General features: G+C 44.3%; 43 protein-coding genes, 2 tRNA genes and 4 pseudogenes (2 of these 49 only partly in view). 38 read left to right on the forward strand and 11 right to left on the reverse strand.

The window, feature by feature from the left end; translation table 11 throughout:
* The 16 genes from BLV90_RS05380 to BLV90_RS05455 all read left to right on the forward strand — a co-directional run.
* Positions 1-165 carry the final stretch of a bifunctional 3,4-dihydroxy-2-butanone-4-phosphate synthase/GTP cyclohydrolase II gene (locus tag BLV90_RS05380; protein ID WP_091737407.1) on the forward strand. It extends 1035 nt beyond the left edge of the window, so the window shows 165 of its 1200 coding nt (coding positions 1036-1200); the start codon falls outside the window, past its left edge; the stop codon is at positions 163-165.
* A 21-nt stretch (positions 166-186) separates the two neighbouring features.
* A complete protein-coding gene (ribH, locus tag BLV90_RS05385; protein ID WP_091737410.1) occupies positions 187-669 on the forward strand; it encodes a 6,7-dimethyl-8-ribityllumazine synthase in 483 nt (160 codons plus the stop codon).
* A gap of 29 nt (positions 670-698) precedes the next feature.
* Positions 699-1466, forward strand: coding sequence for a segregation and condensation protein A (locus BLV90_RS05390; protein ID WP_091737413.1), 768 nt, complete (start codon positions 699-701; stop codon positions 1464-1466).
* Position 1467: 1 nt separating this feature from the next.
* Positions 1468-2094: an SMC-Scp complex subunit ScpB gene (gene scpB / locus BLV90_RS05395; protein ID WP_091737776.1), complete on the forward strand. Its 627-nt coding sequence runs from the start codon at positions 1468-1470 to the stop codon at positions 2092-2094.
* Positions 2095-2257: 163 nt separating this feature from the next.
* A complete protein-coding gene (locus tag BLV90_RS05400; RefSeq protein WP_091737416.1) occupies positions 2258-2920 on the forward strand; it encodes a DUF2953 domain-containing protein in 663 nt (220 codons plus the stop codon).
* Positions 2893-3369: a GerW family sporulation protein gene (ytfJ, locus tag BLV90_RS05405; RefSeq protein ID WP_091737419.1), complete on the forward strand. Its 477-nt coding sequence runs from the start codon at positions 2893-2895 to the stop codon at positions 3367-3369. Before BLV90_RS05400 ends, ytfJ begins: the two co-directional genes overlap by 28 nt.
* Positions 3370-3477: 108 nt before the next feature.
* Positions 3478-4623 carry a D-alanyl-D-alanine carboxypeptidase family protein gene (locus BLV90_RS05410; protein WP_091737422.1) on the forward strand — a complete coding sequence of 382 codons (1146 nt, stop codon included), beginning with the start codon at positions 3478-3480 and terminating at the stop codon, positions 4621-4623.
* Between the two features lies 1 nt (position 4624).
* Positions 4625-5227 carry a nucleoside recognition domain-containing protein gene (locus BLV90_RS05415; protein ID WP_091737425.1) on the forward strand — a complete coding sequence of 201 codons (603 nt, stop codon included), beginning with the start codon at positions 4625-4627 and terminating at the stop codon, positions 5225-5227.
* Between the two features lie 34 nt (positions 5228-5261).
* Positions 5262-5798, forward strand: coding sequence for a spore maturation protein (locus tag BLV90_RS05420; protein ID WP_091737428.1), 537 nt, complete (start codon positions 5262-5264; stop codon positions 5796-5798).
* A gap of 134 nt (positions 5799-5932) precedes the next feature.
* Complete coding sequence (locus tag BLV90_RS05425; protein ID WP_091737430.1) at positions 5933-6655, forward strand: pseudouridine synthase; 723 nt, start codon at positions 5933-5935, stop codon at positions 6653-6655.
* A gap of 118 nt (positions 6656-6773) precedes the next feature.
* The gene (gene resB / locus BLV90_RS05430) at positions 6774-8372 is read left to right on the forward strand and encodes a cytochrome c biogenesis protein ResB (RefSeq protein ID WP_091737432.1); all 1599 of its coding nucleotides are present in this window, start codon (positions 6774-6776) and stop codon (positions 8370-8372) included.
* Positions 8369-9586 carry a cytochrome c biogenesis protein CcsA gene (gene ccsA, locus BLV90_RS05435; protein WP_091737436.1) on the forward strand — a complete coding sequence of 406 codons (1218 nt, stop codon included), beginning with the start codon at positions 8369-8371 and terminating at the stop codon, positions 9584-9586. The genes resB and ccsA overlap by 4 nt, the downstream gene beginning before the upstream one ends.
* Positions 9587-9644: 58 nt before the next feature.
* Positions 9645-10370: a response regulator transcription factor gene (locus tag BLV90_RS05440; RefSeq protein WP_091737440.1), complete on the forward strand. Its 726-nt coding sequence runs from the start codon at positions 9645-9647 to the stop codon at positions 10368-10370.
* Complete coding sequence (locus BLV90_RS05445) at positions 10367-12199, forward strand: ATP-binding protein (RefSeq protein WP_091737444.1); 1833 nt, start codon at positions 10367-10369, stop codon at positions 12197-12199. The genes BLV90_RS05440 and BLV90_RS05445 overlap by 4 nt, the downstream gene beginning before the upstream one ends.
* A 186-nt stretch (positions 12200-12385) precedes the next feature.
* Positions 12386-13189 carry a sulfotransferase domain-containing protein gene (locus BLV90_RS05450; protein WP_091737450.1) on the forward strand — a complete coding sequence of 268 codons (804 nt, stop codon included), beginning with the start codon at positions 12386-12388 and terminating at the stop codon, positions 13187-13189.
* Positions 13190-13735: 546 nt separating this feature from the next.
* The gene (locus tag BLV90_RS05455; protein ID WP_091737457.1) at positions 13736-14212 is read left to right on the forward strand and encodes a GNAT family N-acetyltransferase; all 477 of its coding nucleotides are present in this window, start codon (positions 13736-13738) and stop codon (positions 14210-14212) included.
* Positions 14213-15048: 836 nt separating this feature from the next.
* Here BLV90_RS05455 and BLV90_RS05460 read toward each other — a convergent pair.
* From BLV90_RS05460 to BLV90_RS05480, 5 genes are all read right to left on the reverse strand, one after another.
* A complete protein-coding gene (locus BLV90_RS05460) occupies positions 15049-16092 on the reverse strand; it encodes a hypothetical protein (RefSeq protein WP_091737463.1) in 1044 nt (347 codons plus the stop codon).
* A 785-nt stretch (positions 16093-16877) separates the two neighbouring features.
* Complete coding sequence (locus BLV90_RS05465) at positions 16878-17201, reverse strand: hypothetical protein (RefSeq protein WP_091737469.1); 324 nt, start codon at positions 17199-17201, stop codon at positions 16878-16880.
* Positions 17202-17723: 522 nt separating this feature from the next.
* Positions 17724-18425, reverse strand: a complete 702-nt coding sequence (locus BLV90_RS05470) for an SDR family oxidoreductase (RefSeq protein WP_091737476.1) — start codon at positions 18423-18425, stop codon at positions 17724-17726.
* 345 nt (positions 18426-18770) lie between these two features.
* Entirely contained in the window at positions 18771-20354 is a 1584-nt protein-coding gene (gene serA, locus BLV90_RS05475; protein WP_091737481.1) for a phosphoglycerate dehydrogenase, read from the reverse strand.
* The gene (locus tag BLV90_RS05480) at positions 20332-21495 is read right to left on the reverse strand and encodes a pyridoxal-phosphate-dependent aminotransferase family protein (protein ID WP_091737488.1); all 1164 of its coding nucleotides are present in this window, start codon (positions 21493-21495) and stop codon (positions 20332-20334) included. Before BLV90_RS05480 ends, serA begins: the two co-directional genes overlap by 23 nt.
* A gap of 508 nt (positions 21496-22003) precedes the next feature.
* Here BLV90_RS05480 and BLV90_RS05485 point away from each other — a divergent pair.
* The 14 genes and pseudogenes from BLV90_RS05485 (at position 22004) to BLV90_RS05550 (ending at position 50605) form a co-directional block, all read left to right on the forward strand.
* A complete protein-coding gene (locus BLV90_RS05485) occupies positions 22004-24154 on the forward strand; it encodes an ATP-dependent helicase (protein ID WP_091737491.1) in 2151 nt (716 codons plus the stop codon).
* A 4-nt stretch (positions 24155-24158) separates the two neighbouring features.
* A complete protein-coding gene (locus BLV90_RS05490) occupies positions 24159-24428 on the forward strand; it encodes a hypothetical protein (protein WP_091737496.1) in 270 nt (89 codons plus the stop codon).
* Between the two features lie 157 nt (positions 24429-24585).
* Complete coding sequence (locus BLV90_RS05495; protein ID WP_091737499.1) at positions 24586-25044, forward strand: hypothetical protein; 459 nt, start codon at positions 24586-24588, stop codon at positions 25042-25044.
* 341 nt (positions 25045-25385) lie between these two features.
* Positions 25386-33140, forward strand: a complete 7755-nt coding sequence (locus BLV90_RS05500) for a SpvB/TcaC N-terminal domain-containing protein (RefSeq protein WP_091737502.1) — start codon at positions 25386-25388, stop codon at positions 33138-33140.
* Between the two features lie 26 nt (positions 33141-33166).
* Positions 33167-40471, forward strand: a complete 7305-nt coding sequence (locus BLV90_RS05505) for a neuraminidase-like domain-containing protein (protein ID WP_218142285.1) — start codon at positions 33167-33169, stop codon at positions 40469-40471.
* A 16-nt stretch (positions 40472-40487) separates the two neighbouring features.
* Positions 40488-43733: a Tc toxin subunit A-related protein gene (locus BLV90_RS05510; RefSeq protein WP_091737505.1), complete on the forward strand. Its 3246-nt coding sequence runs from the start codon at positions 40488-40490 to the stop codon at positions 43731-43733.
* 302 nt (positions 43734-44035) lie between these two features.
* Positions 44036-45031 carry a polysaccharide biosynthesis protein gene (locus BLV90_RS05515; RefSeq protein ID WP_091737508.1) on the forward strand — a complete coding sequence of 332 codons (996 nt, stop codon included), beginning with the start codon at positions 44036-44038 and terminating at the stop codon, positions 45029-45031.
* Between the two features lie 31 nt (positions 45032-45062).
* On the forward strand, positions 45063-45530 hold the full coding sequence (locus BLV90_RS05520) for an NUDIX hydrolase (protein ID WP_091737511.1): 468 nt from the start codon (positions 45063-45065) through the stop codon (positions 45528-45530).
* 56 nt (positions 45531-45586) lie between these two features.
* Positions 45587-46650: pseudogene (locus tag BLV90_RS05525) on the forward strand (undecaprenyldiphospho-muramoylpentapeptide beta-N-acetylglucosaminyltransferase).
* Between the two features lie 87 nt (positions 46651-46737).
* Positions 46738-47385 carry a response regulator transcription factor gene (locus BLV90_RS05530; RefSeq protein ID WP_091737514.1) on the forward strand — a complete coding sequence of 216 codons (648 nt, stop codon included), beginning with the start codon at positions 46738-46740 and terminating at the stop codon, positions 47383-47385.
* Between the two features lie 24 nt (positions 47386-47409).
* The gene (locus BLV90_RS05535; protein WP_091737517.1) at positions 47410-48801 is read left to right on the forward strand and encodes a HAMP domain-containing sensor histidine kinase; all 1392 of its coding nucleotides are present in this window, start codon (positions 47410-47412) and stop codon (positions 48799-48801) included.
* Between the two features lie 63 nt (positions 48802-48864).
* Entirely contained in the window at positions 48865-49191 is a 327-nt protein-coding gene (locus BLV90_RS05540; RefSeq protein ID WP_091737520.1) for a transposase, read from the forward strand.
* Positions 49192-49279: 88 nt separating this feature from the next.
* Positions 49280-49843, forward strand: coding sequence for an IS3 family transposase (locus tag BLV90_RS05545; RefSeq protein WP_091737523.1), 564 nt, complete (start codon positions 49280-49282; stop codon positions 49841-49843).
* Positions 49844-50197: 354 nt separating this feature from the next.
* Positions 50198-50605, forward strand: coding sequence for an ATP-binding protein (locus tag BLV90_RS05550; protein ID WP_091737526.1), 408 nt, complete (start codon positions 50198-50200; stop codon positions 50603-50605).
* A 135-nt stretch (positions 50606-50740) separates the two neighbouring features.
* On the opposite strand, the gene BLV90_RS05555 is transcribed toward BLV90_RS05550, so the two are convergent.
* From BLV90_RS05555 to BLV90_RS05565, 4 genes are read right to left on the reverse strand one after another with little or no spacing between them, the layout of a single operon-like run.
* Positions 50741-50950, reverse strand: coding sequence for a hypothetical protein (locus tag BLV90_RS05555; protein ID WP_091737529.1), 210 nt, complete (start codon positions 50948-50950; stop codon positions 50741-50743).
* A gap of 10 nt (positions 50951-50960) precedes the next feature.
* Positions 50961-51920: an LLM class oxidoreductase gene (locus BLV90_RS05560; RefSeq protein ID WP_091737532.1), complete on the reverse strand. Its 960-nt coding sequence runs from the start codon at positions 51918-51920 to the stop codon at positions 50961-50963.
* The gene (locus tag BLV90_RS16150) at positions 51917-52054 is read right to left on the reverse strand and encodes a hypothetical protein (RefSeq protein WP_177167915.1); all 138 of its coding nucleotides are present in this window, start codon (positions 52052-52054) and stop codon (positions 51917-51919) included. The genes BLV90_RS05560 and BLV90_RS16150 overlap by 4 nt, the downstream gene beginning before the upstream one ends.
* Positions 52055-52066: 12 nt before the next feature.
* Complete coding sequence (locus BLV90_RS05565) at positions 52067-53272, reverse strand: MFS transporter (RefSeq protein WP_091737535.1); 1206 nt, start codon at positions 53270-53272, stop codon at positions 52067-52069.
* 314 nt (positions 53273-53586) lie between these two features.
* Between BLV90_RS05565 and BLV90_RS16505 the strand changes: the two are divergent.
* The 3 pseudogenes from BLV90_RS16505 to BLV90_RS05575 all read left to right on the forward strand — a co-directional run.
* Positions 53587-53765, forward strand: a pseudogene (locus BLV90_RS16505) (winged helix-turn-helix transcriptional regulator); the annotation flags it as partial.
* Positions 53752-54405 (forward strand): annotated as a pseudogene (locus BLV90_RS05570) (IS3 family transposase); the annotation flags it as partial. The pseudogenes BLV90_RS16505 and BLV90_RS05570, both read left to right, overlap by 14 nt.
* Positions 54406-54458: 53 nt before the next feature.
* A pseudogene (locus BLV90_RS05575) lies at positions 54459-55190 on the forward strand (glycoside hydrolase); the annotation flags it as partial.
* A gap of 102 nt (positions 55191-55292) precedes the next feature.
* Here BLV90_RS05575 and BLV90_RS05580 read toward each other — a convergent pair.
* Positions 55293-55784 (reverse strand): inorganic diphosphatase, encoded by a 492-nt coding sequence (locus BLV90_RS05580; protein ID WP_091737544.1) that lies wholly within the window; start codon positions 55782-55784, stop codon positions 55293-55295.
* Between the two features lie 145 nt (positions 55785-55929).
* On the opposite strand from BLV90_RS05580, the gene BLV90_RS05585 reads away from it, so the two are divergent.
* Entirely contained in the window at positions 55930-56268 is a 339-nt protein-coding gene (locus tag BLV90_RS05585) for a rhodanese-like domain-containing protein (protein ID WP_091737546.1), read from the forward strand.
* A gap of 64 nt (positions 56269-56332) precedes the next feature.
* On the opposite strand, the gene BLV90_RS05590 is transcribed toward BLV90_RS05585, so the two are convergent.
* Positions 56333-56542, reverse strand: a complete 210-nt coding sequence (locus BLV90_RS05590; RefSeq protein WP_091737550.1) for a ferredoxin — start codon at positions 56540-56542, stop codon at positions 56333-56335.
* 219 nt (positions 56543-56761) lie between these two features.
* On the opposite strand from BLV90_RS05590, the gene BLV90_RS05595 reads away from it, so the two are divergent.
* From BLV90_RS05595 to BLV90_RS05610, 4 genes are all read left to right on the forward strand, one after another.
* Entirely contained in the window at positions 56762-57211 is a 450-nt protein-coding gene (locus BLV90_RS05595; protein ID WP_091737553.1) for a hypothetical protein, read from the forward strand.
* A gap of 34 nt (positions 57212-57245) precedes the next feature.
* Positions 57246-57338: transfer RNA gene (locus tag BLV90_RS05600), tRNA-Ser, on the forward strand.
* A gap of 3 nt (positions 57339-57341) precedes the next feature.
* A tRNA-Met gene (locus BLV90_RS05605) sits at positions 57342-57418 on the forward strand.
* A 220-nt stretch (positions 57419-57638) separates the two neighbouring features.
* Positions 57639-57671 carry the 5' portion of a genetic competence negative regulator gene (locus BLV90_RS05610; protein WP_091737556.1) on the forward strand. 561 nt of this gene lie beyond the right edge of the window, so the window shows 33 of its 594 coding nt (coding positions 1-33); its start codon is at positions 57639-57641; the stop codon falls past the right edge of the window.

Below are 57671 nucleotides of genomic sequence, written 5' to 3' on the forward strand. Positions count from 1 at the left end.
AAGAAGATGCGATTATTGACCAACAACCCTCGTAAAATCACGGGGCTTAAGGGGTATGACCTTGAGGTAACAGAAGTTTTACCCATTCAGATGGCCGCGATCAAGGATAATGAAAAGTATCTGAGGACGAAAAAGAGTAAACTGGGACATATGCTCCATTTCTAAATAAAAGGAGAGAGTTTATCAATGACGAAAGTATATGAAGGCAAATTAACGGCTGAGGGTTTACGTATTGGTATTGTTGTCGGTCGTTTCAATGAATTGATAACAGGAAAATTGTTGGCAGGCGCCCAGGATGCCCTGCGTCGTCATGGAGCCAATGACGCGGATGTAGAGGTTGCTTGGGTACCTGGGGCCTTTGAAATTCCTTTGATTGCAGACACGATGGCAGCATCCGGTCGTTTTGATGCGGTGATCACCCTAGGAGCGGTTATCCGTGGGTCGACGCCTCATTTTGACTATGTGTGTAATGAAGCCGCTAAGGGAGTTAGTGCAACCTCTCTGAAGCATGGGTTGCCTGTGATCTTCGGTATATTGACTACCGATACAATCGAGCAAGCTATAGAACGTGCAGGTACTAAAGCAGGTAATAAAGGCTGGGAAGCTGCGGCGGCTGCGATTGAGACTGCTAATGTGAAGCGGGAATTGACAAAGGTCTCTAAAGGTTAAAAAAGCGATCGAGGAGGGAAAGCTGGACTGTGGATGTCAAGATCAAGCTGGATATGTTTGAAGGCCCACTCGACCTCCTCTTACATTTGATTGATAAAGCAGAGGTAGATGTCACAGAGATCCCCATCGCCCATATAACGGATCAGTATATGGAAGTTTTATCGGCGACACAGGAACTACAACTGGATGTGGCTAGTGAGTTTTTGGTGATGGCAGCAACACTATTGGCGATCAAAAGCAGGATGTTACTTCCACGGGCAGAGCCGGTTGAATTAACAGATATGTTCGGCGATGAAGAGGGTGGATTAGATCCTCGGGAAGAGCTTATCCAGCGGCTACTGGAGTATAAACGCTACAAACGATTATCGGATAACCTGCGCGAATGGGAAGAATCACGAAGCCAAGTATACACACGCCTTCCGATGGATCTCTCTCCTTATGCGCCTACAGAGAACCCTCTCCAAGGCGTGACACCAGAGGACTTACTCCAATACTTCGTAGATGCTCTCACGAATCGAGTGGAGAAGGAAACCGACTTTACTGAGATGAGTCGGGAGGAGATTTCTGTGAGTGACCGGATGGAGGAGATTGCGCTTCGGGTTCTAAAGGAGGGAGGCAGGCTTCGTTTCTCTCAGCTTCTTCAGTGGGAACGGTTAACCAAAGAACGGGTGGTTACCACCTTTTTGGCGATCCTTGAGCTAATGAAGACCCATCGTGTGAAAATACAGCAACATCACTTATTTTCAGATATGGAAATTGAAGCGAAACCTGCGGGAGGAGGTCCCTCTATTGGATAACATGAAAGCAGTCATCGAAGGGCTCCTCTTTGCTGCCGGTGATGAAGGATTAAAGGTAGGAGAGATTGCTGAGATCATTGACCTGGATCATCGAAAAGTTTGTGCTCTATTGAAAGAGATGATCCAGGAGTGGAAAGAAGCTGGACGTGGGTTGCGAATTGTGGAAATGGCCCATGTGTATCAACTGACTACATTACCAGAGCATCAACAATATTTTGAAGGGTTAGCCTCCTCTCCCACTCGATCCCAGCTTTCTCGGGCTGCGCTTGAGACCTTAGCCATTATCGCCTATCGACAACCGATCATCCGCGTAGATGTGGAAGAGATCCGCGGGGTGAAATGTGAAAAGATCATCTACTATTTGAAACGAAAAGGGTTGGTCAAGGATGTGGGGCGTGCAGAAGGTGTTGGTCGTCCGATCCTGTATGGCACATCCCGGGAATTCCTCGATTATTTCGGACTTTCCCGCATTGAAGAACTGCCCCCAGCAGACTCTTTATTCAACTGGGCAGAATTGGAGCAAGAGCGGGAGGCGCTCTACCAGCGACTGGGTGTTGAACCGGTTTCCGAAACCACAGAAAACGATGCCTTGGAACCTAAACCTGTCCAAACAGGGGAAGGTAACTAAAGAAAATGAAGCAAAACTAACCCAATATCTCGGAAAATCCCCACCAGTTGTACTCGGTGGGGATTTTTGATCTTCCTCAAGTAGTTTTCTTTAACACGCTATCTTGTATGATATACCTTCTCCCTGTCCATACTGACGAATATTGGAAGGGGGGAGGGCAACCATGTCTTGGTGGCTCATCCTAGGCATTATTGTAGCAGTTTTCCTCTGTATAATTCCTTTCACTTCCGTACGAATCCGTCTAGTATATCGTCGACAAGGGGAGGATGATTCTTTATCCGTACATATCGGATGGTTATGGGGGTTGGTTCGCTATCGCTGGCAAGCTTCCCAGGTCGAGTGGAACGAGGAAGGAATTCAGGTGAGGGAAAATGCAAAAAGTAATCTTCCTACTAAGGGGAAGAGATTTCGTGAACGAATTAATTTCGCTTCAATAAAAAGAGCTCAACAAACCTGGCGTCTTATTCAAGAGAATATTGTTCATCTATCTGATATTATTAGAAAATTTATTGGTCATATCGTGTGTGAAAAATTGGTTTGGACTTCAAAATTAGGGACAGGGGATGCTGCGGAGACCGGTGTGATTACCGGACTCGCCTGGGGGATAAAATCGAGCCTTGTCGGTATTATCGGTTCGTATATGCAATGGAAAAAAGATCCTTATCTTGATGTATGCCCATCATTCACCGAGGAACGTCTGGAAACGGATTTAGAGTGCATCGTCCGTTTTAAAGTCGGGCACGCTATTCGTACTGGTGTGCAGCTATTTCTTCGCATGGACAAAGGGGGTGAAGGGAAATGGCGGAACACCCTATCCAAGGCTTAATGACCACAGCGATGGAAAATATTAAAGAAATGGTGGATGTGAATACGATCATCGGGGATGCGGTTGAGGCTCCAGATGGTAGCATCATTATTCCTGTTTCCCGTGTGGGCTTTGGTTTTGCAGCTGGCGGTAGTGAATTTGGCGGCAAGAAGAGTGATGGAGAGGGGAAAAATGGGGGATCTGGTTCAGGAAAAGGTGGACAGGAACAGGGTAAAGAAAATCCCCTGCCCTTTGGCGGAGGAAGTGGGGGTGGTGTCTCCATCACACCCATTGGATTTCTCGTTGTAAGTGATCGTGGTATCCGGATGCTTAATGTAGAAGGATCGAATAATTTGTACGATCGGTTAATCGAATTGGCCCCCAACCTGGTAGAAAAAGTACAGGGTATGATGAATGGCGGAAACAAAAAAGGCCGCTCCTATTCAGGCCCAGAATCCCATTTAGACTGATAAAAAAAGACCATCTCTTTAAAGGAGACGGTCTTTTTTTAATGGTTTTCATAACCCTGTCCCATCTGCATATAAATGGGATTAAACAAGCCTGAAGGTGGGAAAGTGATGCGATACCCAGCCATCCTAACAGCGGCCATTCTTGCGCTCCTCTTTTGTACGTCTGGAGCTCAAGCGGTGAGAGGAGAGTTGCCACCAGAACTTTCTAGCGAACTAAGTGCCCATGCTGCAGCAGTGATCGATGTTAACAGTAACCGAATTTTATTTGAAAAAGAGGCGCAAAAACGGATGCGAATCGCTAGTTTGACCAAGATCATGACGGCGATTGTGGCTATTGAAAATGCAGATGTGGATAAGAAGGTGACGGTTGGGCCTGGTGCTGTTGGTGTGGAAGGGTCGTCGATCTATTTGAAGCAGGGGGATCAGGTGCCGCTTCGTACATTGCTCTATGGTCTTTTGCTCCGCTCAGGAAATGATGCGGCGGTAGCGATTGCTCAACATGTAGGAGGATCGCTTGAAGGGTTTGCTTACATGATGAATGAAAAAGCAGCGTATCTCGGCTTGAAGGGAACGCACTTTGAAAACCCCCACGGATTAGATAGCGATGAGCATTACTCCACAGCGGAGGATATGGCACGATTAACAGCCTATGCATTAAAAAACCCCATCTTTAAAAAGGTTGTCTCAACCCAGGTGAAAAAGGTGCCCTGGCCAGGTGAAGATTGGCAACGCCGATGGAAAAACAAAAATAAAATGCTACGCCTTTATCCTGGAGCAGACGGTGTGAAAACAGGCTACACCAAATTATCTAAACGGACCCTTGTTTCCTCAGCGACAAGGGAAGGTCGTCAGATTGTTACCGTTACTTTGGATGCCTCTGATGACTGGAATGATTCCATGAACCTTTTAGACTATGGGTTTAATCAGTATCATGCTGCCGAATTGATTAGCAAAGGGCAAAAAATAGCCCCTCTTAGCAAATGGAGGCGGTCTGGGTTAGCGATGATTGCAGAAAAACCCTTCACCTACCCCTTAACAGAGGAAGAAAAGGGGACAGCTGAGGTGAAGCCGATGTTGACATATCCCGTTTCGAAGATAAAGAAAGAAGGTATGCGGATTGGTATTGGTCGGATCTATCTAAAGGGTAAGTTAATCGGTAGTGTCCCCTTAATCAGTGGTGTGCCAAAGGAAGAGACCTCATTAAGTGATTGGATACAGGTCATTGCTGAGGTCTTAGGTAGGAGTGGGGGATAGAATGGTTAATTACATCTGGTTGTTTATGATCCTTAGTGGTGTGGTAGCAGGTGCGATGCAAGGAGAGCTTGATCTTGTTACGATGGCTGCATTGAAGGGAGCAAAGGAGGGAGTGGCGGTTTGTATCGGCTTGATCAGTATTCTCGTCTTTTGGCTCGGGATGATGCGGATTGCTGAGGATGCAGGGTTACTAAAAAAATTGGCCAGGCTCCTTGACCCTTTTGTTCGTTTCCTATTCCCAGGCGTTCCAAAGGGGCATCCGGCTATGGGTTATATTCTCTCTAACATGAGTGCTAACCTTTTCGGGCTGGGGAATGCGGCCACTCCGATGGGATTAAAAGCGATGGAGGAATTACAAAAGCTTAATCCTGATCCTAAAAAGGCAACGCCTGCGATGTGTACCCTCCTGGCGATCAATACATCCAGTCTGACGCTAATACCGACTACGATTATTGGGATGCGAATGGAACATGGTTCAGTAAACCCGACGGATATTATCGGCACGACGATATTTGCCACTGTGTGCTCTACCCTTGTGGCCATTTTGTTGGATCGGTGGTTTCGTCGGCGATTCGAAGCATCGACTGGATCTGATGCTAAGTAGGTAAAATCCCTCCTGGGGAGAAGGGGGTTGTCGCATGCTAGAGATTGTGTCCCAGATCTCCCAATGGATGATTCCAGCTATCCTTGCGTTTATTCCGCTCTATGCGGCTACCCGCCGAGTCCCCGTTTATGAGAGTTTTATCGATGGGGCAAAAGAGGGATTCCCTACAGCGATTCAAATCATTCCTCATCTTGTAGGAATGATGGTGGCTGTTTCAATTTTTCGAGAGACTGGAGCCCTTCAATTTTATCTAGGTCTTTTTAAACCGTTTCTCTCTATGGTACATTTTCCAGAGGAAGTTTTCCCCCTCGGTTTGATGCGTCCGATTACAGGGGCGGGAGCTCTGGCCTATGTAGAAAGCATCTTTCGTACCTATGGTCCAGATTCCTTTCTCGGACGATTAGCTGGGACGATGCAAGGAAGTACGGATACGACGCTCTATGTGTTAACGGTCTACTTTGGGGCGGTGGGTATCCGGCGCTCAAGGTATGCATTGAAGGTAGGGTTGCTTGCAGACTTCGCTGGATTAATCGCCTCTTGGTTGATCGTCAGCCTCCTCTTTGGCACGTGATTAGACAGCCAAAAATCCTAATCAATGGAGTTTGGCTGTCTTTGGCGTGCTTTTTCGTGTTCTTTTTGTGACACGGAGACAGATTTGCTTGTGAAGGGTCACCTAGATGGATAAGATGTGAATGAGGTGACAAAATGGAACGATTACAAAAAGTAATGGCTACAGCGGGAATTGCCTCTCGCCGAAAAAGTGAAGATTTGATTCGCGAGGGTAAGGTGAAAGTGAACGGCAAGACGGTTACAGAACTAGGGACGCAAGTGGATCCATCCTCCGATTGGATTGAAGTGAATGGGCGGCCGATAAAAAAAGAAAATAAACGCTACTTCCTTTTCCACAAGCCTAGAGGGGTGATCACGAGCTTATCCGATGAACGGGGACGTAAATCCGTTGCCGATTTTTTAAAGAAGATACCTGAGCGGGTTTATCCTGTAGGGCGTCTGGATTACGACTCAGAGGGTCTCTTACTCTTAACTAATGACGGAGAGTTGGCCAATCGCCTGACTCATCCTCGTTTTGAAGTGGGAAAAACCTATAGAGCGACGGTTCAGGGTTCACCCAATGAAAAAACCGTGCAACGATTAGCCAATGGAGTCCGCTTAGAAGAGGGTTGGACAGCACCTGCAGAAGTTCGAGTCGTTACGGTGAAAAATGAAAGTAAGGATGCAGTATTGGAGATGACCATCCATGAAGGTCGTAACCGGCAAATCCGTCGGATGTGTGAAGCAGTGGGCCATCCTGTGAAACGGCTCGTCCGTACGAAAGTCGCTTTTCTGGAGCTAGAAGGTCTAGCACGTGGACAGTACCGAGTTCTGACGAAGCAAGAAATTACTCATCTAAAGGAATTAGTAAAGCTCTGATCTTTCAAACAATAGTCATAAGAAGCTTTTAGAGCCCTTGTCTGTGAGCGTTATAATAGATAAATGGTCGATTATTGCTCCGGCAAAAGATGTAGATGCCGAGTGGGGGGGTGGCGAGATGGAAAATACCAAGTGTGAATGCGGACATAGTAACCCTGTTGGTACCACATTGTGTGAGTACTGTGGTAAACCCTTGGAAGAGGAAAATGCCTCGGATCAACCCCTGGAGATGCGTTACGATGGGAAAGCTCGGCGATCTCAAACGAAGAAAACCACCTGGGTGGATCATGTGTGGAACTTCTTTTCTTCAGTAAAAATCGCTGTTTGGTTGATTGTAATCACGTTGGTGATTTCAGCCCTCGGAACGATCTTTCCCCAGGAACGTGTGATTCCTAGTGGGAACCCAGATGTCTACTATAAACAGAAATATGGTACACTAGGGGATCTTTATTACAATGTAGGTTTGTCTGATGTATTTAACTCTCCACTTTTTATGATTTTGTTGGCAATGATCGGAATCTCTTTGGTCGTTTGTAGTCTGGATCGAGTAGTTCCTCTATACAAAGCGCTTAACAATCAGAAAATCGTTAAAAGCCCTGTGTTTCTTACTCGTCAACGGGTGAGTCGCACTCAACCCATCCCTGAAGAAATGGATAAGGGGGAGCTTTTGAAAGCGCTATCCAAAGCGCTACGGAAAAAACGGTACTACATACGGCAAGAAGGGAGTTCTCTCCTTGCTGAAAAGGGACGGATTAGTCGTTGGGGTCCCTATATCAACCATATTGGCCTTATCATCTTTCTTGTTGGTATTCTGCTACGGATTGTTATGCCTGGCTGGTATTTAGACGAGTCTGTTTTTGTTCAAGATGGGAAGACAAAAAAGTTACCGGAAGTCGGATACTATATCAAAAATGTAAAAGCAACGATGGAACTATACGATCAGAAAGATTCCCGGGAACAAGCTGAAAATGGGCAACCGGTAGTGAAGAAGTATGAAACAAAGGCGATTCTTTATAAGAAAAACCCCAAAACAGGCAAATTGCAGGAAGTAAAAAAAGGCCCTATTTCTGTCAATCATCCGATGAAAATTGGGGATTTGCTTCTCTATCAAGCTGATTTTGAGGCGAATCAGACCCAGGCGATTCGTTTACAATTAACCGATAAGAAAACGAAGGCCAAGTTGGGGGAATTTCGCATTAATCTCTATAAACCTGCTCCAGAATACACTTTGAAAAATGGAATGAAGGTACGAATTCTCAATTACTTCCCTGATTTCGTCATGGAAGGGAATCGCCCTACTACTAAATCTGAGGTGGCTAACCGTCCTGCTTTTGTCTTTGAAGTGACGGGACCTAAACTGAAAAAACCGGAAAGATCTTGGATGATCGCAGGGACAAATTTGGATGATATCAGCAAAGCCAATCGCTATACGATCGATCTGACACGGTTAGAGACAGCAAATTCAACAGGCCTTATGGTACGGATCGACAAAAGTTTGCCCATTATCTTTACAGGGCTAGGGATCTTTATGGTAGGGCTGTCGATGGGATTCTTTTGGTACCATCGTCGAATCTGGGTTCGTGTGAAGGATGACAACCTTTATGTAGGTGCACATACCAATAAAAATTGGTTCGGGCTACGAAGGGAGCTGGAGCAGGCCTGTCAAGTAACCGGTCTTTCGCTCTCCTTCTCTCCTGATCAGAGACGGGAGGAATGATGATGGAACAAGCAATGGAGTATGCTCTCCTTGCCGCGTTTTTTTTCTATCTATTTTCAACGATTGCCTATGTAATGGCTGTAACTGGAAAAGCATCCCGTGTAGGAAAGGATGTGCATACACAGCGCTGGAGCCGGCGAGGCTTGGTCTTAGCTATTATCGGTGGTACGTTACATATTCTTTTTACGGTGATTCGGATTGCGATTAGTGGGCATTTTCCTACAAGCAACATGTTTGAATTTACTGCGTTTCTCTGCTTGTCCATTGTGGCCGCTTATATCGTGATTTACTTTATTTATCGAATTACTGTCCTCGGTGCCTTTGTGATGCCACTGGCGGTAATCATGTTGGCCTATGCTTCTGTTTTCCCTACAGAGGTGAAGCCGCTGATACCTGCTCTACAAAGTTATTGGCTCGGTATCCATGTCACAACGGTGGCCATTGGTGAGGGAGCGCTTGCGGTGGGGTTTGTGGCAGGTCTGATTTACCTAATCTGTTGGGTAGGTCAAGGAAATCGAACGCATACCCGAACTGCGGCTTTTCTTGAGGGTGTGCTTGTTCTACTCCTGATGCTGGTTGGTTTTGTTGTGATGTCGGGGATTTTTAGTGGGTTAGGTTATCAGGCTTCCTTTCAACATTCTGTCGATGAAAAGCCTGTTGTAGAAGAATATTCGATGCTCCCGATAGTTAGTCCCCATGATAGTAAAGTGAGCAAAGTAGATTCTTTCGCTGGACTGGAGAAGCCACTCTTTGAGGCTCCCTCTTGGTTAAAGGGAGAGAAGGCTGCTGGTAAGCTGAACACGGTTATCTGGTCAGTCATCTCCGGCTTGATCCTATATGGTTTACTCCGGCTTTTCCTGCGCCGCCGTCTATATGAACTGTTATTCCCCCTTGTGAAAAATCTTGATTTAGAGATGGTGGATGAAGTGAGTTATCGTGCCATCGCCATTGGCTATCCCATTTTTACATTAGGTGGATTGATCTTTGCGATGATTTGGGCCCATGAGGCCTGGGGGCGTTTTTGGGGATTTGACCCCAAGGAGAACTGGGCGTTAATCACGTGGTTATTTTATAGTGTCTACCTGCATTTGCGGCTCTCTCGAGGGTGGCATGGATTAAAATCTTCGTGGATGTCTGTCGGTGGATTTGTTGTCATCATGCTAAATCTGATCGCAATCAACTTAGTACTGGCGGGGTTACATTCTTACGCCTGATACAATCATCAAGATTATGGTATGATAGGAACAATCATTTTTTGTGGATGCCAGAGAGGTGAGTCACGTGGTAAAACAGGAGCACATCCTAGTGGTGGATGATGAGGACCGTATTCGCCGCTTGTTACGGATGTATCTCGAGCGCGAAGGATATCGCATCGATGAGGCTGAAGACGGTGAAGAGGCGATGGTCAAGGCACTGGAAACGGATTACGACTTGATTCTACTTGACTTGATGTTACCTGGAGTGGACGGATTGGATGTGGTTCGAGAGCTCCGTAATAAAAAAGCAACCCCGGTGATTATGTTAACCGCTCGGGGAGAAGAAAGTAATCGTGTGGAGGGCTTCGAAGCGGGGACCGATGATTACATCGTAAAACCCTTTAGCCCTCGAGAATTAGTTCATCGAGTAAAAGCTGTACTTCGGCGAGCATCGGCGACCGCTTTTCTTTCAACAGAGACGGAGACGCACAATGTTATTGTCTTTCCTGAGCTAACCATCGACCATGATGCTCATGAGGTGAGAGCAGGGGGGCGGGAAGTGTCATTGACGCCAAAGGAGTACGAACTTCTTCATTACTTGGCAACCTCACCGGATAAAGTTTTTACACGGGAAGAGCTACTCAGAGATGTGTGGAATTATGAGTTTTTCGGCGATCTTCGGACGGTTGATACCCATATTAAACGCCTACGTGAAAAGCTGAATCGTGTCTCTGCTGATGCAGCTTCCATGATCAATACGGTTTGGGGTGTAGGGTACAAGCTCGAGGTGCCTAAAGAGTGATTTTACGCAGTGTCGTCGGAAAACTTTGGCTGACAATCATCGTTTTGGTTACGGCTGTATTGTTGGTGCTATCTCTCTTTTTGACTGAGCAGATCATGGAAACCTATTATCAAGCCGAGCTACATAGCCTTGATCAATTAGCTGTTCAAGTGAAGGAGACCCTCGAAAAATCTTCAAAGGACGATCAAAAGGAGTATCTCCGCTCCGTGCTAAAAGTAGCGGACTTGTATGATACGTATATGATTGTGCTTGGCCCCAATGGCTCTGTAAAGCCGGCAGATGTCTCTCCCAATGTTCCAGATCTCCCCTGGCAGGATATATTAGAGCAAACAGAGATCGATCAAGTGTTTGGTGGTAAAAAGCAAGTCCTGCGTGGACGCGTCATGGTAGGGGAGAAGGGGAAAGCCACCTTCCCCCTTTTTAAAAATGAAATTATGATGGTTGCCTACCCCTTGAAAAATAAACAAGGGAAGGTAAATGGTGCGGTCGTGCTTTACCGTACCCAGGAACAGCTATCTGAGAGTCAAATTAAGAAGCTCATTTTCTACTCTGCCTTAATCGGAATCTTCCTTACAACGATTTTTGCTTTTTTCCTATCTTCTCGGATCACCCAGCCCTTGATCCAGATGAAAAAGGCGGCAGAACGAATGGCTAAGGGTCAGTTTTCCACACGAATCCCTGTCCGTTCCCATGAACGAGATGAAATTGGCGACCTCTCTGTAGCCTTTAACCGAATGGCGGCTCAATTGGAAGAATCGATCCATGCTCTCTCCCAGGAAAAAGAACAACTCGCTAGTATCCTGCGCAGTATGGCCGATGGGGTGATCACTATGAATGCCCAGGGACAGGTGATCGTTACCAATCCCCCAGCAAATCGGTTGTTAGAGGACTGGGATAGTGATAGTGATGAGGGTGAAGAATCATCTAAACGGGGATTGCCCTTCCAGTTAGATGAGATCTTTTTGCAGGTGATTGCAGAGGAGAAGGAACTTTTCGGAGATGTAGCCAAGGATGGTCGCACCTGGGCGGTTGTGATGGCCCCTCTCTATGCACGTGGCGATGTAAGTGGAGCTGTTGCAGTTCTGCGGGATGTGACAGAAGAAAGACGGCTTGATAAACTGCGAACGGACTTTGTGGCCAATGTTTCCCATGAACTACGTACCCCCCTCGCCATGCTCCAGGGATACAGCGAGGCCCTCCTCGATGGCTTTGCTCAGACTCCAGAGGAACAGCGAGAGATTGCAACGGTGATTAACGACGAGTCTTTACGAATGGGACGATTGGTACGAGAACTCTTGGATTTAGCGCGCATGGAAGCAGGACACATACGCCTGGAGACCGCATCAGTAGATGTTACAGAATTGGGCCGACGCATCCTACGTAAATTTCAGGCCATCGCTCGAGAGCAGGAGGTTACCTTAATCGATAAGATTCCGTCCATATTTGCTGAAGTAATATGGGATGAGGATAAAGTGGAGCAGGTATTGACGAATCTCGTAGATAATGCGATTCGCCATACACCGAAAGGTGGGAAGGTTACACTAACAATTAACCGGATCGGTGATAAGGCACAACTGACCGTAAAGGATACTGGAAGTGGAATACCGGAAGAGGACTTACCCTTTGTCTTTGAACGGTTCTATAAAGCAGACAAAGCACGAACCCGTGGTCAATCAGGCGGCACGGGTCTCGGTCTCTCAATTGTTAAACATATTGTAGAAGCCCATGGTGGAACAGTGACAGCGAAGAGTAAACTTGGAGAAGGTACCCGCTTTGTCGTACAATTGCCTCTTACAGGACCGAAAAAAGTGGAGGATTCCTCTATATGATAAAAAGATCTGATCAGAGACAATGATCAGATCTTTTTACTGTTTGCTTAGGTTCGAGGAGAGAGGCTCATTAACTATAACTAAGGGTGGATTTTTTATGGTAGGGACGTGAACCAAGATCAAATTATGAGTGTCAGAATAAACTATAGGAAAATATGATGCATGGATATGAAGGAGAAGTAGTTAATGTTGAACAAACCGAGAAAAATGCCCAAACTGCTTGTTATTTCTGTACCTAAGAGCGGGACACACCTCCTTCTCCAGTTAACGATGGGTATCCCTGGGATGGAAATGCTCCAAAAGTACAACCCATGGTGTTATGAAACGGATCTATCACTCCTGCGAAACATGAAAAGTGGGCAAGTAGCTCTCTCTCACTTCTCGTACTCCTCACGCTATCTACCCCTTTTTAGAAGATTAGGCATCAAACCGATCTTTATTAGTCGAGATCCGCGGGATATAGCCGTCTCATTGACTCATTTTATGATGAAACCAAGTCCCATCTTCGGAGTGAAACAAAATTATCGCCACCACATGTTTAAGTACATGCATCATCTTCCCAACCAAGAACAGCGATTGCTTGCTATTATCCAAGGTGTCCGTCCCACCCGTCCCCAGATCGTGCGCTTTGGCAAATGTGGTTGGCCAAGCCTTACTGAATATACTTCAGCTAACTATCAATGGTTAGGTAAACCGGGAATACACTCGGTAACTTTTGAAGAGATGGTGCGCAACTCCCAATCCCGTACACGCGCTGTGAAGAGGATTGTTGAGTATATTTGGGGAGGAGGAGTGCCACTTCCCTTTTCTAAAGTGGTCATGGCTCGTAGGATGATACAGAACATCAAACCTTCCCAATCTACCACCTTCCGCAACGGACGCATCGGGAACTGGCGTACCGAATTTACCCCCCGCGTGAAGAAAGCTTTTAAAAAAGAGACAGGAGATCTTTTACAACGCCTAGGGTATGAGAAGAATGCTCGGTGGTAGGCTGAGCTAATGGCTGCCTGAAGTGATTTACTGACTAGATGACTATAGGTAGCCTATTAAATTTTTTCAGTATGGTGTGATGGCTCATCAGTTCAGACAGTCAAACAGTCAAACACCTCTACTACAGGGTAGTAACTCATGAAAGGCGGGTCATAATACGTAATGGTGAGGATATTCGTTGGATACCCTTCCAGTTAATTATTGGTGTAGAGGATCTCTATGAAGATTGAAGAAGGTCACAGAGTTAATATCCTGTGGCCTCATTTCATGTCCTCTTCGATAACCAATGAGTTTAACACAAATGTGTTGTGTAAAACTCAGTAAAAAGCAGCCATCCCTTGGTATGACTGGGGTGGCGGTTTTTTTGTTGGGGGAAAATCAACCACCCATTTGACATATTGTACGAAAAAATACGATAGTTAAACAATGAGGATGAGTTAGTTGATAAAATAAGTATTAAGTCAAGATTAGTTACAATTCTAATATTTTCACACCGGAAATCGCTTTTTTACAGAATTGCTGTTGAAAGTAATTGGAGGAGCATCCATGATAAATCTGGTTCGAATGAACGAAGAACAATATAAAAGGTTCTTCGAAGAGACAATCAGAGAGTATGCCGAAGAAAATGCAAAGGAAGGCAGATGGACACCATCAGAATCGATTGAACGAGCGACCAAAGAAACAAATGAACTATTACCTAAAGGGATTCAAACGAATGGACATTTTCTGTGTTCATTGCATCACGAAGTAGTAGGTGCAATAGGCACGGTTTGGTATGCAGTCAAAGAAAACAAGGGCGAGAAATCAGCTTTTATATACAGCATTCAGATATACGAAGAATTTCAAGGTAAGGGATATGGAAAGCAGGCACTTATTGCACTTGAAACTGACCTTGCCTCGATGAATGTAAGTTCAATCGGGTTACATGTTTTCGGGCACAACAAACGTGCGTATCAGTTATATATCAAGATGGGGTATATTCCAACAAGCATTAAGATGAAAAAACATCTCAGAAGCAAGTGAAAACTAACTAGTATCTCGTTTTACTAGAATGATAGAAATTTAGGATGTTATTTATATAAAATACTCAGATAAATGGTATCTAAGACCGAAATCGGGTGAAATTTTAAGGGAAATAATGTATTGTGGGGGACAAAATAAACTGATAAATTGGCCTAGAACCAGCAACTGACGGGCAACTAACTAGTAATTGTTACAAATGTTACAGATGTTACACTTTTTGCGATCAATAATATTCGCGTTTATACTGGGAGCAAGACCCTAGTGGGTACTCTCTCAACCTTATATTTATCGTCGATATTGAAGGAGTAGCGGTTACGACCTCGCTGCTCTATTTTTATGGATTGAAAAGCCCCATCCAATCTCCAATCCTCTTACCTCCGTCGGCTTAGAAAGGCGGAGAGAAGGGCTTTATTTGTGAATCCGAACGAAAAAAACGTTGGCCAACACTTTTCAACATAGCAGCTCTTTGGATCGTTCGTTTTTGAGAAACAACTCAAATAAAAAAGCGACCACTGGCCGCTTGGTCACCGACTTTCCATCAGTTCGTTGGCCACTTTCCAGATGCGTTTCTGGAGAGCTGGACGACCACCCATATGAATCGCGATATCTAACAGCTCATAGTACTTAGAAAGACTGCTTGCTCGAGCTGATCGTACAGCTCCTTATAGTCGATTTTATTTTTCAAGTGGTACCACCACCCGATCATTTGTTCTCATTATACAGGATGCATCCTGCACAGAAGGGCAGTATTTTATAAGAACACCCCCCTTTTCAGAAAAGGGGGGTGTTGAAAGGTCTTTATCTGTGAAAGTCATGCTACCTGTTTTTCGAAATTATTAAATATGGGAGCCTGGTGTCAAGGGGAAATACATTTCATCATCATTATATTGATATTGCTTTTTAGCCAAATCTCCAAGCTCAGAGAAATCTTTCATCAGTTGACTCAAACCAGATCCAGGTATAATGGTATAAGTGGATTTTAACTGATACCCTGCTCCTCTATAGACGGGATATTTATAATCTGGATTATTAACTGCTGGAGAAGTAAAAGACTCAGATGTGGTTTTTTGATCCGTAACTGAAATGTTGTGTTGATAGGTTTCCGTTAGAGAAGAACTTATTTCTTCAGTAGCTTGAGCTACACCTGGCACACCTTCTTGAACAGAAAATTTATATCCAACTGTGAATGCAAAACTAAACATATCCGAAGTTTGTACACCATGTGTAATATCTTCCTTAAAATTATACGTTACTGCTTTGTCAGCCGTGCTTGTTTTAACTAAGTTAAATTGTGTCTCTCTTTTTAGCTTGGATGTTCCATCAAAAGCTTTACTCCAAGCAAAGGCTGCTCCATATTTTTTTACCATCTCTTCTTCGCCAATAGCTATTCTTACAGCATTTAAAGGAGAAGGATGTAATTTGAGCGTCTCAGGATCATAGAGTCCCATTTCTACGTTTCCATCGGGTTTTTTCTCCAAATAATATTTACCAGTTATTGTACCGTCCTTGTCTGAATTAATAGAACCTTCACCATCAAAGTATAGGATATTTCCAATCTCCGCCGATTCGGTTGTCGTATTTCCTTTTTGCGGTGCAGGCGCATAGGGATCTGCTGATAATGTAGGGTAATTAGCCGCATACTCACTAGTACCATCTTCAGCTGACATAGGTATTTTACTATCACTTTTTTGTTTATTACTATCACTATATACCGGTGTTTTCTTACCGTCTTTTACTAGATACCCTTGAATATACTTTTCGGGTAATTTCCCCTTACCATCTTGTGCAGCAAAGGCTTTTGAGCTCGCTCCGGCACTCACACTAGCAGCAAGCAGTAAAGCCAGCGCACCAGTAAACACTTTTCTTTTTACATTTTGCACGATCATCTCTCCCTTTATTTTTTTGTCCTCCCTCTCTCTATATAAAATAAATTTAATAGATTACGGCATAATTTTCAATCTGTAATTAATGGTATTCTAGTAATTATATTCGTTTTATCCCAAAAGAGTAATATTCACCCTTCAATACCAAAAAAAGAAGGCCTTGATAAGGCCCCAATTAAAGTTGGAGTACCATTTACAGTGTACACCATGCAAGTAGTAAAATTTGTATCTGTTTTGAGGAACATATGCGAAACAACTTAAACAAGAGACCCTTCCTGAGAGACCGACCGGTCCCAAAGTGTTTGCTTGAATAAGGCAACAATCCCTTATGTACCAAGGGTTGGCGGCCTTTTTGCATAGAAAATGTATTGGAAATCAATAGGTTACGTAACAGAGTGTGTCGATCACAAACGTCCGAAAACCTTGATATAACTGGGATTACATTGGTTTTAACGGCAAGGTTACGTAGCCGCCGTTATGTAACGTTATATACGTACCCACACACAAAAAAACGGACTGTATGCCTTATACAGTCCGTTAAAGCAATCAAATGAGTTTATTACCTAAGTGGTCCTTTAGAGTGCCACATTAAGTTACTATATGCTATTGGTAAAAAAAAGCTTGGGTGCGTTGCTAGCAACGATGAAACAAAAAAGTGGATCCTCACTCGCACAAAAACGGGACTGCATAGAGTTTGCAGTCCCGTTTTCGAGAATATATGTGGCTACCGGACACCTTATTCTTTACACCCTACACGTTGCTCAGAATCTACGTATGTTCGTTTAGCAATAATAGTTAATTTCAGTAATGATTTCATTCGCCGTCCTTTTAGCGTCTCCCCACCAATTTTGGGATTCATATTCAAGTCGATCCCGAACTATGTAAGGATAGTCGGACGGTTCTGTGATCCCCGCTGAGTAAAGAAGATCTTTTGCATCTTGGACTGAATTGGAACATTTACCCCATTTACTCTTAGCTACTAGGGGTGATTTCGTCATATGATCATTGGTAGGAGTACTGGCCTCACTCACTCCGCTCCCTAGTAGCGAAAAGCCAAGTAATAACGTGAACATCATCGTGATCTTTCGAAGGTTTAACCCATTCATGTTATTGCCTCCTCAATTATTTTGATCTTACAAACTTAGTATATTACTTATATAAAAAGAAAAAAAGAAGGAATTTCATCCTTTATTATTCGTTTAGTAAATACAGGTAGAATATTATTTTATAATAAAAGAACTATTATAATTGTAAACGACTACTAAGAGTCATCTTAATCAACCGGAGCACATGGAAGATTACTAGTGGTGAGGTGCTGAACCATGGCCAGGGCACGTAGCCCGAAAGCCTTTGAGATATGGAAAGTGTATAATGGAGAGATTACTAATCGGAAGATTGGGTTTCACCGATTTTTTGGATATCCCAATTCATAATTAATCACACCTCGATATCATACGGATCGATATGAATATCTTAACCAATTTGCAATTTTAACTCAAATCACTCAATTAAAAATAATTTGCTTCTAATCGTACCTTATCGAAGATCAAATCTAAAAAGCTCCCGTGATGATGGGAGCTTTTTGGTATATCGCATATTTATCTCCATCGCCATCAATCCCACAAACCCTACTTCTGCAACTCAGGAGGTACCTGAGGACGCATGGTGATATTGCTGTAGATCACACCCTTGGGAGCAGTAACCATCATCCAAGTGGTTTCAGCCACTTGTTCGGCGGTGAGAGCGTAATCCTTCGGATTCGCTGAGAATTCCGTTTGGACAGAACCAGGGGAGAGGGTGTTGACTCGGACTTCGTCCTTTTTTAGTTCCTGGGTGAGTATGTCGGAGAGAGCCATAAGTCCAAATTTGGAAGCACAGTAACCACCTCCGCCAGGGAAGGTGACGCTACCTGCAACGCTGGAGATATTTACAATGTGGCCTTTGCTTTTTATTAGGTGGGGGATCGCATATTTACAGGCGAGGAAGGTGCCTTTGAGGTTGACGTTCATCATCTGATCCCAATCCTCGACGGTGAGGTCTTTTACAGGAGCAAAGCGACCTAATCCAGCATTGTTGACCAGAATATCGATACGACCGAGTTCTCGGGCGGTGTGGTTGATGAGATCCTGAACTTGGTCGGGATTCGTTACATCGCAGGGGATGGGTAGAATCTGATCCGGGTAATCTCGATGTAAAATTTCTAGCTTATCTCGACTACGGGCTGCGGCGACTACTTGCGCACCACTTTTTACGAAACGGCGGGTGATCGCGGCGCCCAATCCTTTACTTGCTCCAGTGACGATGGCTACTTTTCCATAAAGGTCTGCCATGGTATGTATCCTCCTCATTTGTACGGATAATTGGCTAGGTATTTAATCAAGCGCGAAGGTAAGGGGGAGTGCTTATTTGATGATCCAATGGCTATCGATAGATAACGTTGTCTTTCTACTTATTACCCAGGGCAGTATGTATTATAACTACGAACTAGTAGGTCTCTACTTAGATCTACACAGATCGGCGGGTATACCTTTTAATCTCATTTCAACCACCTTCAATTTTAACAAATAGGGATCATGTTTAAATTTTTACCCTTTTTTATCCATAAAAGAGCACCCCTTTAAGTAGTTCATCTCACAGGGGGTTTTTCCTGTGTCTACTTTAGGGGTGCACATCAATTATAAATCAATGGCTGTGACAGCCTGGATCTCTTCGAGTTCTTCCAGATCTTCGAGCAATTTTTTGGGTACTTCCTTATCCACAGTGAGCATCATGATCGCACGGCCGCCTATATCGGCTCGGCCCACCTGCATGGTAGCGATGTTGACATTGCGTTCACCTAGAATCGTCCCTACACGGCCGATTGCACCCGGGCGGTCATGGTGATGGATGAGGAGCTGATGACCGGTTGGCTGCAAATCTACGGAGTATTGGTCGATCTTAACGATCCGAGGTCCGAAACCATTGAGAAGCGTACCAGCAATGGTGTGTTCGTGGTGGGCATCGGTTTTGATCGTAATTGTGAGGAGATTGGTGAAGCCCTGTGCCTTAGATACCTTCTGCTCTGTGACACGTACACCCCGTTCCTTCGCAAGGTGAGGCGCGTTTACGTAATTGATCTCAGAGAGATAGTGAGAGAGTGCGCCCTTGAGTACAATGCGGGTGAGAGGAGAGGTGTCCCAATCGGCCAACTCTCCTGAATAGGTGATCGTTAACTCATCTAGTGCGCCATGGGTTGTTTGGCTAGCAAAATGCCCAAGCTTCTCTGCCAAGATCTGATACGGTTGCAGTTTCTCCACCAGTTCTGGGGGAATCGAGGGGAGATTGACCGCGTTTTTGAAGGGTTCGTCCCGAAGGATGTGCAAAATTTCTGCTACTACATCGATGGCAACATTCTCCTGTGCTTCACGGGTGGATGCTCCTAGGTGCGGAGTCGCCGTAACCTGGGGCAGGGTGAGCAAGGGGTGTTCTCCTGGTGGTTCCACTTCAAAAACATCGAGGGCAGCTCCAGCTACTTTACCACTCTGGATCGCTTCATAAAGAGCACCTTCGTGGATGATTCCACCCCGGGCGCAGTTAAGGATACGGACACCATCTTTCATCCGTTGAAAAGCGCCTGCATCGATTAAATGGTGAGTCTCCTTGGTGAGCGGGGTGTGGACGGTGATAAAGTCCGAGGATGTGATAACTTCATCCAAGGTGGCTTTGGTTACCCCAATTTTTTGTGCTCGTTCTTCTGTTAGATAGGGATCAAAGGCGAGGACGTTCATGTTAAAGGCCTTGGCTCGTTTTGAGAGTTCAGTGCCGATGCGCCCGAGTCCGACGATGCCGAGGGTTTTATGGTTGAGCTCCACCCCGACAAAGGCTTTCCGGTTCCATTCCCCTTGGACGGTAGAACGGTAACCCTGGGGAATGTTGCGTGCCATAGAGATCAGCATGGCAAAGGTGTGTTCAGCGGTGGAGATGGTATTACCGTCAGGTGCATTTACCACGACAACGCCATTGCTTGTCGCCGCAGGAATATCGATATTGTCTACACCTACCCCAGCGCGGCCAATGGCTTTTAAGTTCTTACCAGCGGCAATGACCTCGGCGCTTACTTTGGTTTGGCTCCGCACGAGGAGAGCATCTACATCTTGGATGGCTTCTAGAAGTTCGCTAGGTGAAAGTCCTGTATTGATGATGACTTCAACGTCAGGAGCTTGGGTAAGTTGTTCGATTCCCTGATCGCTCAGGGGGTCAGTGATTAAGACTCGGAGCATGGATGAGTTCCTCCTCGGCTGCTTGAATGCCCGCTCCAAGACGAACGGGGGCGTTGATTCGTTTCGCGGCTACTTCGATTGTAGCGATGGTGGAAAGGACGTCGACTGGATCGCAGTAGCCCATATGGCCAATGCGGAAAATCTTGCCCTTCAGATGCTGTTGCCCGCCTGCGACACGGAACGATAAGCGGCGCAGTTCTTTACGCAGGTCCTCAGATGACCAATCGTTTCCTCCCAGTATGGAAGTAACAGTAGGGGAGGCATCTGAATCCGAAGTCATAAGGGTGAGACCCATTCCCCGAATCCCTGCGCGGGTCATCCGCATCATCAGATCATGGCGTTCGATTACTTGGGTAAATCCTTCAGTCTCGATCATTTGAAGGACCTCGGTAAGACCAAAAAGGAGAGAAACCGCTGGAGTATATGGAGTGGTTTCCTTTTCTAAGTTGGTCCGATAGGTCTTGAAATCCAAGTAAAAGCGAGGCTGAGGGTTGTTCTCTATTACCTGCCAAGCGCGTTCACTTACCGCAGCAAAGGCTAGGCCAGGGGGGAGCATCAGTGCTTTTTGTGAACCAGTGACAAGGATATCTAGACCCCACTCATCAAAGCGACTCTCTACCCCGCCGATACAACTTACTCCATCTACAATAACAAGGGCTTCTGTTTCTTGACGGATGACAGTAGCTAATTCACCAATGGGATGAAGGACACCGGTAGAGGTTTCGCAATAGGTGAGGAACACAGCTTTCACTTGAGGATGTTTCCTTAGGAAATCAGCTAGTATCTCTGGCTGACAAGCTTCTCCCCATGGAACATCAAGACGATGGAGGGTGATACCATATCGTTCAAGGATTTTGGCAAAACGGTCTCCAAAGGCACCTGAGACAACGACGGCTGCCTCTTCCCCTGGTGCAAGGGTGTTCACTGCAGCGGCTTCAAGAGCAGCGGTTCCACTGGATGTAAAAATAAGGACAGGCTCTTTCGTACCGAATACCGGACCAAGCCGGCGGCTAAGGTCAACCACCATTCGAGAACAATCCGGATCCCGATGGCCGATCATCGGTTGAGCCATCGCTTGTTGAACACCTGGGGGAATGGGCGTTGGACCAGGAATCTGAAGACGAAACTTATCGGGTAGCATGTGGTCTCTCTCCTTCACTGTATATGTCAAGTGTATGTCAATCGATTGGGTGTGAACCGAACAGCGCCGATGGTTAGTGATTGGAATTAAAAAAGCCTCTCATCCACACACCACTAGTTAGTGGTGAGGGACGAAAGACTCGCGTTGCCACCCTCATTTACCTGCGCTTCACAGCATCAGGCCTCGGCGGGTCTCTAGTAAAAGACCCTTGAGATAACGGTTCTCCGATCCAGCTTACTTTCCGATGAGTTCGGCTGAATGACTCAAGAGTGGACCATCGCTTTCGAAACACCGGTTCCCAGCATTCCCGGCTCTCTTGGGTTTCATTAGGCGACTTGGCTCTATCATAGTCGATCCATATGAGTAAATTTGATGATTACTCTAACACGGTAAAGGGAGGGTGTCAACTGAAAAAATTATTAGGCATTTCGCTTATCTCATCGATGAGTGTGGTACGATCATAGGGCGAAAAAAGAAACGGCTATCGTGACGAAAAGGGCGAAGGAAAATGACGATGATTTCCCAGGCAATTTCCAAGGTAGAACTTCACCCAGATCAGCTAAAGGCAGTTACAGCCGGAGAGGGAACCATTGCTGTCTTTGCTGGTCCTGGGAGCGGAAAAACAACCGTGCTTACTCAGCGGGTGCTTACGCTACTAGAGCGAGGGGTTTCACCTGAAAAAATATTGGTTGTTACCTTTACTCGTGCGGCGGCGAGCGAGATGCAGCAACGTATCGAACAACTGACAGGGAATACGAGCGGGTTAACCCTTGGAACCTTTCACTCTATTTTCCTGCGCCTTTTTCATAGAATGGGAGTATCGGTGCCACGCTTACTAAATGATGGCGAACAAAGGCATTGGATTCGGGAGCTTCTTAAAGATAAGGAGCAACCTTCCGATGAGGAAGGGGTAGCCACTACCCTAAGTCAGATTGGCTTTTGTAAAGGGAACATGGTCCTACCTGAGCGAATGAATGTACAAAAACAACAGAACAAACTCTTCCGAGATCTGTTTCAAGCCTATGAAACTCGGAAAAAAGAACAGAATACCTGGGATTACGATGATATTCTCCTCGCCTTTTGTGGTTGGTTAAAGGAAGAGGGTAATCCAATGAGCGGATCTTTTTCGCGCATATTGGTGGACGAGTTTCAGGATATCAACCGGGTACAATATGATTCCCTACAGCTCCTTTTAGCAAAAAAGGGAAGCTTTTTTGCTGTTGGAGACGATGATCAGTCGATCTATGGATTTAGGGGTAGTGATCCGAAGTTTATGCAAGAGTTAAGCAGGCGTCCAGGAAGTCAAAGGGTCGTCCTCTCTGTCAATCATCGCTCTACCGATGCGATTGTCGCCGTAGGGCAAAAACTGATTCGTCACAATAGGATGCGGCAGGAAAAAAGGTTGATCGGGATGGGACGAGCAGGCAAGGAACCGACTTTACTTAAACCATCGGATGAAGAGGAGGAAGCGACGAAGATTATCGCTTCCCTTAGCGATGAAGGAAAGACAGGGGTCCTCTACCGTACTTCTACCCAGGCGCGGGCAATTATCGATGCTCTTGTCCGTGAGGGGATTCCCTTTTCGGCATCGATGGGGGATGCCCTCTTTTATCGGCGCTGGCAGGTGAAGGATATATTTGCCTATCTTACTCTCGCCCAAAATCCTAACGATTTGGATGCCATCGTGCGTATAATCAACAAACCCAAGCGCTATCTTTTTGGGGAGGAATGGATCGATACCGCCTGGAACCTATCTCGGAAAATAAATGTCTCTGTACTAGAAGCACTCCCTGAATTACCCGGTCTTGAAACTTACCAGAAAAAGAATCTGAGTCAATTGGCGCTTCAAGTAAAATCTCTGTGTGGGCTTGGGGCGAGAGAGGCGATCCAAGAAATTCGGCAACGAATCGGTTATGATCGCTTTTTAACGGCTTATGCGAAGGATCTCGGTCAGGAAGTGCTCAGTTTATTAGAGCCTGTAGAGGAACTTACCGTTGCAGCTCAATCCTTTGAGTGGGGTATCGATCTATTGGAGCATGCCGACAGGGTAGAGCGTGCTCTTCGAGAACCTTCTCCTAACCCTCGAATCCATCTCATGACCTTTCATAAGGCGAAGGGGCTAGAATTTGACCGCGTCTTTCTTATCGGCCTCCATGCGATGACAATTCCCCATCGGCGTAGCCTTCAAGTGGCTGATCACCGCAAGAATGCCGCCTGGGAAGAAGAACGGCGTCTGCTTTATGTAGGGATGACCCGTGCTAAAAGAGAGTTAACTCTCTCTATCAGCCATACTCGTCAGGGGAGGCGTGTTGGCCCCTCTCCATTTCTCAAAGAGATAGGCTTTGACGATGACGAGATCACCTTGAAAGAGGATCAGGATACCTTTGTTGCGAATCCCCATTACATACCTTCTCGTAGAAAGGAGAAAGGACAACCTCAGCTTCGTTTTGCGGGTGAGGAGCTTACCATTGGGACGACACTGATTCACCAACGCTGGGGAGAAGGGGAAGTGATAGCCTTTGAACCTTTGGAGGGGTCTGCTCCTGGACGGAAGGTGGCTCTACGCTTCCCCCATGAAACCGTCTCACTTCACTATGAACTCTCGCGTCAACTGGGCTTGATTGAGCGGATGTCAACGGAATCGGGAGAAGAGGGTTAATGGCATGATTCGGTTGGCAATCGATTTAGAATTGGCGGAAGTTCTAATGAAATATGTGGATAACCATCGGATATTGAATTTGAAGTTGATTTTCGTAGACAATTCCTCCGAGAGAGAAATAAAATCCGATCACATATCAAGGATAAAAGTCCCAAGTGATAGAATAGTAGAGGGAATATATGAACTCATGTTGTATTACCCTATCATTATTATAGAGGTAGAAGATATTATTGAGAGCGAAGTTAAACATAAAAAGCATTTGCTTGAAGAGTAGACCACTGAAAAAGTAAGTTGATTCTGGTCAAACTTAAAAAGTAAACACAAAAAAACCCTGGTTCGAGTGCAAAACTGAAGTCGGTTTTACAGGCGTCAGATAATTATTATTAATGTAATCTTCATAATAAAAGCTCCACTGAGTAGGGGGATTAAAGGTGTCAAGTGTATTATTTGATTGCAGTCAATTCGTCAGTTTTAATACAAATGACTCGAATGTTGTTGATGATTTGAAAAATGATCTGAAAGAATTGAGTTTTGAAAAAATTAAAGATGAAAAAGAGATCGATAATGTGAAGATGAAATATTATCAACACGAGTGGCGAAAATATGTATTGGAAATGATTGATTTAGAATTTTTGGGTTATCTAGAAGCTGACGAGTGGCCGAAACAAAATGAGGTACCTATACCGATAGTGGGATTAATCACCGTATTAAAAAAATACGTGGATATGAAGTTGATTAGGGATCTCAAGATAATTTTCGTTGGATATGCACCTGAAAAGAAGAATGACAAATTAATAGCTAGAGTTCGGGTGACCAGTGATAATATCATAGACGAGCTGTTTGAGAATCAGTTTGAAACTGTAATAATCTTGGAAGTAGAAAATACGTGATAATCTATAATTAGAAATTAACATTTTAATTAACGTTTCGTAGATTGTATCTGCGAAACGTTTTTTATCTCTAAAGATGAGAAAACAAGGGGGAGTTCGTCGGAGTCTGAGACTTACGAAAGGCTATTCAGCATGCTCTAACAGCAACATCCATGCAATCTAGTCCACGATCACTATCGTCAATATTCATGCAAAACAGTATCAGAGACCGTATTATCAGAAAAGGCAGAACAAATGGCCACAACGTTTTTAAATCAGGAATCGGATCAAAAGGATAATGTAATTGATAAGGAGAAAGGTGTTTCAAAGTTATCAGACAAACTAAAAGGGAGGGCTAAATCATGATCGAAGACAAAACGGATGAAAATGATAAAGGGCAAAAGGCATTCTCTGCTCCAACCATTTCTCTCCCGAAGGGGGGTGGAGCGATCAAAGGCATCGGCGAGAAGTTTGCAGCCAATCCAGTTACAGGTACCGGTTCCATGATAGTTCCCCTTGTTACGAGTCCTGGGCGTTCCGATTTCGGTCCGGAGCTTTCACTCTCCTATGACTCAGGATCTGGAAATGGACCCTTCGGATTTGGATGGTCTCTATCTATTCCTGTAATTTCTCGCAAGACAGATAAGGGACTGCCTGAGTATAACGATGATGATGAGTCAGATGTTTATATTCTCTCTGGTTCCGAAGACCTCGTTCCGGTTCTCAAACAGGATGGAAGTCGATTTGAAGATACTACCACTGTAGCAGGCTACACTATCCACCGCTATCGTCCTCGCCTCGAGGGATTGTTTGCTCGTATCGAGCGTTGGACCCATCAAAAAACAGGAGAGATCCACTGGCGTTCTATCACTCGTAACAATATCACTTCGATTTATGGAAAGACAGAGAAAAGTCGAATTGCAGATCCAGGTGATCCAAAGCGGGTTTTCAGTTGGTTCATATGTGAGAGTTACGATGACAAGGGGAATATCATCGTCTATGAGTACATGGAAGAGAATGATGAGAATATTGATCGAACACAGGCCCATGAGCGCAATCGAGTACGTACAGCCAATCTATACTTGAAGCGTATCAAGTATGGCAATCAGGTCTCCCGTCTAATTCAACCAGATCTAAACAAAATGAGGTGGATGTTCGAAGTAGTCTTTGATTACAACGAAGATCATTACGAGGAAGTTGATCTTGACGCTACTGAGACTGAAGCTGAACATCGTATTCGTGCTTCAGCATCATCAGAGTCCACTTGGACTGCTCGACCTGACCCGTTCTCCTCTTACCGTGCAGGGTTTGAAGTGCGTACTTATCGCCGTTGTTGCCGTATGTTGATGTTCCACCACTTTGCAGAATTGGGAAGCGATCCTTATCTGGTTCGTTCTACTGAGTTTGAATATGATGACCTGGATTATTCGCAGCCTACCACGGTACAGGATGAGCTCAGCCATCAAGGAAGTACCCGTATTGCTTCATTTATTCGTGCTATCATCCAATCAGGATTCCTTCGTGATGACGCACAGAAAGTGCTGGAGCGTAATGGTGTTAAGTACATTACCTATTTTAAGAGATCCTTGCCACCATTGGAGTTCGAATATAGTAAGGCGAGCATTCAGGATGATATCCGAGAATTGAGTGTAAGTAGTCTAGAAAACCTACCTGTTGGTATAGATGGAACATCATATCAATGGGTGGATTTGAACGGTGAGGGCATCTCTGGGATCTTAACAGAGCAAGCCGATGCTTGGTTTTACAAACCGAATCTAGGGGAAGGCCGTTTTGCCCCACAAGAAGTAGCTGCCTTAAAGCCATCACTTGCTAACCTTAGTAGCGGACGACAACAACTACTGGATCTCACTGGTGATGGACAGGTGAATCTAGTATCTTTTCAATCGAATCCGGGTTTTTATGAGCGTACCCATAAAGAAAGCTGGGAATGGTTTAGGGAATTTGACCATCTGCCAAACATCTCATGGAATGAACCAAATCTGTGTTTCATCGATTTAAATGGTGATGGTCGGGCTGACGTACTAATCAATGAACATGAAGTTTTCACTTGGCACCCCTCATTAGGTGAGGAGGGGTTTGGATTAGCTCAGCAGGTTTATCAACCAATGGACGAGGAACAAGGTCCCAGGTTAGTGCTGTCCAACGTTTTGCAATCTGTCTATTTGGCTGATATGTGTGGGGATGGTCTCACCGATCTTGTGCGAATCCGTAATGGCGAGGTCTGCTATTGGCCTAACCTAGGTTATGGCCAATTCGGAGCAAAAGTGACGATGGACAACTCTCCTTGGTTTGATCACCCTGACCAATTCAATCAACAGCGTGTTCGTCTGGTTGACATCGATGGCTCAGGCGTCACTGACATCGTCTATTTAGGCCGAGATAACGTGCGATTATATTTCAATCAGTCTGGTAACCGCTGGAGCAACCCACGTCATCTCAGTCAATTTCCACCTGTGGATCATCTTTCTTCGGTCATGACCGCTGACCTTTTGGGAAATGGTACAGCTTGTCTAGTCTGGTCATCTCCATTACCAGGAGACGTGGATTGCCCCCTGCGTTACATCGACCTAATGGGTGGACAGAAACCTCATTTACTGATTAAGTCGATCAACAATTTGGGTGCAGAAACTTATGTTCATTATGTTTCTTCTACCAAGTTCTACCTTGCTGATAAGCTCTCTGGGAAACCCTGGCTCACCAAGATCCCTTTCCCTGTACATGTCGTAGAGTGTGTCGAGACCTACGACCACATTAGTGGCAATCGATTTGTGACACATTACGCTTACCATCATGGTTATTTCGATGGAATTGAACGCGAATTCCGAGGATTTGGTCTAGTGGAACAATGGGACACAGAGGAGTTCGCCGTATTCAACAAAGACGGGCATTTACCACAAGGGACGAATGTGGATAAGTCTTCCCACGTTCCACCTGTTTTCACTCGCACATGGTATCATACCGGTGCTCACGTAACTGATTTCTTCGCTGGTAGCTTGGATGATAAAGGCGTGAGGGAATATTACCGTGAGCCAGGTTTGACTGATGCAGAAGTGAGACACCTTTTGCTCGATGACACCGTTCTTCCATTTGGGTTGTCTTTAGAGGAAGAACGTGAAGCTTGCCGTGCCCTGAGAGGTTCGATGCTTCGCCAAGAGGTCTACTCTCTGGATGGTACGGATGAAGAGAATGATCCTTACACAGTCACTGAACAGAACGTGAACATTCGCTGTTTGCAACCGAAGGGGAATAACCGCCATGCGGTGTTTTTCACTCATGGTCTGGAATCTATCCATTCCGACTACGAGCGTAATCCTACCGATCCACGAGTTGTACACACTGTCACGTTGGAGGTGGACGATTATGGTAACGTGTTGAAATCGGCCGTTATTAACTATGGACGTCGTCGACCTGATCTAAATCTCGAATTGAGGGATCAAGCTAAACAAAGTGAATTGTTGATTACTTATAAGGAAGATGACTTTACAAACCCTGTTGAAGGCATTGGTGATTACCATGCACCGTTATCATGCGAGTCGCGGACTTATGAGCTGAACGGCTTAAGATTATCAGAAGACAGATACCGCTTCACCGTTGCAGAGATCCTTCAATCGGGAACAACAGCGCAGTTCATCTCTTATGAACAGAACGCGACATCGGGTGAATTGCAAAAGAGGTTAATTGAACATGTACGTATACTGTATAGCCGTAATGATCTATCCGGTCCATTACCGCTGGGAAAACTGGAATCGCTAGCTATTCTTTATGAGAGTTATCAGCTTGCCTTTACACCAGAGCTTCTTACTAAGGTTTATGGCGATCGGATTACCGATACCATGCTTATAAGCGAAGGTGGTTATATCCATAGTGAAGGGGATGACAATTGGTGGATTCCTTCAGGTCGAGTGTATCGTTCTCCTAATACAACAGATTCGTCGACCCAGGAATTGACCTATGCTCAAGCACATTTTTTTCTTCCCCATCGCTATCGTGATCCTTTCCATACCGATTCTCTCTATACTGAGACCTTAGTGAAATACGACACCTATGACCTTCTTGTACAGGAAACCCGCGATGCCTATGGTAACCATACCACCGTGGGAGAACGTAACGCCGATTCCATCCAGCCACTTGTACGTCAGGGACAAGACTATCGCGTGCTCCAACCGATTTTAGTTATGGACCCGAATCGGAATCGGTTGGCTGTTGCATTTGATGTACTTGGTCAGGTAGTAGGTACTGCAGTAATGGGTAAGCCTGAAGATAGTCCTAGACGCGGTGATTTGCTGGCCGATTTTATCCCAAATTTAATCCAATCTGCAGTAACTGCCCATTTACTAGATCCACTGGCTGATCCCCACACTCTCTTAGGGAAAGCCACCACTCGCTTGGTGTATGACTTATTTGCCTATTATCGTACGAAAGATAAGATGAACCCACAGCCTGCGGTAATCTATAGCATGGCTCGTGAAATTCATGACGCCGATCTAACTTCTGGACAACAGACTAAGATTCAGCACAGTATTTCTTACTTTGATGGGTTTGGTCGCCAGATCCAAAAGAAGATTCAGGCTGAACCGGGACCAGTTCCGAAGAGAGATACAGCTACTGGGCATGTGATTACGGTTAATGGTCAACCTGATATGATTGCAAATGATGTCAGCTCGCGCTGGGTAGGTAGCGGATGGACGGTATACAACAACAAAGGAAAGCCTGTTCGACAGTACGAACCTTTTTTTACCGACACTCATCTCTTCGAGTTTGATGTCTCGATTGGTGTCAGTTTGGTACTCTTCTATGACCCTGTTGGACGTGTGGCAGCTATCTTGCATCCTGATCACACATGGGAAAAAGTAGTATTCAATTCGTGGCAACAGGAAATTTGGGATGTTAACGATACTGTACAGGTGGTCGATCCTAAGAACGACCTTGACGTAGGTGATTTCTTTCGGCGTTTGCCAGATTCAGATTATCTTCCTACGTGGTATACCAAGCGTCAAAGTGGTGCACTTGGTCCACACGAACGAGCGACTGCTGAAAAAACAGCGATCCATGCGAATACACCATCCGTTGCCTATTTTGATTCACTAGGGCGTACTTTTCTCACTATCGCCCATAACAAATTCAAGCATAGTGGTACTTCCCCTGTTGATCCACCCATCGAGGAATTTTACTATAGCCGTGTCTTCTTTGACATCGAAGGGAATCAGCGGAAAATCATGGATGCTAGGGACCGGATTGTGATGTGCTATGACTATGATATGTTAGGCAAACGCATTCACCAATCCAGTATGGAGGCTGGTGAACGTTGGATGCTATTCGATGTTATGGGAAAGTTGATCCGTGCTTGGGATAGCCGTAGCCATGAGTATAGAACTGCTTATGATCCATTGAGACGACCCACTGATTTTTACCTAAGAGAGGGAAGCGGACCAGAGTTACTTGTAGAGCGAATTATTTATGGAGAAACATGGCCCAATCCGGAGGTTAACAATTTGCGAGGAAAGGTGGTTCAGCTTTTTGATCAGGCAGGCATGGTAACCAGCGATAAGTATGATTTCAAGGGAAATTTACTAAGAAGTCAGCGTAAGCTCGCTCATGAGTACAAGAATACTCTAAATTGGTTAGGTACGATTCCTTTAGAATCGAGGGTTTATACCAATTGTACTCGCTACGACGCACTCAATCGTTCAATGGAACAGACTGCACCGGATAACAGCATCATCCGCTCCATATACAATGAAGCCAATCTTTTACATGCTGTGGAGGTGTGTTTGCGGGGTGCAAAGGAAAATGATTCCCCAATCTGGACAACGTTTGTGGACGAAATTGAATACAACGCCAAAGGTCAACGTACTCAGGTAAAATATGGTAACGGAGTCAAGACAATCTATGAATACGATCCTTTCACGTTCCGTCTAATTCGGTTATTCACTCGACGCAAAACCGATAACTTTCCCGATGACTGTCCAGATCCACTTCCGGTCGAAGGATCTAATTGTGGGATTCAGAATCTTCACTATACCTACGAACCAATGGGTAACATTACCCATATTCGAGACGACGCTCAGCAAACCGTATTCTTCCGTAACCGTCGCGTCGAACCGAACTCTGAATACACTTACGATGCGATTTATCGGCTGATCGAGGCGACTGGTCGTGAACATTTGGGACAAACAGGCAGGCAGCCTAATCCACCAGATGCGTTTAACCAATTTCATACCCAACTTGAACACCCGGGCGATGGTCAAGCCATAGGGACATATGTCGAGCACTATCTTTACGATGCGGTGGGCAACATTCTCTCTATACAGCATCGTGGCAGCGATCTTGCACAGCCTGGCTGGACTCGTAAATTTGCGTACAACGAGGTGAGCCAACTGGAGGTGGGTAAGACAAACAATCGGTTGAGTAGCACTACCCTCGGAGCGATCACCGAAACTTATTGCTATGAGGACACTGCCAGCTTGCATGGCAACATCACAGCTATGCCGCATTTGCCCATCATGCAATGGAACGATCATGACCAGCTTCAGAACTCGGCACAACAAGTGGTAAACCATGAGGGGACACCAGAGATGACCTGGTATGTTTATGACACACAGGGAAATCGAGTGCGTAAAGTAACCGAACGACAGGCTGCTGTTGGACAGACACCTACGAGGATGAAAGAACGGATCTATCTAGGTGGATTTGAGATTTACCACGAGTATGAGAATGATGGTACCACGATCAAATTGGAACGCGAGACCCTTCATATTATAGATGATCAGCGGTGCATCGCCCTAGTAGAGACTCGTACTCAAGGCAAAGACCCTACACCTGAACAACTCATTCGCTATCAACTTAGTAATCATCTTGGCTCAGCTAGCCTGGAATTGGACAATATGGGGCGATTGATTTCTTACGAAGAGTACTATCCTTTTGGGAGTACATCATATCAAGCTGTACGCAATCAGATGGAAACGCCGAAGCGATATCGCTATACAGGAAAAGAGCGGGATGAGGGAACAGGATTCTATTATCACAAAGCTCGGTATTACGCATCGTGGTTGGGGAGGTGGACAAGTTGTGATCCAGCAAGTTTAGTGGATGGAACAAATTTATATCGATATTCACAGAATAATCCAATTCGCTTTATAGACCCAAATGGTACTCAGACTTATGCAGCGCCCGCATCAGGGGTTACACCACCATCTTCCTCACCACCGTCGCCACCTCCTCAGGTCACAGTGAATCGAGAAAAGGGCTTACAAGCATCTGGGCAGCTCGTAAAGAAGTTGGAGGCAAAAGGTCATGGAGTTCAAGAGGAAGTAACTGTCAAAGGAGGGAAAGGTGGTTCGAGAATAGATATTGCTCCAGATCCCAAAGCGCCTCAGACAATTGGAAAAACTTTAGAAAGTAAACATATTGATTTGGGGGCATACCGAGATGCATCAGGAAATTTAGATACCAAGCGATTGAGATCAGTAATTACAGAACATGTTGAGCAAGTATTGAAGCATAAGGATGCTCTAAAAAAGGGAGTCAAACCAGATCTTCCTTTCGACGAGAGTATAGTCTATCAGCTTGAAAATGCTACTCCTGAGGAAATTGCACAGTTTCGAAAATTATTCCGGGAAGTAGCAACACCTAAGGGGGTGAAAGGAGGAGCGATAGCATTTGAACCTCCCACTGTTGGGAAGCCTGCAGCACCGCCAGCGACCGAGCCCCCTGTAGCTGGGAAGCCTACAGCACCGACTGCAGTCGAGTCTCCTTCAGCTGGGAAGCCCGCAGGACCGGCACTGGCTGAGCCTTCCGCTGTTGCGAAACCTACAACAACGTCACCAGTCGAGCCTCCTTCTATCGCAAAGCCTGCAGCACCTCCGAGTAGATTTAGCGGATTTATTTCAGGTTTAGGCAAGGTAACTACAGGACTTAGTGTCATCGGTGGTATTCTATCTGTCAAAAAACTATCTGAAGATCTTCACATGATCTTTGAGCCTGGTGATCTATCCATTCCCGTTGGGACAAGACGAACAGATTCAGTGGGTAGAACTTGGATTCATATCGATGAAAAAACCTGGGTTACTGAGGAATATTACAATCAGATGCTGTGATTACAAATGCGAGATGGAGGAAAACCATGAACAGGATCATCTATCCGTTAACATTACAGATGCAGGGAAAAGGTGTTTCTGATTTGCAGGAAGGCTTACAACTACTTTTGGAAAAAGATCTATTTCAATTTGGTTGGGATGAACGGCAGGAGTTTAGGGAACGTCTGGGTGCTGAACAAGCTAAGGATATGTATGGTGAATGTACTTATAAGTTAGTCGGGTTGTTCCAAGAACAACATCAGCTTCAAGCTTCCGGTGAAGTTGATGAGTGGACTTCAGAAGTATTTAATAACATATTAGAAGAATTGGGAGCATTCTCTTCAGCTACTTCTGAACAGACATTCTTAGTGAGTGGTCAAGTGTTACGTGAAAATGGACACCCAGTCTATGGTGGTCTGGTAAGGGCCTTTCACATGGATAAGAGATGCATATTACGCCTGGGGGAGGATACCACCGATACCCAAGGACGCTATACGATCCGCTATACTACGTTACCAGAGGTAAATGTGATCCATCTGCGAGTTGTTGTTTTAGACAATGCAGGGCAGATACTTGGTGAGACAGAGGTTTCCCGTGAGGTTCACTCAATTGAGATTGTTGACCTACTAATCCCTAGCCAAGATGTTGTAACATTCCATGTTGATGGTAAAGTGACCAGTCGTGTTAGTAGCGGAATCGGAGGACTAACCGTTCGAATTATGGATAAAGGAGTGGGGGCTGACGTACAGCTTGCTGAAACCATGACAGACGTCTACGGCGCGTATCAAATCACGTTCACTGATGCGGGTTTTCGTCAGCGAGGCAAGGAGAAACCTGATTTACAAGCGTGTGTTTTCAAGGACAACATTTTTCTTGCTGGTTCCGATGTTCACTATAATGCTTCCAATCGAGAAACCCTTCATATCCTTTTGGATGAGAAGAACGACACTGCCTTGCAGTCTGAGCACGAGACGTTGACAAATGCGCTTTCGATTCAATTCAAAGGGAAATTGAGTGAACTTAAGGAAACTGATGAGCGACAAGACATTACTTACCTTGCGAATAAAACGGGCTGGGATGCCCGGGCAGTTGCGCTTTCGTCTTTAGCTGATCAGTTTAGTGATCGAGCCAATGATGTAGGCATCGAGATGGTGCCACCCCTTTTCTATGCCCTTTTTCGTGCCGGCTTGCCTGCCAATGAAGTCCTCTACCAAACCGATGCCAAAACGGTGGAGTCGATCTGGAAGCAGGCGATCGTTCAAGGTGTAATTCCTAGCGGACTGATGAGTAATCTGTCACAGGCCACTGAACAGTTCCAGAAACTAACTGCACTGCGGATCTTGGAAAGTCCGGCATGGGTTGGGGTTTCGCCCTATAAGGAGCTGGTATCTGTTTCACTGGGTGACGATTTGTCACGGCAGAGGCAGTTTGCAGAACTCCATACTCGGTATCGAGAGGATTTGCCGAAGTTCTGGGGAGAGGTACAGAAAGTATTTGGTGAAGCCGTAGAAAAACGTCTCAAGGTGGATGGACAGCTTGCTTTTCTGACACTTAACAACGCTCCACTGATCCGGAAGTTGCACGAAGTGGCTGGACAGATGGGGATTACCCATCCTTTAAACTTAGTTGAAAAAGGCTTTTATCGAGCAGATAAGTGGCAAAAATTGATGGGCAATGATTCGGTCCCGCCAGAAATTCCCGGTGAGAATGACGACCAGAAACGCAATCGTTATGCAGAATTGTTGGCTGCACATGTACGACTCAGTTTCCCAACAGCCGTGATCGCGCAAATGGTCAAGAGTGGTGAGACTCCACTCGCAGATGATCAATTAAAGAGCCAGGTTCATACCTTTTTAACTGAACATCAAGGCAATTTCGAAATTGGGATGCACTCAGTTGAACAGTATATCGCTCATCACAAACTGCAAATTGAGCCTGAAGTGAGCAAGGAGATTACGCAGATCCAGCGGGTCTATCAGATTACGCCAAGCGATGATGCGATGAACTTGCTGTTAAAAAAAGGGGTGAATTCAGCCTATGCCGTCATCCAATATGACCGAGATGAATTTATCCAGACCTTCAAAATGGAGGTGGGTGGCGAGGCCAATGCAAGGCTAATCCATACGAAAGCGGAACAGGTGCACAGCACTGTGTTGAATATCGCTGTATCTTATCTATCTGCTCGCAATGCCCCTGGGATTGGTGTGCACAGTCCCGCGCAAATCGTGGATCCCGTACCTACAGGGCCGAACCCACATGCTTCCGATGTCATTGCTTATTCAACGCTGGAAAATCTGTTTGATGAAATGGATTACTGCACTTGTGAGCACTGTCGCTCTATTTTGAGTCCAGCTGCATATCTAGTGGATTTGCTACTCTTCATTGATCGTCCGGTGAACCCGCCTGGTACAGTGAATCCGCAGACGGTGTTGTTTGAACGTCGCCCAGATATTCAGCATCTCCCGCTTACTTGTGAGAATACCACTAAGTCTCTACCGTATATTGACTTAGTGAACGAAACGCTAGAGTACTATGTCACCAATCATTTATCCTTGGCAAACTATACCGGCCACAATACAAACGATGACGCTACCATGGAAGAATTGCTGGCAAATCCACAGTTTATCAGTGACAAAGCTTATGAAATCCTTGCAGGAAAACCAGCTCTAGTTGGCGACCCCATGCCGCTTCTTGCGCCGGCGTCTTCGCTGCCGTTCCATCAGCCGTTAGAAAACCTGCGCCGCTATTTTGATCGATTTGAGGTTCCACTACCTGCAGTGATGGAAACTTTGCGCAAAGGGGATAATCTAGAGAGGGCAAATTCAAACGAGTATGGTTGGCGTGACATTTGGATGGAGGAGCTTCATTTTTCACGTGCTGAGTATGCACGTCTGACCGATCGCACTCTGACAGTGCAGCAACTGTATGGCTATCGACCAGTTACTACTGAAGCGGAAATTTTATCTAGCCTATCGAATGTTAAAGCATTTACACATCGGTTAGGCATCTCGTATGAGGATATCATCGAAATTCTTAAGACATGCTTTATCAACCTGAACTCCATACTCATCCCTAAGTTGGACAAGTTAGGTGTTCCGCTCACAACGATAAAGGCATTTAAAGAGGGGACGATTTCAGACGCAGAGTTTACCGCTGCCTTAGCGCCGCATCTCGATCCGTCCCAATATGGTGGGGATATCCATGCATGGGTAAAGAATGAGGCGAACTATACCAAAATCATGAGTTTGATTACACTTGCCAACCCTGTGGCTTCTGACGAGTTATGCAGTTTTGACAAACTGGAATTCCGCTATGCCAATCCGGACAACAGCACAAACAAAATCCGTGCTTTTGAGTTCATCCGATTGATTCGGTTTATTCAATTGTGGAAGAAATTGGGATGGACGATTGAAGAGACCGATAAAGCGATCACAGCTCTGTACCCCAAAAGCCAAATTCCAGATCATTCAGATGATGCTGTAAACTTGCAAAGACTTGATAATGGTTTCCTGTCTCTGCTACCCCGTATGGGCCTGATGAAGCGACTCATAGGGGCTCTCAACCTGAAGCAGAAAAAAGATCTGCTACCGTTTTTGGCTTGCTTTGCACCCATCGATACGCATGGAACCCGTTCCCTTTATCGACAGATGTTCCTTAACCCATCGTTACTGAAACAAGACGGAGTATTTGCTGATAATGGCTACGGGCATTTCCTGATTGGTACAGAGAAACTGTTGACCCATACAGCAGTCCTGCGTGCAGCGTTCCAGCTCACCGATGAGGAGTTTGTTCACATTACCAGTGCACTTGGCTACGATGCCGACACGCTACTCAATTTGGACAACATTTCAGCGATCTATCGCCGAGGATGGTTAGCACGGAAGTTGAAACTTAGCATTAGAGAATTACTTTTAGTGATTAAATTTACAGGATTTGATCCATTCGTCGAACTTGATCCCGTAAACCCGTCTTTTCTTCGTCTTTTCAAATTTTTGAATTACCTGCGTAACCTATCGTTAAAACCAGTACAAGCTCTTTACCTGATCTTTAATCAGGACATACATAGCAGGATAGCACCGGACGATCATGAGATTTTGGATTTTGCTCGTTCTTTGCGCTCAGATTTAGACTCGATCGAAAGGGATTTTGCTATCGTTGATGACCCAGATGGTCAGGTCGCTCGAGCGAGAATGTCGTTGATCTACGGAAATGAGACAACTGACGTCTTTTTTGGTCTATTAAGTAATCAGGTCGTAACCGATGTCGAGTATGCGCATAGTCAAGCAACACTACAGCAAGTCATTTTGAATGTGGCACCAAAAAGCCTTACTTACGATCATCTGCGCAAGCGACTTGCCTACAGCATGGGAGTTATGCCTGATATTGTCCGTGATGCACTTAAGGGAGTGGCTGGTGTAACGGAGACGTTCAAAAATGCGGTGGACGAGCTCCACAAGAAAACGAGAAATTTCTTCAACCGTTATCCGGAACTGTGGCCACATTACACTACCTATCTCACTTCCAGTGATTCGGCAGAAAAGAAGCGAGCAGACTTGTTGGCGAACTTGCTTCCAGAACTGAAGCGCAGTCGCAAGCGTCAGCATGGATTACAGGCTATTTCCGCTAGGGTAAAGTCCGATCTTGGTTTTGCCAAGGCTATTCTCGATGATCTGTCTGTCTTACATGCAGTGGAGGATCATACTCGTCCTGCAATTCATGATCTTACAGCGATAGAAGCGGCAGGTCTCTCAGCACAATTTTTTTTCCGCGATACAGCAGTCGGGGTGGTGGATCTTACGAGCGACTTCGAGGCCAATCTGGCATACACGGCTACTGGTAGCCATCAGCTTCCAGCTCATTCGAATCCTGCTCTTGCCATCTCCGGCATCTGGAGTGGGTATCTGGAAGCCCCAGAGAACGGTTTTTACAACATAGGTATTGAAGCTGATTCAGATACGACAGTGACACTAACCCTTGACAATGCGATGATCTCGTTGGTCTGTAGTGGAGATGTTTGGAGTAATAACGTGCCCATCGAACTGCGGGCAGGAAGACTTTATGCCATCTCACTTAAGGTGGAGAAGGTGAGGGGAACGTTGAATGTTCGCTGGGAGACGAGTGGACGTGGCTGGGAGATAATCCCCGCTCGATGTCTCTACTCAGGGACCTTAATCGATCACTTGCGTCATACCTATGTCCGCTTTCTAAAGGGATGTTTACTTGCAGCCGAGCTTAAACTGACGATGGCTGAGACGACCTTCCTCACTTCTCATGCTGACTATCAAATCAATGGAAAAGGCTGGCTGAACAGTTTACAAGTTAAGGGAAGCCCAGATGATGTCACATCTACTGCGTTGCTTAAAGCTTTCATTGCAATGATTGACTTTGCTAGTATCAAGGCTGATCTGGCACCAGATAATGAATGTCTTCTGGCTATTATCAAAAATCCGGCAGAGGCAACGCAGAAACCAGACAGCCAGCTGTTCACACTTGCTCGCTGGGAATGGACCTCTCTTTCTGCGATACTTGGGCGATTCGGAAAGGTGGTCGGCGACCTTGCTCATCTCGATACCTTCCGCCAAGTCTACGATGCGTATTCTTGGGTGAAAAAGATGGGCATATCGGCCACTGGTTTGCTCAAGGTTGTTACCAATGAACCTGACGTAACCATGGTACGAGAATTACAGACTGATCTGCGTGCTCGCTATGATGAAAGTGGCTGGCTAAACGTTTTAAAGCCTATTAATGATGAGATGCGCGACTTACAACGTAATGCCCTTGTCACCTATATTCTTCACCAGATGTGTGAGACGCCAGCTACGGCACATATCGACACAGCGGAGAAGTTGTTTGAGTACTTCCTGATCGATGTGAAAATGGAACCTTGTATGCAAACCTCACGTGTTCGGCACGCACTGTCGTCTGTCCAATTGTTTATCGAGCGTTGTTTAATAAACCTCGAGCGCCGAGTATCACCTTCCTCAATCCGTGCCTCACACTGGCAGTGGATGAATCGATACCGGATCTGGGAGGCGAACCGAAAAGTATTCCTCTATCCAGAGAATTGGCTAGAACCAGAGCTTCGTGATGATCAATCGCCATTCTTTAAGGAAACCATGAGTGAGCTACTGCAGAGCGATATTACTGAAGAGAGAGCATCTGTTGCTCTCCTCAATTACCTTTCCAAGCTTGAGGAGGTTGCGAAGCTGGAGCCGTGTGGGTTCCACTATGTCGAAAACGATCCGAGTAAGGTTCAGGATGACATTGCCCATGTAGTTGCGCGTACTGTTGGGGCTAACCGCAAGTATTTCTACCGCCGTTGTGAGTACGGTTATTGGACGCCATGGGAACATATCAAGCAAGATATTGAAGACAATCCGGTGATCCCGGTAGTTTGGAAAGAACGACTCTTTCTGTTCTGGCTTAAACTCATTAAAGAAACGCCACTTCAGATGCAAAGCCTTCCTAGTGGGAAACTGGCTGATATGGAAATGTCTAACATTATCCATACAGATACAGCTAAGATAACAGTAAGTGCAATCCTGTGTTGGAACGAGTTCTTTAACGGTAAATGGCAGCCAACGAAGACATCAGATATCCATAAACCCACTCAATTAGGACGATTTGATCCCGACTCAGGTGGAGATAACCCGTTCGACCGCTCGGCCCTACGTCTCTCTGTGTCCGAGGTGGGCGGTGCCCTGCGTGTTCACATCTCAGGTCAGGGTAGTTCATCATTTACTCTATACAATACGCATAGCCTACCTGTGCGTAAGGAAGAGTTGAATGATTTTTCTGGGTTCATTTTACTTGGTCCATCCCGTCATTTAGATACATCAAGTGACAGCTTAAGGATCACTTATAACAAGGGGATTCTCCTTCCGTATCCTGGTGACACCTGCTCAGACTCGATCTTGCTACGTCCAGTACTAAAAAATCAGCTTTACGATCGAGTTATCGTTCCCCATCACTTATTACAAAGCCCGTGGGATGCGCCATTTTTCTACGAGGACAACTGCCATGTCTTTTATGTTAATACGACAGAGCGCATTATAAAGATTCCTGATTGGAGTCATTTTGCTCCGATGAAGGTTCCACAGAAACCAGATCTAATAATGCCTTCCTTGGTACTGCCAGAACTACAGTTAAAACCTCGTCCCGAAATTGTGGATCCCTATGCTCCGATTCATAAGGGGACAGGCTTTGGAGTTGTGGATCGATCACCAATTGAGCGGTTTGTCGCGGAGAATAATTACATTTTCAGAGGAATTGGTACCCTCGGGACCGTGCGTTTTGGTGATAAAGAAATCGGACCTGCGGGTCTTCAGAAAAACCTTTTACAGGGGCGGTAGAGAGGAGAAACCTGCTATGGCAAACACAACTTTTGATAAGGTCGGATTCCATGGGAATAAAGAGGCTTTCGTTAAGCAGTTCGGGTGGATGACGTATAAGCAGGATACGGAGTTTACGTATACATTCGAAAATTTCTTCCATCCATTTGTTAGTGAGTTGATCGAAAAACTCAACAAGGAATCATTACCGGGGATGCTTGATCCAAACTATCACCAAAGTCTAGCAACTGAATTTTTCGACGATTTTTATACATCGCTAGCGAATAATGTGGTTAAGATCAACCACTTCTCTAAGGAGATCGAAGTTCAAGAAGGTGGACCGTATTCCAATTACAATTGGGAACTGTTTTTTCATATCCCACTCACTATTGCAGTGCACCTCAGCAAAAATCAGCGTTTTGCTGAGGCACAGCGCTGGTTCCACTTCATCTTTGATCCAACTTGTAATGACCCATCGATTCCTACTCCAGAGCGATATTGGAAATTCATGGCCTTTCGCAAAGGAAATGATCTCACCCAGATTGACGAATTGCTGGCATTGCTAAGCAAATCTGACCTTACCCCGAATGAGGCTAAGCTGAGAGATTCCATACTCAGTAGCTATGAGGCGATTAAGAACAAACCATTCCAACCACATGCCGTTGCACGTACTCGGCACCTCGCGTATCAATACTGCGTTGTTATGAAGTATCTAGATAACCTAATTGCTTGGGGAGACAATCTATTCCGACAGGACACTGTAGAGTCAATTAACGAGGCAACACAACGCTATGTGCTGGCCGCCAACCTGCTTGGAACACGTCCGCAGCGAATCCCCCCACGAGGGATGTCACGGCCAAAGACGTTTGCTGAGCTCAAAAAGCAGGGAGTTGATGCACTGGGCAATGCACTGGTTGATCTGGAGGGCAAGTTCCCATTTAACCTTGGCTTGCCATCAATCAGTAGTAAAGACGCGGATGCTGCAGGACCGTTATTTGGCATTGGACGTACACTCTACTTCAGTATCCCACGCAACGAAAAAATGCTAGGGTACTGGGACACCGTAGCCGACAGACTCTTCAAGATCCGCAATTGCATGAATATCGAAGGCGTGGTACGGCAGCTCGCTCTTTTCGATCCACCTCTTGATCCCGGTATGTTGGTTAAAGCAGCGGCAGCAGGCATTCATATCGGTTCGATTGTGAATGGGTTGAATCAGTCAATCGGCCCTGCGCGCTCCTTACCATTAATTCAAAAGGCGCTTGAACTTTGCTCTGAGGTGCGTAGTTTAGGTTCTGCACTTCTCTCGGCGATTGAAAAGGAAGATGGAGAACGTATGGCTCTCCTACGTCAGGGGCATGAGATTAAGATACAGCAAATGTCGCAAGAAGTTTGCTTTTTACAATGGAAGCATGCCGAGGAATCTACCACATCTCTACTACGAACCCGTGCCAGTGCGCTAGAGCGTTATCACTTCTATCAACGTGTGCTTGGATTGACTCCAGACAACAATGCCATTCCAGACACATTCCACCTCGACCGACGAGAACTGACTGAGGAGAACTTTGATGAGGCCTATGTGGACTTGGTTGGACAGTATGATAAAACGATTGAATCTCTGGAGTACCCTGTTCTAAGCACGAAGCAGGAGGGGAGATTACATTTACATGAAGGTGAGTATGAGGACTTAAATGGACATGCTGATCGAGCTCTTGCGGCAAGAATCTCTGCGGCAGGCGCTGAAGGGATAAGAGCGGGCCTCTCACTTATTCCTACACTCCATGTAGAGGCTGCGTATTGGGGGGTTGGTGGGAGTGGAAAAGTAGGGGGAGGAGATCTACTGTCTGCCGCAGGTACCGCCGTCACCAATGGATTTAACATTTGGGCTCAAATTGAGGAACGGCAAGGGATGAGTGCTTCCAAGACAGCTTCCTATGAGCGTCGTGCAGATGATTGGATGCTACAGAGTAATCTGGCTGCACTCGAGTTAATGCAAATCGGACGCCAGATCATCAGTTCGCTGATTGCTGAACAGATCGCTTATCGCGAATATAAGAAAATACAAGAGCAGATGAAGCAATCACAGGATGTGGATCGTTTCCTGCGAGAGAAATTTACGAACAAAGAACTTTACACCTGGCTGCAAGGCGAGATCTCTCGTCTTTATTACGAATATTACCGTTTTGCTTTTGACACGGCGCGTAAAGCTGAGCAGACGATGAAGGTTGAGCTGATGCGCCCAGAGGTAGAGACGAATAATTACGTGAAGTTTAACTATTGGGATAGTGGGCGTAAGGGTCTGCTCTCTGGCGATGCGCTCTATCTGGATGTGAAGCGGATGGAGATGGCCTTTCACGAGAATAACAAGCGCGAGTATGAACTGACCAAACATGTATCCTTGCGGCAGCTCAATCCATTGGCGTTACTTGCCCTGAAAGCTACTGGTGCCTGTGAAGTCATCTTGCCCGAATGGTTATTTGATCTTGATGGCCCTGGGCATTACATGCGTCGGATCAAAAATGTAAGCCTGTCCATTCCGTCGGTGACTGGACCTTATACCAGTGTCAATTGTACACTCACTCTGTTGAAAAGTTCACTGCGAAAGTCTGGTCAGCTTACCGATGAATACGCTCGTGAGGGTAGTGAAGACCCACGCTTTATCGACTATTTCGGCACAATTCAATCGATTGTGACCAGCAGTGGAAATAATGACAGTGGCCTTTTCGAAACGAACCTTTATGATGGACGATTTCTTCCTTTCGAAGGAGCTGGTGTCGAAAGCACATGGAGGTTAGAACTACCAGCTTCTTTCCGTCAATTCGACTACAATACGATAGCAGATGTTATTTTCCATGTCCGATACACGGCTAGGCAGGGTGGGACTCCATTGCGAGAACAGGCTATCAACCATCTAAAGTCTCTGGTTGAGGAGGCTAGCACTTCGGGTTTAGCAATTTTACTCAGTCTCCCCCGTGAATTTTCAAGTGAGTGGCATCGATTCATATCGAGTACTGGAAATTTTACAGCGAAAGTGAAGCGAGAATACTTCCCCTATTTTACTATGGGTAAGACCCTTATCATCGACTCTATGCACCTGTATGCAATCCAAGTCGACAAAATGCAATCGACAACACCGTCAGGACTTGATCTAGGGACGCTGACAGAAAAGTTAAACGACGAGGGCGGGTTCGAGTTCTCACTTGCTCCAGATGGAGAGGTTCTCGTGCGTGAACAACAAGCACAAGTCTTTGTTCTTATCAAGTACTCTGTAGAGTCCGTCTAATAGGGCAGCTATCTGGAGTTATGTAAAGTAAAAGGGATTAACTTATTGAGAGGCAGGGGTTCCCAAGGAATCTTGTCTCTTTTCTTTTATGTATTCCTATGTTTTCGAACCAGCATCCTCTAATGGTGGAAGGCTATTCAGCATGCACTAATGGCAACAACCATGGCTCAAATTCACGATCACAACCGTCGTCAAACTAATGTAACAAACACAGATTATTATTTAAACAGAACAGCGGCCAAGCTTGGCTTGTAGTCAATGGCTATATATAAATTGTTTTGATCTATATGGAGGGAATAATAATGAAAAATAGTACATTTTTAGTTACCGGTGGTACCGGATCATGGGGCCTTGAAATTGTGAAACAGCTTAGTTATCACAATCCGAAGGAAGTTCGTGTTTTTTCTAGGAATGAAACAAGTCTCGTTGAGATGCAACAACAATATGCTCATGATAATCGATTCAAGTTCATTGTTGGTGACATTCGTGACAAGGAAGAGCTTATGCAAGCATGCGATGGTGTCGACTATGTTTTTCATTTGGCTGCATTAAAACATGTACCTGTTTGTGAATATCAACCTTTAGAAGCCATCAAGACCAATGTACTTGGCACACAAAATGTTATCGATGCCGCTCTAGACAACAAGGTGAAAAAAGTAATCTATGTTTCAACTGACAAAGTTTCAGATCCGTCAAATACTTACGGAATTACGAAAGCCCTTGGAGAAAAGTTAATTATTCATGCAAATTTAAGAGAAACAAACACGAAGTTTATTTGTGTGAGAAGCGGAAATGTTCTGGGATCGAGTGGAAGTGTTGTTCCTATTTTTAAAAACCAAATAAAACGATCTTCACAAATTGGTATTACTGATTTTCGTATGACTCGTTTTTTCTTAACGATTGAACAGGCTGTACAATTGTTATTTAAAGCTACGGTTAGCGGCAGAGGCGGAGAAACATATGTTATGAACATGCCTTCTGTTAAAATCGCTGACCTGGCCCAAGTACTAATCGAATCATCGGGTAAAAAAGATATAAAAATAAACGAAATAGGTGTTCGTCCAGGAGAAAAATTGAATGAAACACTCTTTACGGAATCCGAAAGCAACCGAACGGTGTATTTTGATCAAGATTATTATGTAGTCCTGCCTTCTATTAATATACCAGGACTTCAAGAGCATTACGCAAGCAGTACACCTGTCAACATGAAGGAGTACAATTCTGCGACAAAGCAACTTTCAAATGGCGAAGTAGAACAAATGTTGACGAAGGGAGGTTTTCTGGCTTGGGCCGAGTGATAGGCTCATTCTATGAAAGGAATGATAATTGATGGGATATGTTTCTGAACTAAGGAAAATGATAGGACATCGCCCCGTTATCTTGGTTGGTTCTGTGGTGATTCTGATGGATAAGGAGAAGGGTATCCTATTACAACAACGTAAGGAGCCAAAGGGGCTTTGGGGGCTCCCTGGGGGATTAATGGAGCTTGGAGAATCAGCTGAAAATACGGCAACAAGAGAATTGTATGAGGAAACCGGCCTTCTTGTAGATAATCTCACTTTAGTTGGTGTATTTTCTGGAGAAGAATACTTTGTAAAATTACAAAATGGAGACGAGTTTTATGCTGTAACCATTGTTTATACTTCACAAGATTTTGAAGGGGAGTTATTAGTATCTGATAAAGAATCCTTAGATTTACGTTTTTTTCAATTAGATACAATTCCAGAAAATATGATGGGCTCTTCTAAAAAAATTCTTAACAACGTCATGAAAAATGGAAAATTAATGCGCAGATAGTATGACTATATGTTACTGGGAGGTAACTATAAATGATTCAGGAGAGTGAAAGCCAGTTGAAGAAAAGAATCGTTTTTACTGGAGGAGGATCTGCTGGCCATGTAATGGTTAATCTCGTACTTATTCCAAAGTTTATTGAAGAAGGTTGGGAAGTGCATTACATTGGCTCTGAGAATGGAATTGAGAAACAATTAATGACAAGTTTCCCCTCTGTTCAATATTATAGTATTTCAACGGGGAAATAAGGCGCTATTTTGATTGGAATAATGTGAAAGACCCCGTTAAGGTAATCAAGGGAATCTACCAATCCTATCGGTTATTTAGGAAAGCAGAAGCTCATGTTGTATTTTCTGCAGGAGGGTTTGTAGCTGTACCTGTCGTCTTAGGAGGATGGCTAAACAAAGCGCCAATCGTGATTCGTGAGCCGGATCGAACACTAGGGCTAGCTAACAAACTATCTCTTCCTTTTGCGACAAAGGTATGCACGTCTTTTCCTGACACGAAAGAAGATCTAAAGAACAAGAAGACGATTCATATAGGCGGTATTGTTAGAGACGAATTAAAGAACGGCGATTACACGAAAGGGATGTCCTATTGTGGATTTACAGAGGAGAAGCCCGTATTGTTAATAATGGGTGGAAGTCAGGGTGCTCAACGCATTAATGAACTTGTGAGATCTAGTTTAGATACCTTATTGAAAGATTTTCAAGTCGTACACATTTGCGGTAAAGAGAAGGTTGATCCATCCATTCAGAGAAGAGGCTATCAACAATTTGAATATATCAACGAAGAGTTACCTGATGTTATGGCGATAACAGATCTCGTAGTTTCTAGGGCAGGTTCAACAGCTATTTTTGAATTATTGGCTTTGCAGAAGCCCATGCTTCTTATTCCACTTTCCAATGCCAGCAGGGGAGAACAAGTCATCAATGCCCAATCTTTTCAAAGTGCCGGTTATGCAGAGATGCTTCTACAAGAAAATTTGAACAACGATACATTGATAGATGTGATAAACATGCTGTATCGCAATCGTGAACAATACATCGAAAATATGAAAAAGAACAAAGATGACCAGGCAGTAGATAAGTTAATGAATGTAATTAAAGAAGTAGCTGTATAGAAATTCTAGGCTTAGGATATCTTTAATAGATGTAAAAATTAGTGTGTGGCTAGTTAAGTTATAAAGTCATATTTATAGGGGGAAAAAATGAACGTACTAATTGCTGATGATGAAAAAGATATGTTAAAGATATTAAAGGTATATTTCGAGAAAGAGGGGTTTCAAGTTTTTCTAGCTGAGGATGGAGAAGAGGCACTCACTATTTTTTATAGTAACAAAATCAACTTAGCTATATTGGATTGGATGATGCCTAAGACGAGTGGCCTGCAAGTTTGTAAAGAAATAAAGAGTAACAGTGACGTTAAAATACTCATGCTCACAGCAAAAAGTGAAAATGAAGATGAGCTAGAAGCGCTTAACATCGGAGCAGATGATTATGTAAGAAAACCGTTTCACCCAGGAATTCTATTGACGAGGGCAAAGAAGCTCCTTAGGAAAGAGAAGGTTGCTCAGGTAAAAGACATAAAAATTGACTTAGAAGCTAAGAAAATTTATAAAAATAACAAAGATTTAAATGCCACAAAAACGGAATTCGAACTTTTGAACTGTTTATTAGACCATAAAGGAAATATATTAACACGAAAAAAACTCCTTGATATCGTCTGGGGGTTTGATTACTTTGGCGAAGAAAGAACGGTTGATACACATATCAGAAGGCTAAGAGAAAAAATAGGAGAAGGCATCATAAAAACTCATAGAGGGTTAGGGTACAGTTTGGAGGAAGAGAATGGATAAAACGATCCAAAAGGAGGGAAAAGGATGAATAAGCTTGGAAAAAAGCTATCCATAAGTATCTCTATAGCAATAGTTGTCATCTTTTCTATCTCAATCTTACTTACTCAATATTTTTTACCTAAATATAATTTATATAAATCAAAAGAAAACTTAAAACAGATTACCAGTAAAATTGAAAAAATGGATAAAAATAAATTTGATAGATCAAGAGAAGCTATCGAAAATAAATATGGGATAACGATTGTTTACGTACCTGTTAACAATAATATAGATCAATTAAACGGGACAGTAAGCACCCAATTATACAAAAGTGGAATCACATTAAATAGATTTTGGATTACAAATGAAACCCTTCAAAGTTTGGCAGAAGGAAAAAAAGTCAATGTATTATATGACCAGGGGAAGTTAAAATCAAGCTTCTTAGCAAGTTTTATACAAAAAGATAATATGCTCATCTTAGTCGGTAGCTCAATTGTGCATTTTAGTGATATAGCACAAATTGTTAATGAATTTAATTTATATATGTTGCTATTTTCCATCACTCTTATCGTTGTATTAGTTTGGATATTATCAAAAAAGATAACCACCCCTCTAAAAGAGCTAAAAGATGTTTCTGAGGATATTTCAAATTTAAAATTTGAAACCGTCCATATCAAAACAAATGATGAAATTGAAGATCTTGCCAACAGTATCAATGTGATGAGTGATAAGCTTCATATGGCCCATGATGAGTTAAAAAGGAAAAATAAGAATTTGAAAATTGTTATGTCTGATCTAACACATGAGCTGAAAACGCCATTGTCTTTAATTAAAGCCTATTGTATAGGGATAAAAGATGGATTAGACGACGGTACCTATCTCGACATGATTGTAAAACAAACGGATAATATTTCAGATTTAATAGGGGAGCTATTAGATTTTACAAAAATGGAAAGAGATGAAATAAATAGTACAACCTTTAATTTGACTGATCTATTCCATACTTGCCTTGAAACATATAAAATAGAGATTGAAACAAAAAAAATAAAGGTAACTTCCTCTAACCTACATGGACAACCACCCTTCTATGTTGTTGCCGATAAAGATAAGATCGAGATGGTACTTAGCAATTTAATTAGTAATGCTATTAAATATACCGAAGATGATCGAATTGAAATTGAATGGATGGAACTTGAACAAGAGATTGTTTTTCAAATTAAGAATGGCACCAACATCAACCAGACAGAGGGACTAGAACAAATTTGGGAACCATTTTATGTATTAGAAGCATCTAGAAATAAGAAAACCTCTGGCACAGGCTTAGGGTTAGCCATTGTTAAAACGATCCTCAATCGTCATCACTTTAATCATGGCGTTTCAATATCCAATAATCAGATACAATTTTATATTTATTTTAAAAAAGCCTCGATTAATTGAAGTAACCCCCTTAAAGTAGACGCACCAAAAAAAGTGTGTAAATCTATTTAAGGGGGTTTTTGTATGGCGAAAAAGGGGCAAGAAATTCGTTCATTTAGTCCAGAGTATAAGCGCAGAGCAGTACGAATGTACTTGGAAGAACATCGAGGTTTGAAGTCCATTGCTAAAGAATTAGGTCTTCCGAGCCATACCTATGTGAAACGTTGGGTAAAAGCTTTTCAAGAAAAAGGAGAAGAAGGTCTGAAAGATCATCGAGGGAAATCTAGCAATAAGAAGAGACGTTCTCCCCAAGCAAAAAGTATGGAAGAGGAGAATCTACAATTACGGGCTGAGAACGAATATCTAAAAAAGTTGTTGCAACAAGAAGGGTGGGATGTGCCAAATCGGTAAGGTTTCAGGTCATCCACCAGCTTCGATCCCATTTCCCAGTACAATTATTGTGTAAGATCGCTCATGTCTCCCGCAGTGGATACTACAAATGGCAAAACGCAGAGAGTCGAACATCGATGAACCTCTGAAACAAGCCCTTATTCAAGCATATCAAGAGATGAAGGGCATCTATGGTTATCGGCGTATGCGGATTCACTTCCTGAGGAAATACAATTGGAGAATCAATCACAAACGCGTCTATCGTTTAATGAAGCAGCTAGAATTACAGGCCGTCATCCGGCGAAAACGCCCCTATATCTACTCAGCTACCTATGGCAAAAAGAGACTTCCGAACCGACTCGAACGGCAATTTCAAGCGGAACGACCTCATCAAAAATGGGTAACGGATGTTACGTATATCTCTGTTTTAGGGAGAAGAATGTATCTTTCGGTGATGCTCGATTTGTTTAATAATGAAGTGGTTTCTTATCATCTAAATCCTCATCCTAGCTTGGGACAAGTTCTACAGACTGTAGAATGGGACCCCGAGGTTCAAGAAACGATGGAAACACACGAGTATCAACCGGAGATGCGTTTTTTTACGGCGGGTGAAGAAACTCTGTTTTTACTCGATCAACAGGGGTGGATGAAAGCGCAAAAAATGCTTGGTTAAAAATCGCTTTATCTGTCGTTCCATCAGTCGCTAGATGTGTCGTTGCAACAGTCGTTCCAACTGTCGCTACACGGGTCGCTTTACTTTATCTACCAAATCAATCAAAACCCCTTGATAGAAGGGCGCTTTCTTATTGCACGAAAAGTGCAACTTGATACTCCCAGAGGGACTCTCTTCACTCCTCCCACGCGCTCATTCCGTCCCTCGCTCGTATCAACCGGCCCTTCGACGGCTCCGCTAGCCTTCGGCCTTCACCCTTAAGCACCTGACTTAGTAACCCTCTTCAAAGAGAAAGAAATGAGGCTAACGTTAGCCGGATCACCTATTCTATTAATGACAGGAGGAGGACAAACAGTGAAAACAGTGGAATCGAAACACATCGCATTCGTTGGAGGGGTAGGGATCGGAAAGACGTATCATTTGCAAAAGAAATTCAAGTTATTACGAGCTTATCATGAAGATCATTACTCCGTTTTTGTCCCTGACCAATCTCATCAGGACTACTATCTAATTGGTGCAGAAAAGATTAATTGGAACGATGATAAACCACAAGAAACAATAGACAACCTAGTATCTATTCTGAATACAAGTAAACCCCCTGTTACAATCCTCTTGGATGCATTACCAGCCCATTCAGATACACTATCTCTCTTGTTTAATCATCCGACTACCCAAATCATCATGACTTCTCAAGAAATCGGTCGAATCTTCGACATAAAAACTAATGAAGAGATACAAATAAACTTTAGTATCAACGTATAAAACTCTTTTTGACGTAAGTGAATTTATTGAAGTGCTTTAACATGATAATTTGAAATAGCCAAAGGTGAATTGCTCACCCTTGGCTATTTAATGGGAGAGTAGGCAGTTGATTTTCCAACTGGTCTTCTCTTCACTCTATTCTTTATTGGAACGAGTGTTTTTCTTTAAGTTCGGTTTCTCACTTATTGAATTAAGATGCCCTTCTCTTACTTTCCAATCAACAGGGTTCACCGAAGATGCCTTGACCTCTATTAACACATCATCATATTCTAACTCAAGAATGGTAATAGTTAACTCGCTAAGCTGTTCTTGTCCACGGTAAGAACAAATTCCGATACCAATCATAACCCTACTACTACACCTTCAATCCCGGAAAATGTGGAACCACTTCTTCCCCTAATTCTTGAATGACCTCTTCGGCTGGTCTCTGACTGTCGAAGAGAGCAAAGAAGAGATGATTGACTCCGGCATGTTTATAGATATTCAGAAGTTCAATCAGATAATTCCGTCCAATTCTGAAACCAAGACGAATGGGCCTTGGAATCTCGTTGGGATCTTCAGCTAAGTCAAGGTGCATCGGCTGGCTGAATTGTTTGAATACACCTGGCTGATATTCTTCTACAAGTTCTCTCCACCTCTTGATGGTCACTTCTTGATCATGAGGGCTGCGTGGATAATACATCCAACCATCTCCATGCTGGGCAAACCATTCCATATCCTGCTGGGCATATCCCGTTATAAAAGTGGGAATTCGGTTTGTAGGCTTTGGAACTAAATTCGCATTATGGATGGAACCTACTGATGTATCAATTCTAGGAAACTCTTTATATAGGACTTCATTTAAATAATCAAAAGCTTTAATAAACAGCTTGCCCCGATTAGGATGAGATACGCCGAGAGCACCAAAATCAGCTCTCCGGTCGCCGGAAGAAACACCCAACAATAACCTTTCGGGGAATAACTGATCAATGGTCGCAATTTCTTTGGCCACTCTAAGAGGATGTCTCAATGGTAAAACTGCTGCTGCTGTGCCAAGGGCAATTTCCTTTGTCTGACTAGCTAAAAAAGTGAGATAAATCATCATGTCATAGATTTGACCGACTGCAGGATCTCCAAAGTTCGGGTCTTCAAGAAGCACATCTCGAAACCATAGGCTTGTGAAACCAAGATTCTCTGCCAATTGAGCCAATTCGACTTGTTTTTCCATTGTCGGTGTCTCAAACTGATAATTCTCAAGAGGAATGTGAAGTCCCAGTGTCAATTCCCCTTCTTTATACATTCGGCTATATGCTTTGTGTTGTAGAAATGGATTCATTCTTTTCGCTTCCTTTCCTTTTTTTTGCGAAGGACGGCAATCGCCGCCGTCCCTGCAAAAATAGTCATTAGCCCAATAGATGTTCGTTGAACCTTCTTTTTGTGTATGATCTGCTCTTTCCAAACTTGTACCATTTGCTTTCCTCCTTACGCTGATTTACGTTCTAACCCGCGTAACCAAGCCGTTAATAATACTGCTCCCAGTACCATAATGGCCCCGATCCAAGGTGTATGAATGATACCAATTCCATCCACGATCATTCCCCCTACAAAGGAACCGATCGCAATTCCCACGCTAAATGCGGCAATGTTAAGGGCTGATGCAACATTTACTGCCGATGGTACATATTTTTCAGCTAGATTCACAACGAGAATTTGCAATCCTGGTACATTCATGAAGGCGAATAGCCCCATTAAGAAGATGGCAATCAATCCTACTAATTTAAATGGTGCTGCGAATGTCAATGCAACCAAAATAATGGACTGAAGCAAGAACATCCAGAATAAAGCCTTTAGTGGATTTTTATCCGATGCTTTCCCTCCAATAACATTCCCGATCGCTACCGCAATACCATAGACAAGAAGAATGATACTGACCCATTTTGAACTAAAGCCTGTGACATCTTCCAACAGTGGTGTTAAATAGGTGAACGCAACAAATGTTCCACCGTACCCAAGTGCTGTAATCGCAAAAGCCAATAATAATTTGCCATTATTTAAAATCTTAAGTTGTTCACTAAATTTCGCTGGTGGAGCTTCTTTCAGATTTTTTGGAACAAGAATGGCACTGGCGATAATTCCAATAACCCCTAGTAATGCCACTCCCCAGAATGTCGCTCTCCATCCAAATGCTTGTCCAATAAACGTTCCTAGTGGAACTCCAGTTACAGTGGCTACCGTTAAACCAGTGAACATAAATGCAATGGCACTAGCCCGTTTATGAGCAGGCACTAAATCCGCCGCGATGGTTGAACCGATGGAAAAGAAAATACCATGTGAAAAGGCCGTAATAAAGCGTGCTACTAGTAATAAACCAAAACTGGTTGAAAGGGCTGCAACCGAGTTACCGACGATAAAGATGATCATTAAAGACATAAGTAAAGATTTCCTGCTCATCTTACTCGTTAGTGCTGTTAATACCGGTGCACCAATGGCAACCCCGATGGCGTATCCGGATATTAATAAACCGGCAAGTGTAATTGAAATCGATAGATCATCCGCGATCGATGATAATAATCCGACTGGAACAAACTCTGTCGTTCCAATTCCAAAGGCACTGATTGCAAGTGCTAATAAGGCTGGAGTGACTCCTTTTGAGTTTGAGGTATCTATTGTCGTTGCATGGGAACTCATTTAGAAATTCCTCCTTAAATATAAATAAGTTTAAGTTTCAGAAACAGTTGGCGCCAACCCCAATTCCTTGTACACATCATTATGAAGTGTATATTAAATAAATGTAATAACGCACTTTAAAGTATCGTAGTTACTTAAAAGTCATATAGGTACTTAAAAGTACCCTCGTGAACTCTTGAATCACAAGACGCGATGTGGTCTGTACATTCGAAGAGAACACTTTCGATTATGAACTCATCTCCTCTTGAAAAGTACGCACTTTCATTTCTCTTCCAGTTGAAGCCGCTCTAGATGTTATAGGGGGGAAATGGAAGATGATCATTCTCTGTCATTTGAGAGAAACCAAAAAGAGAACACATGAATTAAAGAAGCTTATGCCTAACATCCCTCAACGTTTGCTAACCCAGCAGCTCCGTGAGCTTGAAGCAGATGGGATCATTATACGGAAAACGTATGCCAGATCCCTCCAAAGGTGGAATACTCTTTATCTGAGAGGGATCGGTGTGAGTATCAAGCGGGTTCAACGTCTCATGCGAAGACTAGGAATTGCCTCCATCACGTACAAGAAGTTTCGTCCTTTTCGCAAAGGGACTTCCCCTACAAAAGAACGGGAGAATCTCTTACAACGGGATTTTACAACCACTGCCTTGAATCAAAAATGGGTCTCCGATATCACGTATATCCCAACACGAAGAGACGGTTGGTGCTATCTCGCCTCGGTAATGGATCTACACTCTAAAAAGATCATTGGCTATTCCTTCTCACGAACGATGACAACAGCGCTTGTGATGAGGGCTGTTCAGCATGCCCTCCACGATCAGTCTAAGAGCCCGGGTCTCATCCTCCACTCTGACCTTGGTTCGCAATATACCAGCGAAGAACTAGCGTCTTTCCTTGAACGCCAGCAAATCAAGCAGTCTTTCAGCCGAAAAGGTTGTCCTTACGATAACGCCTGCATCGAATCTTTTCATGCGATTTTAAAGAAAGAGGAAGTCCACCATCGTCGCTACCAGACCTTTGAAGAAGCAAGAGTCGCCCTCTTTCAATTTATTGAGGGCTGGTACAATCGTCAGCGTGTTCACAGTCAATTAAACTACCAAACTCCACAAGCCTTTGAAGAGCAGTTTTTCAAGAAGCTACCGTTTAGACTTAACTTTTTACTGTCTCACTTATTGACTCAAGTCCAGATGACTATTCTCCAAAACATATTACAACACAAGAACAAGACATGAAGGCAAGACTAAAAAGAATGGCTTATATTGCGAAAGAAAAGCAGATGGTAGTCGGTTCAGAACAAGGGAACGACTTTGCAAGTAAAGATATTGCTTATGCTCATGGTTTAGAAACTCCTGTCATTGCTTGGGGAGACCCGGACATGAGAAAAAATAAACAGAGTCCCTATTACGTCGGAGGTTATTGGGCCGAAGATGGGAAAATTCCTGATAGTAACGGGAAACAGGTTCCAATCAAAAATTTATATAAACGCATCTATCTTGATCCAACCTATTCTTTGCCTCTCTATAAATTGGTATATAATGATTCGATGGTCACAACCCATCATTGGGAATGGGGAAGTTTGAAAATCAAAAATGAAATTAAAAATCGAATGCAATATGAGTTTTTGTATAATGTACCACCGCTGTACAATTTGAATAAGCAAAAATGGGATGAAGATAAAAATAAGATCATTACCCATGTAAAAGAATGGTCCCTTTTTAACCGCAAGGCGATTAAAAAGCCGATGACAGGATTTAAGATTCTTTCAAAGGATCGCCTTGTGCAATCTACGGAGTTTGGAAGAAATTTAAGAGTCGTATCCAATTTTTCAAATAAAGCCTTTCAATACAACAACGAAACCATCCAAGCAAAATCGGTTGTTATTTATGAAGGGAATACCAAAAAGGTATATAAACCTTAAAAACTAACTCATTTCCTTGCGACCTTTGCGATGAAGCATAAAAAAAGAACCTGTTCCTTTTAATAAAGGGGAAACAGGTTCTTTTTTCTTGCATCCAATTACTTACCCCTTATAGCGGGCAAGGCTTTCTTCATAGAGACGGGCGGCTTCATCGACGCCTCTCCAACCGATAATGTTGGTCTCCTTGTTTTCTAGGTCTTTGTATACCCGGAAGAAGTGTTCGATCTCTTTGAGGATGTGTGGAGCTACATCATCAAGGCTTTCTATACCCGTCCAACGAGGATCTTCTGTTGGGACAGCGAGTAGTTTCTCGTCGTTGCCCTTGTCATCGGACATCAGGAGGACACCAATAACACGGGATTCGATCACACAACCTGGGAAGGTTGGGAAGGTGGCCAATACGAGAATATCGAGTGGATCACCATCTTCAGCGAGGGTGTTCTCAAGATAGCCGTACTCAGTTGGGTAATGCATGGGAGAGAAGAGGACACGATCTAGGCGGAAGACACCGTTTTCTTTGTCATACTCATATTTGTTTTGACTCCCAGTAGGGATTTCGATAAATGCATCCACGGTCAGTTTGTTCTGAGACATGGAGGTACCTCCTTTAAGGGCATATGTATGAAGCCTAAGGGCTTTTCCAAATCTTATTGTAGTCCCTTTTGGGGAAGGAATCAATGTTGCAACCTTTCTAGCATGGTACAATGGGTAGAAGATGAATAGATCGGTGGGATGAACAATGGGCAAGGAAGAGCACTTTATTGAAGCCAAGAGGTTTGCAAAGAAGTATCAATTAAGAGAGCTGGAGCAAGCACTCTTGTTAGATGTTCGTGAAGAACGGGAGTGGGAGATATATCGATTAGAGGAAGCGTTATTAATCCCTTTACATACCTTGCCGTATAATCTGGACCGCTTGGATCAGAAGAAAGAGATTTATGTCCTGTGCGCCCATGGAGTACGGAGTGCCCACGCAGCTCATTTTCTTCATCAGCAGGGGTATCCTCAAGTAATCAATGTAGAGGGTGGAATGGCCGAAGTAAGTTTACATCTCGATGAGGAGGATGTACGCCCGAAATAAGCGTAATAACTGCCATCCGATTTCGGATGGCAGTTTTTTTATCGTAAAGGCGTATCCCTTTGGCTTAATCTTCAACTTTGATGGAATCCGTCGGACATCCTTCCATCGCATCTTGGACGTCATCGTGGAACTCCTCTGGTACAATGGCCGTACCAGCATTATCATCAAGGATCACATATGCGATGCCATCCTCATCATAGTCATAAACATCCGGCGCGCAAGCACCACAAGCACCGCATGCGATGCAGGTATCTTTATCCACCCAAGTACGCATGATTAATAATTCCCCTTCCCCGTTAAAAAATCCGATAACAAAGCCCTTTTCCAATCCTCATTGTAGACGGGTTTGTTACTTTGTGCAAGCATTCCTCACAGTTCTTTTCTTTTAGTTTATTGGTATGAAGGGAAGGTGTCCGCCTATTTTTTAGGAAAGAGTGGAGTGAAAGCGGATTCATAAAAATAGGTTATAGTAAGTGGAGAAGGGAGTGCTAGGATGGCAAAGTTGGCAAAACTGTGGTGGCAGGCTTTGGGAGCATGGGGGTTTTCCTTTTTATCAGTCATGTGGGTAACTGAATGGGTTGAAGGGAGCTCATCCTGGAATTGGTGGCGAATTCTCTCATTTGAATCTTTGTCAGCTTTCCTTTTTTTGTGCTGTGGAGCTTTTCTAGGTTCCCGTGTTGTTGTACGGGGAGTCACACGTTATCTTGAATTCCCACTCCCAATGTTGGACCCCCTTCGTCGTAAAAATCTGTGGCCGGGCTTGATAGCTGGAGGCTCTCTAATATTTCTCTTTTACAAATGGAATTGGATGGGGAGGTACGTCATCTTTTTTTGGTTGCTAAGAGAGGTGTGGAATTATATACGGTTGAAACGAGTGATTCAAAGAAGTGGCTGGAAAAAGAACAAGGCGTCATTGAAAGAGAATCTGCTTGACAATGAATGATTAAATCCTTTATTATAAATAAGTATCTTTAAATGGAGAGGTGTCCGAGCTGGCCGAAGGAGCACGATTGGAAATCGTGTAGGCGGTTACCTCCGTCTCGAGGGTTCGAATCCCTCCCTCTCCGCCACGAGGCGGCGTAGCTCAACTGGTTAGAGCGTACGGTTCATACCCGTGAGGTTGGGGGTTCGAGACCCTCTGCCGCTACCACCGTTTCCACCTCGGAAGTGGAAAGAGACCCGGCCGCACATAGGCTCACGGGCTTCTTTTTTATTTAATTGACTTCATTGAGGTGACGGATGCAAAGGACAAGTACATCGTGTATGATTGGACTAGAAAATAAAGAAAAAAGGAGACCCGGTTGCGTAACGATTCTGCTTGTACCCTCATACGCTGTAATGTGCGGGTCTCCAGCGAGGGAGGGTAAACCATGCGTGTCGAGCGACTCAGCAGAGATAAGATC

Source organism: Marininema mesophilum, from assembly GCF_900106775.1.
GTDB lineage: Bacteria > Bacillota > Bacilli > Thermoactinomycetales > DSM-45169 > Marininema > Marininema mesophilum.

What these genes read in the sequence shown, in the direction of transcription:
- BLV90_RS05560 (WP_091737532.1), bottom strand. Translation starts at nt 51,920, where the DNA reads ATGAATCCATTTCTACAACACAAAGCATATAGCCGAATGTATAAAGAA.
- ytfJ (WP_091737419.1), top strand. Translation starts at nt 2,893, where the DNA reads ATGGCGGAACACCCTATCCAAGGCTTAATGACCACAGCGATGGAAAAT.
- BLV90_RS05490 (WP_091737496.1), top strand. Translation starts at nt 24,159, where the DNA reads ATGATTCGGTTGGCAATCGATTTAGAATTGGCGGAAGTTCTAATGAAA.
- BLV90_RS05595 (WP_091737553.1), top strand. Translation starts at nt 56,762, where the DNA reads ATGGCAAAGTTGGCAAAACTGTGGTGGCAGGCTTTGGGAGCATGGGGG.
- BLV90_RS05555 (WP_091737529.1), bottom strand. Translation starts at nt 50,950, where the DNA reads ATGATTGGTATCGGAATTTGTTCTTACCGTGGACAAGAACAGCTTAGC.
- BLV90_RS05510 (WP_091737505.1), top strand. Translation starts at nt 40,488, where the DNA reads ATGGCAAACACAACTTTTGATAAGGTCGGATTCCATGGGAATAAAGAG.
- BLV90_RS05470 (WP_091737476.1), bottom strand. Translation starts at nt 18,425, where the DNA reads ATGGCAGACCTTTATGGAAAAGTAGCCATCGTCACTGGAGCAAGTAAA.
- BLV90_RS05505 (WP_218142285.1), top strand. Translation starts at nt 33,167, where the DNA reads ATGAACAGGATCATCTATCCGTTAACATTACAGATGCAGGGAAAAGGT.
- BLV90_RS05465 (WP_091737469.1), bottom strand. Translation starts at nt 17,201, where the DNA reads ATGAATGGGTTAAACCTTCGAAAGATCACGATGATGTTCACGTTATTA.
- BLV90_RS05455 (WP_091737457.1), top strand. Translation starts at nt 13,736, where the DNA reads ATGATAAATCTGGTTCGAATGAACGAAGAACAATATAAAAGGTTCTTC.
- BLV90_RS05545 (WP_091737523.1), top strand. Translation starts at nt 49,280, where the DNA reads ATGGCAAAACGCAGAGAGTCGAACATCGATGAACCTCTGAAACAAGCC.
- BLV90_RS05500 (WP_091737502.1), top strand. Translation starts at nt 25,386, where the DNA reads ATGATCGAAGACAAAACGGATGAAAATGATAAAGGGCAAAAGGCATTC.
- BLV90_RS05540 (WP_091737520.1), top strand. Translation starts at nt 48,865, where the DNA reads ATGGCGAAAAAGGGGCAAGAAATTCGTTCATTTAGTCCAGAGTATAAG.
- serA (WP_091737481.1), bottom strand. Translation starts at nt 20,354, where the DNA reads ATGCTCCGAGTCTTAATCACTGACCCCCTGAGCGATCAGGGAATCGAA.
- BLV90_RS05530 (WP_091737514.1), top strand. Translation starts at nt 46,738, where the DNA reads ATGAACGTACTAATTGCTGATGATGAAAAAGATATGTTAAAGATATTA.
- BLV90_RS05520 (WP_091737511.1), top strand. Translation starts at nt 45,063, where the DNA reads ATGGGATATGTTTCTGAACTAAGGAAAATGATAGGACATCGCCCCGTT.
- BLV90_RS05400 (WP_091737416.1), top strand. Translation starts at nt 2,258, where the DNA reads ATGTCTTGGTGGCTCATCCTAGGCATTATTGTAGCAGTTTTCCTCTGT.
- BLV90_RS05450 (WP_091737450.1), top strand. Translation starts at nt 12,386, where the DNA reads ATGTTGAACAAACCGAGAAAAATGCCCAAACTGCTTGTTATTTCTGTA.
- BLV90_RS05485 (WP_091737491.1), top strand. Translation starts at nt 22,004, where the DNA reads ATGACGATGATTTCCCAGGCAATTTCCAAGGTAGAACTTCACCCAGAT.
- ribH (WP_091737410.1), top strand. Translation starts at nt 187, where the DNA reads ATGACGAAAGTATATGAAGGCAAATTAACGGCTGAGGGTTTACGTATT.
- resB (WP_091737432.1), top strand. Translation starts at nt 6,774, where the DNA reads ATGGAAAATACCAAGTGTGAATGCGGACATAGTAACCCTGTTGGTACC.
- BLV90_RS05585 (WP_091737546.1), top strand. Translation starts at nt 55,930, where the DNA reads ATGGGCAAGGAAGAGCACTTTATTGAAGCCAAGAGGTTTGCAAAGAAG.
- BLV90_RS05420 (WP_091737428.1), top strand. Translation starts at nt 5,262, where the DNA reads ATGCTAGAGATTGTGTCCCAGATCTCCCAATGGATGATTCCAGCTATC.
- BLV90_RS05590 (WP_091737550.1), bottom strand. Translation starts at nt 56,542, where the DNA reads ATGCGTACTTGGGTGGATAAAGATACCTGCATCGCATGCGGTGCTTGT.
- BLV90_RS05565 (WP_091737535.1), bottom strand. Translation starts at nt 53,272, where the DNA reads ATGAGTTCCCATGCAACGACAATAGATACCTCAAACTCAAAAGGAGTC.
- BLV90_RS05515 (WP_091737508.1), top strand. Translation starts at nt 44,036, where the DNA reads ATGAAAAATAGTACATTTTTAGTTACCGGTGGTACCGGATCATGGGGC.
- BLV90_RS05415 (WP_091737425.1), top strand. Translation starts at nt 4,625, where the DNA reads ATGGTTAATTACATCTGGTTGTTTATGATCCTTAGTGGTGTGGTAGCA.
- scpB (WP_091737776.1), top strand. Translation starts at nt 1,468, where the DNA reads ATGAAAGCAGTCATCGAAGGGCTCCTCTTTGCTGCCGGTGATGAAGGA.
- ccsA (WP_091737436.1), top strand. Translation starts at nt 8,369, where the DNA reads ATGATGATGGAACAAGCAATGGAGTATGCTCTCCTTGCCGCGTTTTTT.
- BLV90_RS05480 (WP_091737488.1), bottom strand. Translation starts at nt 21,495, where the DNA reads ATGCTACCCGATAAGTTTCGTCTTCAGATTCCTGGTCCAACGCCCATT.
- BLV90_RS05425 (WP_091737430.1), top strand. Translation starts at nt 5,933, where the DNA reads ATGGAACGATTACAAAAAGTAATGGCTACAGCGGGAATTGCCTCTCGC.
- BLV90_RS05410 (WP_091737422.1), top strand. Translation starts at nt 3,478, where the DNA reads ATGCGATACCCAGCCATCCTAACAGCGGCCATTCTTGCGCTCCTCTTT.
- BLV90_RS05535 (WP_091737517.1), top strand. Translation starts at nt 47,410, where the DNA reads ATGAATAAGCTTGGAAAAAAGCTATCCATAAGTATCTCTATAGCAATA.
- BLV90_RS05580 (WP_091737544.1), bottom strand. Translation starts at nt 55,784, where the DNA reads ATGTCTCAGAACAAACTGACCGTGGATGCATTTATCGAAATCCCTACT.
- BLV90_RS16150 (WP_177167915.1), bottom strand. Translation starts at nt 52,054, where the DNA reads ATGGTACAAGTTTGGAAAGAGCAGATCATACACAAAAAGAAGGTTCAA.